Below are 57,671 nucleotides of genomic sequence, written 5' to 3' on the forward strand. Positions count from 1 at the left end.
AAGAGAGTTAGAGTTGCTAACGCACCCACCAGAGATGAATATGACTGGGCGTTTGAGCTTAATTAGGATAATCTAGATTCATAGCTGTGGTTCAAGAAAAAATGATACCTACTACAGACACAACCCAACGATTCACATCAAAGAATCTGGCCTTTCTCGAGTCAATGTGAAGGTTAGCTGAGAAAGCCATTTTCTTGGCTCCAGAATGGATGCTGAATCGCAGCACAAAAAGCTGGGCGCACCAAAATCTTTTCAAAAATCCAGAAAGTTTGAAGCTGAATGTCCTGAGAGAGTTCTCTCTACATTCCCAAGTTTGGCTGCAAGCTAAGCGATGGGCTGGATCATTGCCGAAGAATTCTTATGTCCCTTAAAACCTTGATCTTGATTCATTAAGACGCAGCATCCGGTTCCGAAGAGATTTAACTTCTTGGACTAAAAGCTAGCAATATAGCTGAGCCACAAACTGTGTGGGCCAAGCATTAGCCTCCCCTACAGGTGGCCTCAGTTGACCTATGCGCAGATATTTTTGAAACCTTGCTGCATAAGAGGCGAAGGTCTACCGCTAGCAATCACCGGTTGCAGGAGCGTTTGTTCAGAACGCCACATCCTTCATTAGCGCCATTTTGAATCGGCGTCCATTTCAAGCATTTAACCTTTCGTCTTTATTAAAAAATGCAGTACCTCGAAGCTGAAAATATCATCAAATCTCTTCCCCAAGGGAAAACACTTTTCTATTACTTTAAAGATCGTTATGCACTCATGTTGCTGAGCTATTTCGTCAAAGCCGGGAAGAGAAAGCACGAGATACAAACCTCAGCATTCTCCAAATTGCTCACTAAACCCAACGTTAAACAGGCAATGTCAAACGCAGGGGGTAAAATCCTATCAGAAGATATTTTTGACTCACAGTGGCCTTTGCAAAGCGAGTGTTATCGGCTGACCCTCGGTACCTGGGGAAGTGGTTATCAGTACTACGATCAGATGTCGCGGCAGGGTAAGAATCTTGTCCTGCAGCTCAACTTCTCTTCCAAGCACAATCGTCCCTACCAACGGCTGATTAGACCTGACGACTTTCATCCATTTGAATACGAAGACCATCCGATCTCAGATGGTGGGCACCATACATTAGCTTGGTCCCGCATTGATTTAGATCTCAATACTGGCGAAGCCCTCATCGAAGAGATTCAGAACGATTGGATCCGATTTGCTCTCAGAAGCAAAGCTGCTGCCGATCATAAATCTGACTCTATCTACTTTCGAGGGTCTTTGCTTCGCGTCAACCAGGTAAGAGAGTATGTAGATCAAGTCCTGCTCCCTCATATCAAGCTGTGGGATGAGGCTATGCTCGCTGCTACAATTTGGTTCCTGCGAGAAGAGCTAGGCATCAAAAAGATCTTTTACCACACCTACGAGTCAGGAGCTACGCTGAAAAAAATAGCCGGGACATTACCTCCTAGATCGCTATACACAGCATTACCTAAAAAGTTTTGCTTCCGCGAAACGCATGAGCAGCCAACATTCCTGAATCCTAGCGTCAGAAATAAAAAAAGAAGACAGCTATTGAGCAACGCTAGGTTTCAATTATTGAGCTGGCAATCATAACCATTGGGCCTTATCCACACAAGGAGGATAAGGCCTCAAATTCTTTTAGGTGGGCAATGCCTTTTACACGGAGGAACTTCAGAACCGTTTTATCTTCACAGGCAATAGAGCAACGATAAGAACTGGCTCGATCACTGCCCAATCGTTATGTATCTTAAACCATTACTCACTCCAGTAACTTCAGGCCGACATGCAAAATAAAGATAAGAGCCGCAGATTTTTTTTGAAGCTGGGTCTTGCAAGCACAGCCTCGGCAGTCTTTGGGAAGTCGGTGCACGGACAATCCATCCTAAAAATCAATCCGACTCCATCCGAAATTGAAGGTCCTTTTTATCCTGTCATGGCCCAAAAGGACAAAGATTTCGACCTGACTCAAATTGAAGGAAAAGAAGGAAAGGCCAAAGGCAAAATCATCACTATCGAAGGGCAAATTACTGACACCAATGGCGTCCCCCTTGAGGATGCCACCGTAGATCTATGGCAGGCTAACAGCGCAGGCCGTTACCGCCATCCCCGTGACCCTAACGACGCACCACTCGATCCCAGCTTTCAAGGCTGGGCAATTGTTCCCAGTGGCAGGGAGGGGGGATTTCGCTTTCAGACAGTTTATCCAGGTACTTATCCAGCAGCAGCAGGCTGGACCCGCCCGCCGCATCTCCATTTCAAGGTGAGTAAATTGGGCTACGTCGAATTAATTACTCAGATGTACTTTCCCGATCATGCTCTCAATGAGACAGATTTGCTGCTGCAAAGTAAATCAACAGAAGAGCAAAGTCTAATGATTGCTAAGCTATCGAGCAAAAGTCCTGAAACCTATCGCTACAATATTGCTCTATCAAAGGCCTAATTAAGCCTGTCGTCGGTAAGCAAAGATGAACGGTCAAAACATCAAAGCGATCTGGATAAAGCGAGCCAAACGCGGCCCAATGGATGCTGTCCAGCAAGCAGAAGCGATCGCAAGTCAAGGACTCGTAGGCAACGCCAACCAGCGAGGGCGGCGACAGGTCACTCTTCTTGATGCAGCCGTATGGCAGCAAGTCATGCAAGAACTAGGTGTGAGCCTAGATCCATCAGTGCGTCGTGCCAATATATTGGTGAGCGGCATCGACCTAGCAAAGAGCCGCAAGCGCGTCCTACAGATTGGAGAGTGTCGCATACGGATCTTCACTGAAGCCAAACCCTGCGAACGGATGGACGAAGTTTTACCAGGGCTGCAAGCTGCTCTCTACCCAAACTGGCGCGGCGGAGCCTGTGGTGAAGTGCTGCAAGGTGGAACTATCAGTGTTGGCGATCATGCTGTCTGGGCAGACACACGATAAGCAGATCTAGTTTGGGCATTCTCATAATCAGAGCAATGTTTTTGAGGCCACCTCTATGACGGTACCTTCAGGCTGGGAACTCCCCCAAGCAATAAAACGACGACTAGGCCAAAAAGAAGCAGGCAAGCAACGGGCAATGGTAGCAGAGGAGCATTTGTTACTGATCCTGCACAAAGTCCCAAAGCAAGGAAGTCGCAAACGCACAGGTCTCTTCTTCTGGCGCACCCCAAACGGCAGTTGGAAATATAGCGGGGGTGGTGATGGATTGGGAAAATTACGCAGCCATGTCAAAGCTTACAGTGATGCAGAACAGGCACTGACAGCTCAGTATGAGCAAGCTGCTACAGCAGCAGACTACTTTCATCTGCTTGAAAATATTGGCCCTCTAAGTCGAGCGACAGCAAACCTTTATGCAGCATTGCAGGCCGCGCGAGAAGCCATTTCTGACGATCTCAACATCATTGACCTTCGAGATGCGGCGATTGATCTGAGCCGAACCCTAGAACTACTTTATGACGACACAAAAAATGCCCTGGATTATGCGCTAGCTAAGCAGGCTGAAGAACAAGCAAGGTTAAGTCAAAAGTCTGTACGAACGGCACAACGCCTGAATATCCTAGCTGCGATTTTCCTGCCACTGACAGCTCTTTCAAGCGTTTTTGGAATGAATCTCCATAGTGGGCTAGAGGATCAGTCCACCTCTATCTTTTGGATAGTACTGATCGCGGGTATCTTCCTTGGATTTGCCACAAGAGACTGGGTTCTACGGGGCAAAGTTAGACCTTCAAACTCTAAATGAGTTGAGACTAGAGCTTTGGGTTAAGATCAGACCTAATTCCTGCGTCACCAGAGATCAAGAACCCATGAGTGATTTCTTCAAAAACGTCTTACTCTACCCGCGTTTTTTAGCGGGTATCATGCTAGGTGTGCTGCTGTTCGTCCTCAAGCCCTTGGCACCTTTTATGAAAAATCCGGTGACTGCTGTTGCCCTGATTGGCTTTTTTATAGGTGGATTTGCCTTTGTTACCTTAACCTTACGCGCCATGCTGGGCTATCCGATCTAGACTAGGCAGGGATCCTTGAGAAAAAGAGGATCGGGCGATGTGCAGTAAGAGAGGAATTCAATCATGGCCACTGGACGTCGAGTTTCAAAGGTTGCCGAGCTGATCCGGCGGGAAGTCAGTCAGATGCTGCTCCATGAACTCAAGGATGAGCGCGTTGGGGCCGGTATGATTAGCGTCACCGATGTAGATGTTTCCGGCGATTTACAGCACGCGACCGTGTTCGTCAGTATTTATGGTTCTGAAGAAGCCCAGGCCGAAACAATGGAAGGGCTTGATTCAGCCGCAGGCTACGTACGGCGAGAGTTAGGAAAGCGGGTTCGCCTGCGCCGCTCTCCCGAAATTATTTTTAAGGAGGATCGCTCCCTTGAGCGCGGCATGGGCATGGTCTCTTTGCTCAATAAAATCGGTGCAGAACGCAAGCCCGAAGTAGCGGAAGATTCTACTCCTTCTCTAGAAACAGAAATTTAGGCAGATTTAGCTTTGACTCAGCTACCCGAATTTTCCGAGCTATCTTTAGCAGCTCAAGTTGCTCAGATGCTGGTGGTGCGAGCCTCTGGTCATCTTTTTGACCATCAGATTCAATATCCGAGCTGGGAACCCCAAGCAAAACCGCTCCGCCACTGGCTTCAGGATCTCGGGGTTGGGGGCGTCATTCTTCTAGGAGGGAGCGCGGCTGAGATTGCGCTGCGCTGTCAACAGCTCCAGGAATGGTCGAAGCTACCGCTGTTCTTGACGGCTGACATCGAAGAAGGCGTGGGCCAGCGATTTTCGGGCGCGACCTGGTTCCCGCCACCGATGGCGCTGGCTGCAATCCCTGACCAAGAACAGGCGCAACGATATGCCGAACAGATGGGGGCGGTTACGGCTCAAGAGGCTCTAGCGATTGGCCTTAATTGGGTGTTGGCTCCGGTCGTAGATGTTAACAATAACCCCAAGAATCCCGTGATTAATGTGCGGGCCTTTGGTGATGATCCGCAAACGGTGGGGAAACTGGCGGCGGCTTTCATTCGCGGTGCTCAAGCTCATCCAGTGCTGACGACGGCGAAGCATTTCCCAGGGCATGGTGATACGGCGACTGACTCCCACCTTGATCTGCCGGTGGTGCCCCATACAAGGGAGCGACTGCAAAAAGTTGAGTATCCGCCGTTTAAAGATGCGATCGCATCCCAGGTTGACAGCATTATGTCGGCGCATTTGCTGATTCCAGAACTGGACAAAAACTATCCGGCAACACTCTCCGACCGCATCTTGACGCAGGAGTTGCGGCAAAATCTTGGGTTTGAGGGATTGATTGTCACCGATGCATTGGTGATGGGTGCGATCGCAAATCAATACGGCGACAACGAAGCTGCAGTCCTAGCGGTGGAAGCCGGGGCCGATGTCTTAATGATGCCCGCCGATCCACCCGGAGCCATAAAAGCGATTTGCGAAGCTGTCGAGACAGGCCGCATTCCAGCAGACCGCATTCACGCATCTCTAGAACGAATCTGGCAGGCCAAGAAAAAGCTCACCGCTCTTAGCGTTGAAGAGAACGATCATCAACATGCCTGGGAACTCCAGCCTCCACCCCCCATTAATCTCAATCCCCTCGCGGCCCCCGCAGCCCTCACAGCAACGGCTGAGATCCTCAAAGCCTCTAGCAAAGTTCAGGGGCAGATCACACCATCCAATCGCCAGCGCACCGTAATTATTGTCGATGACCTGCTTAATTGCGCGGTTCTCAGTCGCAAGGCACCCGCCGTCGATATCCCACAAAAGCAGGGCTATCAGGTCCAGCTCGTTGATAGTCACACGCCCGATCCAGCTCTGAACAACTCGGAATTTGAGGCGACGCTACTGCAGCTTTTTGTCCGAGGCAATCCCTTTCGCGGCAGTGCCGAACAGTCTCAAGTCGTCCAGACCTGGCTAGACTTTTTGCTCAATGCCCAGCAGCTTCAGGGATTAGTAATCTATGGCAGTCCGTACATCTACGAGCAATTGAAGCCCCAAGTCTCTCAGGGAACGCCCACAGCATTTTCCTACGGACAAATGCCTCTGGCTCAAACCCTCGTCTTAGAGCAGTTATTTCGTGAATCCTGAAAATATGACTCATTCGTCTGTAAAGACACAAACGCTAGAAGAACATCGGCAGCAGTTTCCCGCCCTGCAGAATAAACTCTATTTCAACTATGGCGGCCAGGGTCCACTCTCTCAGCCTGCTTTGGATGCCATTCAATCAGCGTATATTGAAGTCCAGGAAATTGGACCCTTTACTGGGGCTTCTAATAAATGGATTACGCAGCAGGTTGAAGGAGCTAGGGATGCGATCGCAACCGAACTCAACGTCGCCTCCAGCACCATTACCCTCACCGACTCCGTTTCCACCGGCTGCAACATCGCCCTCTGGGGCATTAATTGGAAAGCCGGAGATCACCTACTTCTATCAGACTGCGAACATCCCAGCGTGATCGCCACCGCCCAACAGCTCCAGCGTCGCTTCGGCATCGAATTTTCCACTTGCCCTATCCTAGAAACCCTCAACGCAGGTGATCCCATCGCAGCCGTCCTTGAACACCTGCGTCCTCAGACCAAAATGCTGGCGATCAGCCATATTCTTTGGAACACTGGCCAAGTTCTGCCGCTACAGTCCCTCATTCAGGCGTGCCGACAGCAAAAACCCGAAATTTTAATCCTAGTGGATGCCGCTCAGTCCGTGGGCGTGCTCCCCCTCTCCCTCGCAGAACTAGATGTTGATTGCTACGCCTTCACCGGCCACAAATGGTGGTGCGGTCCCGACGGCCTCGGTGGACTCTACGTCAGTCCCAACGCTTTAGAGAAGCTAGAACCCACTTACATGGGCTGGCGCGGCGTCACCGTTAGTTCCTCCGGTTACCCCACAGGCTGGCAACCCGATGGCCGCCGCTTTGAAATTGCCACCTCAGCCTATCCTCTGTTTGTCGGCCTGACGGCAGCCCTAAAGCATCAGCAGCAATGGGGGACCGCCCAAGATCGCTATCAGCGCATCCTACAGCTGAGCCAAAAACTATGGCAGCAGATGCGTCAAATCCCTGGTATCCATTGTCTTCGCTCTGCTCCCCCTGAATCGGGCTTAGTTTCCTTCCAATGTGCAGAACACCGAAAGCTGGTTCAAGACCTCGAACACCATCAGATGATGGTCCGGTTAATTGCCGATCCCCAATGCGTACGGGCCTGTGTCCACTACTTAACACTAGACTCCGAGATCGATCAGCTGACAGCGCAAATTTCTCAAATCATGAGTACGCGATAATATGCCCACTCTCAGACCTCTCCTCGGCCTAAATCTCTCAATTGAAGTCACAAAAGTACAACATCTCCGTAGAGTCACAGAACTTTAGCAAGGGAATTTACATAAGTTCCGTGTAATTACTGAAGAGACTCTACGTGAATATTCGGTACTGTTTGATTACAGGCGTGACGTAATCCAATCATGCTTGTTTCAGCACCTTCATGACATTTTCGTCTTGACTTGCTGAGTTTAAGGGGGGATTAAGTTCATCGGCCACACCACCGTGGCCATTCATCTTTACTCATCCCAACAGGGACCGTTATATCTTTCTGCTTTGCTGATAGCTCTACGCTGATTGTCAAAGCATTTTGGCTTGTCAACATTTTCGGCCTCAGGGACTCAATATTCACCCCACTGCTCATACCCACCTCACCCTCTCAAAAACTATGATGACCGAAAAAAGCATTAGAGATACCCGTGGCAACGGCCATGAAGCCTCAGCAGAAAGCAAACAGCTCGCCATCAGCTTGAAGTTTCACTATGCTGAAACGCTACGCAACATGACCCTACAAGAAACGCTTCAGACCATCGCCGAAGTGTGGGAAACCTGCAATCGTTAGCGATTTGCGGTGGCCTATTTCAGGAATTGGACAACTCGTTGCTAATGGGCCACCGCAACACAGTCAATTTCCACCAACACATCCTTCGGGAGCCGAGCCACCTCAACACAGGCTCGGGCAGGGGCAGTTGCCTCATCAAAGTACTGTGCATAAATCTGATTGACCGTCGAGAAATCATTCATATCGGCCAGAAAAACCGTTGTCTTCACCACCTGCGGCCAACCCACACCTGCTGCTGCTAGCACTGCCGCCAGGTTCTTCATCACTTGCTCAGTTTGTTGGCTCACGCCTGTCCCCACGATCGTCCCATTGACGGGATCAAGCGCAATTTGCCCAGAGACAAAGATCATCCCAGCAGCTTGAACAGCCTGATTGTAAGGCCCCACGGGAGCCGGAGCATGATCGGTATGGATAATAGAGTGAGACATAGTGCTTCGATAGTCAGAGCACTACTCACAATAGCATTCGCTTCCTCTGCGATAATAAGCAACAGAGGCAGGCTAAAAGTATCTGCTGAGGACAGTTCTCCTTGCGCAATCGCTACTCGCTATGGGAGCATCCTACTTTCGCTCAAGTATTGCACGGCCCTCACCTTAAGTCCCTCTCCCAATTTTGGGCGAGGGACTTTGAGTACTTTTATCTTGTTCCCCTCTTCTTCCAAGGTTGGAAGAAGGGGCTGGGGAATGAGGGCCAAGTGCAACTGGGATACTTCCATCGCTGCTAGCAAAGGCATGATTCAGCCCACTCAATGAGCACAAAACCTATTGCGACTCTAGCCAGCGAGCCGCATCTTTAGCGTGGTAGGTCAAGATTAGGTCTGCGCCCGCTCGCTTAAAGCTGGTCAGCGTTTCCATGACCACTCGTTCTTCGTCAACCCAGCCGTTGAGGGCTGCAGCCTTCACCATCGAATACTCACCCGACACGTTATAGGCCGCCACCGGCACATTGCAGGCCTGCTTTACCTGCCAAATGATATCCATATAGGCCAAGGCAGGTTTCACCATCAGCATGTCGGCTCCTTCGTGGAGGTCTAGCTCGATCTCTTTGATCGCTTCTCTAGAATTAGCCGGATCCATCTGATAGGTGCGGCGGTCGCCAAACTGAGGCGCTGAATCCGCCGCATCTCGGAAAGGTCCGTAGTAGGCAGAAGAGTACTTAGCGGCATAGGAAAGAATCGGCAAATCCTCAAATCCAGAGGTATCTAGCCCCTCTCGAATCGCTTGCACAAACCCGTCCATCATGCCCGAAGGAGCGATGATATCGGCCCCAGCCTTAGCTTGAGACACTGCCGTTTTCTTCAGCAGCTCCAGCGTCGGGTCGTTGAGAACTCGCCCCGTCAAGTCGCCTGTTTCTAAATAGCCGCAGTGACCGTGCTGGGTATACTCGCACAGACAGGTATCGACAATCACCACCAGATCCGGCACCGCCTCTTTGACGGCTGCCGATGCCTTTTGCACAATGCCGTGATCATGCCACGCCCCTGTCGCTTCAGAGTCCTTATCATCTGGAATCCCAAACAGAATTATAGATGGGATGCCAAGGTCGTAGACTTCTTTAGCTTCTTCTACAATCTTGTCCACCGATAGCTGATAGACTCCCGGCATCGATGTCACTTCTTGGGAAACGCTTTCCCCTGGTACCGCAAAGAGAGGATAGATCAGGTCACTAGTGGTGACGACGGTTTCTTGAACCATGCGACGCAGCTGCGGATGACTGCGGAGCCTGCGGGGACGATGTTTGGGGAACATGATTTTTAGCAACAATACGGTAGATAGGTTGAGCTTTGCTGAAGAAATGCAGAGTAGATGCGACAGCAAAAAGACAACACCCTATACTCTACTGTTGCACTCGACCCCTTTCAATTCCGCGATTGTTTCTATATATTCACAGATCGATTTCAGAGTCCCTTGACGATCCATTTCTCCGAGGCTAGGATGGACGCCTACTCGGCACTGATCCCCCCTAAGTCGCCCTGTAGCTGGCTCTCGAAAGGGTACCTTGCATCGAAAGGGCAAGACACAAATTAGCAGGCCTAAGCTTTACAGTATGGTGGCTGCTAGTGCCGAAGGGCCTTTACAAAATTTTTCTCAGACGAAGAGTGGTTACCCTTAACTCTCAAGTGGGTCATCATTCAGCATTTAATCCAAAAGCCTTTTCGTTGGGAGCTTCCGATGCTATCCTGACCCCGAGTTGAGTGCTGTAGCGTAGCTGTCTGGATTGAAAGCCTACTTCTTGTGAACAGGTCAGTTGAGTCTTCTATATAGTTTAGAGCAGCAGAAAAGACAGAAACATCTCGAAGTTTTTCTTCTCTTGGGGGCACTCTAAAAGCACCCCCAAGAGAAGAAAATCCCTATGCACGTTAGCCAGGAGTGTCTCGTGAGCATCGGTCGGCAATCGGGTCGATTACTGCTGTCGGTTATTCTTACTTTTTCCACTAGCGGAGAAACCTACGGTGACACAACTTCTCACAATCACAAGTATTCAACGCAAAAACTGAGTCAGGCTTCTGTCAATACGAATCAGGTCAGAATCCAACTGGAAGGGGACAGCCGCTACATATACGCTAACGGCATTCCAGATCATACCCATGGTTCATTTCCCAATCCTGGCAATCCCAATAGCATCTCGCCGCAAACCTATCGATTTCGAGTACCGACAACCCCCAAATTAGCAACCCAAATAACGGCACTGCGTGGGAGCCTGTTTGGTGTCGCACTCAATGGTATTCCTTTGGATCCAGGAACAGCAGAGGTTTGGACATCTCAGGGACCCAGCCATGCTTTTAGTGCACAGAATAAAGCAGAATGGCGCTATGAAGCCCTATCAGGCCGCATTAATCTTGGGATTGATCAAAGCCATGCTCACGTTCAGCCAACGGGTGCTTATCATTACCACGGCTTGCCGCTAGGTCTTATCCAGCAGCAAGGTCGCGATCAGCCCATCATCTTCATCGGGTATGCTGCAGATGGCTTTCCTATCTACGCTTCATCTGGAAACACTGCAGCAGTCTCAAGCTACCGAGTTAAGCAAGGACAACGCCCCAGTGGCCCAGGAGGACGCTATGATGGCACCTTTGTTCAGGACCACGAATTTATAGCTGGGCTAGGCAATCTCGATCAGTGTAATGGACGTCAGGGAAAAACCCCTGAGTATCCACAGGGGATCTATCACTACTTCATCACGACGACGTTTCCTTTCATTCCCCGTTGTTTTCGCGGCACTCCTGATATCAGCTTTAGACATCAAAAATCTGCTGGACTGAGACAGTTTCCATCCCGTCCAAAGTCACGTCCTGCGGCCCACATAAAGCAACAGCCCCAACAACGCTTAGATCAGAATCATCGGCCATCAGCAGGCGGGCGGCGACCGCCCTTTCCGCCTTCTGGGCATCATCATCCGTTTTCGCCACCTCACGGTTCCCCGCATCGGCATCATCCCCCTCACTAGCCAATGACGTGGAGATAAATTGAGTTCCTTAGCGAAGTTGGGAATACTAGGGGCAACTGTCAACCGTACTCACCCTGAACGTTTCCTCTAGTTGTCTAGCTATCAGAGAGCCATCACAGACGTAATGGAACAGGCGATTACTAAAGCTTATTCAAGATGTCAGCCGCCCGAGCAATTTAAGAACTTAGGTATGGACCTTTCTGCGATGGATAGGGCGAGACAATCTTTCTCTGGAGGGCGGTTACCAAAGATTGAGTTCCCCGGAGGGGCCGTTCCACTCAGTTCATCGCTTTATATCAAGCGTTCTAATATTGAGCAGCTAGCCTATCAAGAGCTTGACCAACCCGGTAGTTTGATCCGCATCCAGGCTCCTCAAGGAATGGGGAAACGCTCGCTTCTATTGCGATTAATGGCCTATGCCAAGGTTCAGGATTACCAGACGGTCAGGGTCAACTTTCAGACGGCAGAGCAATCCGTTTACACAAGCTTAGATAAATTTCTCCGCTGGTTTTGTGCGAATGTAGCACGGCAGTTGAAGCAAGCAGCCTGTCTCGATCAGTACTGGGATCCAGAGATTGGGGCTAAGCTAAGCTGCACGCTCTATTTTGAAGAGTATTTACTGGAAGCCATTGAGAGTGAGATCGTTTTGGCTCTCAGTCATGTCGAGCAGATCTTCGAGCACCCTAAAATTGCGCAAGAATTTTTGCCCATGCTGCGGTTCTGGCATGAACAGGGTAAACAGGCTGAAGCATTTCAGAAATTACGGCTGATTGTCCTCCATGCCACAGATGTCTATGTGCCTCTGCAGGTGCATCAGTCTCCGTTTAACGTTGGGCTACCGCTGCAGCTATCGCCGTTCTCCTTAAAAGATATTCAGACTTTGGCGCATCGCCACGGACTCGATTGGGACCAAAATCTGGCTCGACCGCTCATGGAGATGGTTAGCGGCCATCCGTATCTGGTGAGGCTAGCAATGTACCACATCAGCCAACAAAATATGACCTTAGCAAAGGTGTTGGAAGAGGCTCCTACTCAGGGGGGGATTTATAATCAGCATCTGAGAGGGCTGCTAAAAACGCTGCAGCAACAGCCGGCTCTAGCGCAAGCTTTCAAAAAAGTCGTCACTTCTATCGATAGCGTGGAGCTTGAGACAATCTTGGCCCACAAGCTTAATCGTCTAGGGCTTGTACTTCTGAGAGGGAACCGATGCATCATTTCATGTGAGCTTTACCGCCTGTACTTTGCACAGCAAAAGTTAGGTCCAGTCGATGAGTGGCGGATTCGGCTTGAGCAGCTTGAGCAAGAGAATATTCATCTCAGAGCATTAGTGAACCTAGACGGTCTCACACAGATTGCAAATCGTCGTTCTTTTGATGATTATCTTGATTCTCAGTGGAAGAATCTGACGGAGATCAAGGCTCCACTGGGTCTACTTTTACTAGATGTTGATCACTTCAAGCAATACAACGATACCTACGGCCATCCAGCAGGGGATCAGTGCCTGCAGCAGGTAGCTCAAGTTCTCCAGCGCTGTGCCAAACGCTCTTCTGATTTGGTCGCTCGCTACGGTGGTGAAGAGTTCGCCGTGGTTCTACCCCTCACAAATGCTCAAACCTCAGCCAGACTCGCCGAGGAAATTCGGATTCAGCTAGGATTGCTTGAGATTGCCCACGAAACCTCTAGCCTTGAGGCGGGCATTGTGACGGTCAGTATTGGCGTTATCAGCGTTGTTCCTGGATCGGAGGGTAGCCCTGAAAAGCTGATTCAGGCTGCAGATAAGGCACTCTATCGAGCTAAAAAGGAAGGGCGAGACCGCATCTACACTCACTCCTCCTCAGGATAGGCCATGCGCTATCAAATTGGCGGTAGCCTGACGGCCAACGCACCCAGCTATATCGCACGACAGGCGGATGAAGATTTATACGAAGCGCTACGGCAGAATTCATTCTGCTACGTTCTTAATGCTCGCCAGATGGGCAAATCATCGCTGTTGGTGAACACCCGACATCGGCTGCAGCAGCAGGGCTACCGATGCGCCGTGATCGACATGACGAATCTGGGGAGCGAAAATATCTCTCCGCTGCAGTGGTACAAGGGCATCATTAAAGATCTCTGCCGCAGTTTTAAGCTCCGCAAAGTTTTTGATTTCCAAAGCTGGTGGCAAGAAGAAGCAGATATTTCACTACTCCAGCGCTTCAGTCGCTTCATTGGAGATGTTCTGCTGCCTCAGTTTCCTGATCAGAACCTGGTGATTTTCATTGATGAAATTGACAGCATTCTGAGCCTGCCGTTTTCGGTCGATGACTTTTTTGCCCTGATCCGCTTTTGCTATAACCAGCGAGCGATTGATCCCAGCTATGAGCGGATTAATTTTGCGATTTTTGGGGTGGCTACGCCCTCGGATTTGATTTGCGATCGCAACCGCACCCCCTTCAATATCGGCACCTCCATTCACCTAAGCGGCTTTACCCTAGAGCAGTCTCAAACCCTAGCTCAGACCCTACCGCTCTATAAGGGCAGCAACTCTGAAATCCTCAAAGCCGTCCTTCACTGGACCAACGGACAGCCATTCTTAACGCAAAAGCTCTGTCAGCTCGTGATTCAGTCTAGCCAAGATGCAGTAAGCGGTGGCTTATCCATCCCGCCAGGAACAGAGAGCTACTGGGTCGAGCAAATCGTTCAGCAACACATCATCTCAGAATGGGAATCGCAGGATGAGCCAGAACATCTGCGAACAATCCGCAATCGAGTGTTGATGGACCAAGGAGCCGTGGGGCGTCGTTTGGGACTGTATCAGCAGATTCGTCAAGGCAAGACTGTTCCCAGTGATGACAGTCGTGATCAAGTTGAATTAGTGCTGTCAGGTTTAGTCATTCGGTCTTATGGGCAGCTCCAGGTCAAAAATGAAATCTATGCAGCCGTCTTTGATTTAACCTGGGTGGAGAATCAATTGGCCCAACTACGGCCCTATGCAAGACTACTAGCGACCTGGGTCGAGTCAGCAAAAACAGATGAATCTCGGCTGCTGCGCGGGCAGGCCCTCAAAGATGCTCAGCTTTGGTCTCAGGGGAAACGGCTGAGCGATCTGGACTATCAGTTTTTAGCAGACTCAGTGGAGTGCGATCGCAACCAAGTTCAGCAAGCGCTCGAAGCCGATCGCGTCAAAGCCATCGAAGCCCAACTGATCCAGGAAAAGAGAGTCGTTAAACAACAGCGCCGCTTTTCAGTCCTATTGACCCTTGCTTTTTTAGGAGCATTGGGCTTGGGGGGAGCCACCTTCCTGCAAAATCGGCAGGCCCGTCGCCATGCCCAAACGGCTAGGGTCAGCGAAGTTAAGGCACTGATGTCCTCCGCTGAAGGAAACTTCGACTCTCATCGTCAACTAGAGGCCTTAACTCTGGCTATTTCAGCGACGCGTAAAGCGCAATTGCTAAAAGACAAACCACTACAGCAGCAGAGCCAAACCGTTCTTCGCCAGACTCTTTACGGCCTAGAAGAAGCAAACCGTTTGCCCACCGTCACTGGAGCCAGAGCCGTTTCGACGAGTCCTGACGGTCAATTCATTGTCAGTGGCCTATCCAACGGTTTGATCTACCTTTGGAGACAAGATGGAACGGTCGTCAAGACGTGGACCGGACACTCATCCAGGATTAACGACATTACCTTCAGCCCAGACCAGCAATACATACTCACAGCTTCTGCCGATCGGACCGTCAAAATGTGGCGGTTAGACGGCACTCTTATTCGGACCTTCTCTGGCCATAGGGAGGGAGTCACGGGTGTTCAAATCAGTCCTGATGGCACCTTGATTGCCTCTAGTTCCTCCAAGCAAGGCATCAAATTATGGGGCGTTGATGGAACCCTAGTTCAGGACATTCCCAAGAAAGGAGCAGCGGGCTTTAGCCCAGACAGCCAATGGTTCGTCACCTCTGGAAAGAATCATCCACTACAGATTTGGGGACGAGATGGCAAACTCAACAAAACACTCCCCCATGTGGGCCGGCCAATTCATCGCCTCACGGTTAGTCCAGATGGGCAACTGATTGCTGCAGCCTGCATTGATAAAACAGTTCGACTCATTCATATCGATGGTCGTTCCTACAAAACGTTTACGGGACATCAGGCTCTGGTCCGCGATGTTACCTTCAGTCCTGATGGTCAACAGGTTGCATCGGTGGCAGGCGACAAGACCGTCAAGGTGTGGCAAACGCACGGCGAACTGCTGAAGACCTTTGAGGGACACCGGGCATCGGTATGGAGCATTGATTTCACCCCAGACGGGCGGCAAATTGCCTCAGCTTCAGAGGATGGCACCGTTCGGCTCTGGCAGCTTCAGAATCCGCTCCTGACCCAACTCGTGGGCAATACTGATTTCATTCCGAACCTAGCAATGAGTGCAGATGGTCGATCCGTGGCAACAGTGGGTCCTGGCAGCGGCATTTTGCTGTGGAAGCAGGGACCAAAGGGGAAATTTTCACCCTTGCCGTACCTCCACATCAAGGGTCCAAAAGCCCATAGAGCTCCTATTCACGGGGTTGCTTTTACCCCCGATGGGAAGCAATTTGTCACGGTTGCGCGGGACGGCCTAGCGAAATTTTGGGATCTAAACGGCACTCTTTTGCAAACATTGAAGGTGGATAAACCACTGTGGCGAGTGGCCTTTAGCGCCGATGGAGAGAGGGTTGCGATCGCAACCAGCGACAAAACTGTCAAACTCTGGCAGCGGAATCAACAGGGGCAATTCCCCAATCAACCGACTCAGGTTCTCAAAGGCCATACTGCGATGCTCCGCACCGTCACCTTTAACGACAGAGATGACTTACTCGCCTCCGGCTCAGCAGATACAACGGCCAAAATCTGGCACCGCGATGGTTCCTTAAAGGCAACCTTAAAGGGACATACTGATACGGTCCGCGGCTTAGCCTTTAGTCCCACCTCACCTCACCTTATCTCTGCCTCAAATGACAATACACTCAAACTCTGGCAGCTAGACGGAACCCTAGTCAGAACATTTATCGGTCACGATTCTAGCGTCCGGGACGTTGCTTTCCATCCCGATGGAAAGCTATTAGCTTCTGCATCAATGGACGGTACTGTAAAGGTTTGGCGCACGGATGGAACGTTGCTGCGTTCTTTAACCCACGATGCTGCAGTGCGATCGCTCACCTTTAGCCCAGACGGTCAAACTATCATTTCCGCAGGGGAAGACCAAACCGTACATCTCTGGAACTGGTCAAAAATTAAAGCTTTAGATGAACTGAACTATGCGTGTACGTGGGCGCACAACTATCTCGCCCATAACTTAAAGGATGAACAGAGCAATCTATGTCCATCCTCTTCAGAAGGGAATTAGCACAGACTTTTTCTTTGCACTCAGCTCTCTTTACTCAGGGTCAACCCAACGGTCATCTGACTTAATCAGATCAATAAGGGCTGCGACTCCCTGATCTTCAGGGACTTTGTTTACTTCGTCGCGACCTCGATAGAGCGAGATATAGCCCGGTTGCTTGCCCACATAGCCATAGTCCGCATCCGCCATTTCACCTGGACCGTTAACAATACAGCCCATCACGGCGATATCCAGCCCCGTGAGATGATTGGTCGCCTCACGGACTTTATGTAATACCTCTTCCAAATTAAATAGAGTCCGCCCACAGGAAGGACAGGCAACGTATTCCACCATCGTCTTGCGGAGACCCAATGCCTGCAGAATGCTGTAGCAAACCGGGATTTCTTTCTCCGGGGCTTCAGTCAACGAGACCCGCAGCGTGTCTCCAATCCCTTCAGCTAATAATGTGCCGATGCCTGCAGTGGACTTGATTCGACCATATTCGCCATCACCGGCTTCGGTAACGCCGAGATGTAAAGGGTAGTCCATGCCTTCAGCATCCATGCGCTTTGCCATCAAGCGATAGGCGGCAAGCATCACCGGGACACGGGAGGCTTTCAGGGAAATCACGAGATTTCTAAAGTCGAGTGATTCACAAATACGAATAAACTCAAGGGCCGACTCCACCATGCCTTCGGGAGTGTCGCCGTAGGTAAACAGCATCCGCTCAGCTAGGGAGCCATGATTAACGCCAATTCGCATCGCCTTATTTTGATCTCGCAGAGAAATCACCAGCGGCTCTAGGGTTTCGCGGATCTTGTTACCAACATCGTCAAACTCAGCCTGCGTAAACTCAGTGCGATCGCTTCTCGGTTTTTCAAAGACGTATAGCCCCGGATTAATCCGCACCTTATCGACATGCTTGGCAACTTCGAGGGCAATCTTCATACCGTTATGGTGAACATCTGCCACCAACGGCACAGCTTGATAGGTGTCAATCAGCTTTTGTCTAATTTCTGCTAGCGCCTTAGCGTGTCCCATACTGGGCACCGTGACCCGGACAATCTCGCAGCCCAGCTCATGGAGGCGACGAATCGCTGCGACAGATCCTTCTATATCTAAGGTGTCTTCATTAATCATTGATTGCACAACGACAGGCTGTCCACCGCCAATGGTAATGTTACCCACAGGCACGGCTCGGGTTTTTCGACGCGGGATCGTAGTGTCAACGTGTTCGAGAGGACTGGCAACAGGCTGTGACAGGGTCTGCATGAATTGAAGCATTTAGACAGCAACCCGATCATACTGCAATCCCTTTACCTGAGGGTTAACAGATTAGAAGAGAGTGTCAGCAACTACCTGAAGCTCTCTCCAGCAGCATCACAATGAGAGGCCTTCTTGCTCAGCATGAACTGCGAAGAAGGGAGATGGGTAGCCTATAAGCAGTAGAGTCTGTGGAGCACACAATGGCAATTGTTGGCGGAATTTTGCTTGTAGTCAGTGTTGTGTTGTTCTTTGTCCAACGCAATGCCAAGCAAAAGTTAGCCAGTATTCGACAGGCGCGTCACGGCACAATTGCCGATCTGCAGCGCACAGCTCAAGAGATTGCGGCTGAAATCGGATCTGGGAGCTGGCGCGACTATGTCAAAGTTCGTGGCGATATCCAGTGCGCTCGCCCTCTGACCTCTGAACTAAAGCAGGTTCCCTGCGTCTACTACAAAATGACGGTGGAGCGCGAGTACGAAGAAACCGTTACCAAGCGCGATGACGAAGGACGAACGAGACAAGAAACGGAACGAAGCTCTGAAATCGTCTCTCAGAATCAGCGATCCACGCCTTTTATGCTGAGCGACAGTACAGGCGAGATTCTGGTCAATCCAAGCGATGCGTCAATTGAAACGGTTTCAATTCTCGATGAGTTTCGGGCAGAGTCATCAATGAATAGCTCCCTCTCCTTTGGGGGCTTTTCGCTATCAATCGGAGGGGATAGAGCCGGTCGTCGCACCTTGGGCTATCGCTATCGAGAATCTATTTTGCCATTGGACCAAAAAGTTCTGGTCCTAGGACAGGTAACGGACGCTCAAGGACCATCCGGCAGTTATGAGAACACCTGCCTAGCCATTGAAAAACCCACCGAGAAGAAGCAGAGATTTATAGTTTCTCTGAAATCAGAGGAGCAACTGCAGCAGGGCGTTTCAAGTACGGCGAAGTACGCTTTTTACGGCATGCTTTCGACTTTCGTCGCCGGTACTATTTTGCTGGGCGCTGGACTTGCATAAATAGGACAAACAGCGTCTCGATTTAACAGCGATTCTTTCAAGAAGAAGACGCAGTCTAGACTGAGACAGGGAAATTAGAGTGCACTAGATGAGATCGCATCTCTAAAACTCCACCAGAACTCACAAAGCCTTCTTAGCACAAGCCGAGTGAGAAACAGCCAGCCTACCGTTCTCATCAAGCCTAAATTATTCTACCGCGAGATTTTATTGAGGCCAGCGACAAGAACAAACAGATTAAAACCATCTCCCAGATAGATTTCCAGCTACTTTGATATTTTCAGAGCATTTTACTATTCAGGCCAAAAAAGTAGCGCACACTACAGTAACGGTCAAGAAAAAGTTAGACACTACACTCCAGAATTGACCTTGCAAGCATGTGTAAGCTAAGTTCTCGTCTACCCAAGCCGTTAGGAATTGGGAGCATTCTTAATGTGTGCAGATTGGTAGAGACTCACTAGAGAAAGCAGGATTGATATGCAGACTTCACGATCAAATATTTCAATTCCTGAGCCAATCAGGGATGTATTTAGCTCTTTTTCACCTCGCTGGTTAGCCTGTATTCCCTTATCGGCTCTTATTGTAGTCGCTTGGCATACAGCTGCTGTCGCTCAAGGTTTCGAGGCTCCAGCGGATATAGACGAACTAAGAGTCGTTTTAGATTCAATTTTTCTTTTATTTTGTTCCGTCCTGGTCATTTTCATGAACGCCGGCTTCGGAATGCTAGAAGCCGGTTTCTGTCGCCAGAAAAATGCGGTCAACATTTTGGCGAAAAACCTGATTGTGTTTGGGCTTGCAACACTGGCCTACTGGGCAATTGGCTACGGCCTCATGTATGGCGAAGGAACGCAATTTATCGGTACCAGTGGCTTCTTCTTCAGTGGTGATCCCGCAGCATACGGCAACGATGCCTACCCTGCCGCCGTCCCCGAAGCCATTTCCTTTCTCTTTCAGGTTGCCTTCGCCGCCACCGCCGCCACCATTGTGTCCGGTGCAGTCGCAGAGCGGATTAAATTTGGCGCCTTCATGATCTTCAGCGTTCTGCTCGTCGCAATTTCTTACCCGATTACCGGACACTGGGTCTGGGATGGTGGCTGGTTAGCTGAAATGGGTTTCTCTGACTTTGCGGGTTCAACGGTCGTACACTCCGTTGGTGGCTGGGCCGCTTTAGTGGGTGCAGTGATTTTAGGCCCCAGGCTCGGCAAATTCCAAGATGGTCGACCCAGCGCGATTCCTGGCCACAATATGGGTTTCGCGACCCTGGGTTGCCTCATTCTTTGGATCGGCTGGTTTGGCTTCAACCCTGGTTCTGAGTTAGCAGCCACCGCGAACGTTCCTTATATTGCCGTTACCACCAACTTGGCAGCAGCAGCAGGAGCCGTCACAGCCACCTTCACCGCCTGGTTAAAAGATGGCAAGCCTGACCTATCAATGATTATCAATGGCGTTTTGGCAGGCCTAGTGGGCATTACCGCTGGCTGTGCAGACGTAAACTACTTATCTGCCGTTATCATTGGTGCGATTGCAGGCGTCATTGTCGTCTTCTCGGTTTCCATCTTTGACAGCCTTAAGGTTGACGACCCCGTAGGTGCAATTTCAGTTCACCTCGTTTGCGGTATTTGGGGCACTTTAGCCGTCGGCATCTTTGGTACCGGCAGCATCGTCACTCAAATCATTGGCATTCTAGCCATTGGAGCCTTCACCGTCGTCTTCAGCGCCATTGTCTGGACCGTGCTCAAAGTCACAATAGGCATTCGAGTCACGGCTGAAGAAGAATCAATCGGCCTCGACATCAGCGAACATGGCATGGAAGCCTACAGCGGATTTGTCAAAGAAGCCGGTGTATTTGGTAGCTCTGGTGCAGCCCCATCCAGCTCAGGCATGGGAGCAACTTTCAAATAAGCCGGAACACAGCTTTCTTCTATACCCAATAGAAACTTAAAGCATATTCTCCGAAGTAGCTAACTCATCAGGCTACTTCGGATTTTTTGTGAGTATTCATGCAGACAGAAAATTCGCAAAAACACACCGAAATTTGAAGGTCAGTAGACTATAATTAAGTTTTATTTCAGTCCACGGATTTACATGAACAGAGATTCCGTGACGCTTGCCCACCCCCATCGGAGTCCTGAATGCTACGCCTAGAGCACATCAGCAAAATTTATCCCACTGGCGAAATTCTCAAAGATATCAACTGGGAGCTGAAACCTGGCGATCGCATCGGCCTCGTGGGCGTCAACGGAGCCGGGAAATCGACCCAGCTCAAGATCATTGCCGGTGAGCTAGAGCCAACCGCTGGCGAAGTCATTCGACCCAATAGCCTGCACATTGCCTATCTCAACCAAGAATTCAATGTTCAGCCCAGCAATACAGTCCGTGAAGAGTTTTGGACCGTTTTTAGTGAAGCAAGCCAGGTACAGCACAAGCTGACCGAAGTTCAGCAGCAAATGGAATCGGCTGAACTGGATGACTTAGATGCTTTAATCAACAAGCTAGACAAACTACAGCGCCAGTTTGAAGCCCTTGACGGCTACGGACTCGAAACTCGAATTGAAAAGATCCTGCCGGAGATGGGTTTTTCTGACGAAGACGGCGATCGTCTGGTGAGTGCCTTCAGTGGCGGCTGGCAGATGCGGATCTGTCTCGGAAAGATTCTTCTGCAAAGCCCAGACATTTTGCTACTGGACGAACCCACCAACCATCTTGATCTTGAGACCATCGAGTGGCTAGAAACCTATCTGAAAGGATTAACCACCCCAATGGTGATTGTCTCCCACGACAGAGAATTCATGGATCGCCTGTGTACCAAGATTGTCGAAACCGAGCGCGGCGTCTCAACTACTTATTTAGGCAACTATTCCGCTTACTTAGCGCAAAAGGCCGAGGCCCAGGCGGCCCAGTTAAGTGCTTATGAACATCAACAGAAAGACATCCAAAAGCAAGAGGTCTTTGTAGAACGATTCCGGGCCAGTGCAACCCGCAGCACCCAGGCAAAAAGTCGAGAGCGTCAGCTCGATAAGATAGAACGCATTGACGCCCCCATTGCCAATGTCCGCACGCTGAAATTTCAGTTTCCACCCTCTCCTCGCAGCGGTCGAGAGGTGATCATCATCGAAGATTTAGTAAAAAGCTACGGCGAAGATATTCTATTTCTAGGCGCGAACTTACTGATCGAAAGAGGCGATCGCATCGCTATTTTGGGTCCCAACGGTTCCGGGAAATCAACGCTGCTGCACATGCTGACTGGATCTGAGACACCAGATGAAGGCGGCATCCGGTTCGGCGAACACAACGTCATTCCAGGATATTTTGAGCAGAACCAGGCAGAAGCGCTAGACCTCAACAGAACCGTGATGGAAACGATCCATGACGCAGTCCCTGACTGGAAGAACGAAGCTGTTAGAACGCTACTGGGTCAATTTCTATTTCGTGGCGAGACCGTCTTCAAAAAAGTCATGGCGCTTAGCGGTGGCGAGAAGGCCCGTTTAGCCCTCGCAAAGATGCTGTTGCGGCCCGTGAATCTGCTCATTCTAGATGAGCCCACCAATCATCTCGATATCCCTGCCAAAGAGATGCTGGAGTCTGCCCTGCAAGACTATGACGGTAGCGTAGTAATCGTATCCCACGACCGCTACTTTATCTCTCAGGTCGCCACTAAGATTGTCGAAATTCGGGACGGTGAACTTCATCTCTTTCACGGCGACTATCACTACTATCTAGAAAAGCTAGAGCAGGAGCAAGAGCAGGCTCGATTGACCAAGATAGCGGCAGAAAAAGCAGAAAAAGCTGCCGCTAAGCGGGAGAAGAAAAACAACAAGAAAAAGTCAAAAGCTAAGCTGTAAAAATAGGCAGAGAGAACTGACTATTTTTTACAGGTCGGGTGAATCCCACTTTTTTGAAAATCCTGTATGGCCCCTTATCCTAAATCCCTTGCCCAATTCTGGGCGAGGGACTTTTATGTCCTTTATCTTGCCCCCCTTCTCCCCAAGTTGGGAGACGAAGCAGGGGGATGAAGGTTATTTACAAAAGTGGGATAAACTCTGCAGGTCTGCTTGCAGCAGAAGAATATTGCAATTAGAATCGCGGCTGTATGGGGCAATCAAGATAAAAAATGATGCTCAAGTTAGTAAGGCTTGAGCATCACTCTATTATTGTTCAAATCTATGAGTGAGGAGATTGAACAATAAAATCTAGAAAGAGAACACGACCCGAACCAAGCCTTGATACAGGTCTGACTCAGCACTGCTGTTGTTGGGGTTAAGAATAGCCGAGAAAATCGGGCTAATCGTAATGTTGTCATTAACAGGGAAGCGATAAAACATTTCGATGTTTATCTGCTCTTCGTCGTTAACACCTGCAGCAGGTGAATCAATGCTGTTAATGAACGGCATGCCCACAGCAGCAGCCAACTGAGAACCAGGAATCAAGAGATCGTCAACGCCAATACCTGCCTGCCAAGTTTGGGCATCAAACTCCCCTCTTTGAACGGTATCAAATGGAATTGGGGTTGTTTCGCCGTTGGCATTGGCGAAGGAGAATCCATAGCGGCCGAAGATACCAAACCGGCCAAACTTGGCCTCAGCATTAACGCCAATGACGTCTTGCTCAATCTCGCTAACGGCTGAGTTTGTATACTGCAAACGAATCGCACCATCAATAGCGCCAAAAGTGTTTGCGTACTCAATTTCGGCTGTTGCCTGATAAGGGTCACCAAATAGGCCGCCGTCATTATCGACTTGAACTGCAGAGAATCCATTGACCGCAGTGTAAGCACCTCTAAACGAAAGAGGTCCACCGCCAGGATTGAAGTCAAAACCACCACCAGCACCACCGGTAAAGTTAGTGGCGAAGGGAGTAATGAGAGGATTGTTGACAAAGAACCAAGTACTGAAACCCGTGAAAGGACTTGTGAAGCTGTTGCCATCAATAATATCTGTGGGGTAGAACAAAGGGGCTACCGTGACAGCCAAATCTTCAATCGGTTTGAAAGTGTAGGCCAATCGATAGAGCAGAGCTTCAGTACCCACACCTGCAAAGTAGTTCTGACTGGGGTTCAGGAACTGACGATCACCAGTAAGCGGAGAAGCAACGCCGTTTGCTGAAGTTGTATCACCAATGGAAGCCTCGGTGAAAATATCCGTTCCTCCATTACCGAAGAACAGAGTTGTCTCTAGTAAATCGTCTCCAGAGAAGCTCGTATTAAAGCTCATGTAGACGGCAGCGATCGCACTGGCACGGGAATCGCCTAGCTGATCGAGACCTGGATCTCTACCGTCAGTAGAAATATCGAATGCGCTTGAAGAGTCGCCAAATTGGCCCAAGAATACTGCGGTTGCACTCAATTTGGTGGTTGTAGAAAACTGTTGCGCTTCTACTGTATCCACTCGAGCTTCTAGGCCATCAACTCGACCTCTGAGGGTCGCTAATTCAGCCGCAAATTCATCCTGCAGCGCTTTAACTGCATCTAAGTCAGCTTTGGAAGCGAAGCGATCGCTAATCTGGTCGAGACAAGCATTGAGAGCCGCAGCCATTTCGTAACGAGTGGCAGACCGGTTTCCCCTAAAGGTTCCGTTGGGATACCCTGCAATACAGCCGTAGCGCTCCACTAGAGACTGCAGGGCTTGGAAAGCCCAATCTGTCGGCTGCACGTCAGAAAGCTGTGAGACAGAGGTCACCTGCCCCACTGAATCAGATTTTGTTGATTCAACTAAATCCGAGACAGAGGTGGTTTGCCCAATGGACTGATCGGCAAGGGTGAAAGGCTGCTCAACACTAGAAAGACTGGATATCTCAGCATTTGCTTGAGCAGTCTCTTCTACTGGATTTGACAGTGACTCAGCGGTTATCGGAGACAGCGCGGGAACTTCCTGCGCTTGCGACGCGTCCGTAACTTTATCTTCGGCGTTAGCAGGAACAGCCGCTGCTAAGTAAACAGGTAGCAGCAGCGAAACTGAGAAAAGTATTCGCCCCAAATTAAGTCTAGCCATACTTGAAATTACTCCTCACGACACTGAAACGTGTTAATCGGGCTGATTGCTTGATACTTTGTATCAATTCAGCTCGTAATTATCCCACCTTCTCAAATCAACTCCAAGCAGGTCACTAGATAGAGTAGATGAGATCGCAAGTCCTCAGAATATCAAGAACAGCACCACACTCACCTCTCTGAGAACAGCATGAGAGCGAAATGAGATATCAATATCTAGTTATAGGCATTTATCCGGCATCTTTTGTATTGAAGACTACAAAAGATGATTAACTCACTCCATCGATTTTTCTTTTGCAGAATCTTACCCAAAGGCAACGGTGGAAGCACTTTGAGGCATCAGAGCCTATCCAAAACCTAACTCTATTGTCATGATTTCATTGCAATTAGAGTAGAGGTTAGGGTTGCTCGGCACAGGCGGCTTAAGCCGCGTCATCAGACAACTTGAGGTAGATACACGGAGATAAACAACCTCCAAGATGAAGGGAATCTGAATCTTGTATGAGAAGTCCCCCGACATCAAAACTCTATTTCCCTAACGCTTAGGATCGGGATTTTACTGAAGCCTAGCGATGACAATGAAGCACTGCTCAACGAAATTAAGAAGATATTAAAGCCTGTGCACGAAGCTTCGCAGTGCTGGGCCTGACAAGTATTCTAGAAATCCGTTTCTATTTCCACTCTGCTATACCCATGTCTTTTTTGTAACAAGGATTACATTCTTAGGCAACTCTCAGCCCTAATATCTCAAGGAATCATAAGGAGACTGTTTCTAAAGCTCAGCAGCCCCGCAGTCTGATGTTTTTAAGAAGGAACATTAACTACTTGTGCATTTTCACAAATAGTTAGTCTAAGACGCAGTGCAAAGATGACCTTAGCGTTCAGGCTTGAGTTACGGTTTCACTGCTAAATGGCATTTACTAATGAGGAGTAAGTCGGTTTTATGGCTAGAGGATTTAACAGACGAGAATTTCTGATCATGGGTTCCGTTGCTTCCGGCAGCGTTTTGCTCAAGGCATGTACCTCCAGTCCCGAGGGCGGCAGCGGCGAAGGAGCAGCTGGCGATCCTATAAAAGTCGGAATTCTTCACTCTCTCAGTGGCACCATGGCCATTAGCGAAAAGAGTGTCGTTGATGCTGAACAACTGGCGATTAAAGAAATCAACGAAGCTGGAGGCGTTCTCGGTCGCCCCATCGAAGCTGTCATTGAGGATGGTCAGTCTGACTGGGATGTCTTCACAGAGAAGTCTAAGAAATTGATTGACCAAGACAAGGTCGCAGTCGTGTTTGGCTGCTGGACTTCGGCCAGTCGTAAAGCTGTCTTACCTGTATTTGAATCCAAAGACCATCTGCTCTTCTACCCCGTCCAGTACGAAGGCCAAGAATGTTCTAAGAACATTTTCTATACCGGAGCAGCACCGAATCAACAGATCGAGCCTTCCGTCGATTGGCTTTTGGAAGAGTACAAAGACAAGCCTTTCTTCTTGGTCGGGTCTGACTACGTTTTTCCTCGAACTGCAAACACCATTATCAAGGCTCAGCTCGAAGCCAAGGGCGGAACTGTTGTGGGTGAAGAGTACATCCAGCTGGGCAGTACGGATGTAACCCCTGTAGTGGCGAAAATTCAGCAAGCCTTACCCGACGGCGGTATCATCTACAACAGTTTGAATGGGGACACCAACGTAGCCTTCTTTAAACAGATTCAGGGTAAAGGAATGGGGCCAGACAAGTACCCTACGATGTCGGTCAGTATTGCCGAAGAAGAGGTGAAAGCAATTGGCGTAGAGTATCTCAAGGATCACTATGCAGCCTGGAACTATTTCCAAACCGTGGATACCCCCGAAAGCAAGAAATTTGTTGATGCTTTCAAGGCTGAGTATGGCGACGACCGTGTGGTCAATGACCCGATGGAAGCGGCCTACATCATGGTTTACCTTTGGAAGCAAGCCGTCGAACAGGCAGGCGGTCCAGACGATCTGGAAAAAGTGCGGGCGGCAACGATTGGTCAGGAGTTTGCAGCACCTAACGGTCCAGTGAAAGTGGCCCCTAACCACCATATTTCCAAGACTGTGCGGATCGGCAAGATTGGTGAAGACGGTCTGTTTGAGATTGTTAACGCCACAGACGGCCCTGTCGAACCGATTGCTTGGAATCAGTATGTTGCTGAAACCAAAGGATTTGCCTGTGACTGGTCTGATCCGGCGAAGGGCGAAAAGTTCAAAATTTAGAGCCAGCCTCTAAACTCAAAACGCCATCATTCACGACTGCTTTCATAAGGAGTATCCTTCTTGACCGCGTTACTCGACGGCTTATTTGATGGCATCAGCATTGGCTCAGTTCTGCTTTTAGCGGCGCTGGGCCTTGCGATTGTCTTTGGCCTCATGGGTGTCATTAACATGGCCCATGGGGAACTGATGATGATGGGTGCCTACACGACCTTTGTCGTTCAGAATCTCTTTAAACCACTGGGCGCACCCTGGTTTGGCCTCTATATCATCGTGGCTCTGGTTGCCGCCTTCATCGTCACAGCGATTATGGGACTGATTTTAGAACGGGGCGTCATTCGCTATCTTTACGGGCGACCGCTAGAGACGCTCTTGGCAACCTGGGGCGTCAGCTTAATTTTGCAGCAGTTTGTCCGCAGCGTTAGCTGGATGCTCGTGATTGGCCTGTCGCTGTTCTGCATCTTGTTTTTTGGTGCGATGTCGTTTCTATCGCGACGGCCCAACTTTCAGCGCATTCGGAGCTGGGCACTGGTGATTTTGCTACCCCTCTCAACGGGCATTGCCTGGAATGTGGCAACCTTTATCGGAGACGTCTACAAGCTGCCAGTGACAAAGCCCTGGTTTGGTGCCCAGAACGTTGATGTAACCGCTCCAGGATGGCTCCGAGGGGGGCTTAAATTGGGAACTTCTCAGATCCCTTACACGCGTCTCTTTATTCTGGGGCTAACGATTGTTTGTATTCTGGGCGTTTACACCTTCTTGCATCGCTCTGCCTGGGGGCTGCGAATTCGGGCGGTGACGCAAAATCGTGAGATGAGTGCCTGTTTGGGCATTCCCACGCAAACGGTGGATGCATTGACTTTTGCCATCGGTTCAGGGCTGGCCGGAATTGCAGGCTGCGCAGTCAGCTTCCTCGGATCGGTTGGCCCAAATACAGGGCAGAACTACATTGTTGACACCTTTATGGTGGTCGTTGTTGGCGGTGTGGGTAAGTTGGTGGGCAGCATTGTGGCCGCGCTAGCGATCGGGATCGCCAACTACGTGATCGGAACTAACGCCCTTGGTCCTTTGGTTGCATCCGTTCCATTTCTGTCTGACTTTTTTGCCTTTTTTGCCAATGCCAGTATGGCCAAGGTGATGGTGTTTGCTTTAATTATCAGCTTCCTGCAGTTCAAGCCTGCAGGGATGTTCCCGCAGAAAGGACGGACGGTGGATGCTTAGGGCCATTAATCAGAAAATTCAACAAAGGCCGCGTCTGTTTGAGGCAGGATTGGTCGTTGCGATCGCACTTCTAATCCTATTCGCTGCCCCTGCCATCCTTACTGCAGTGGGCCAAGAGTTTCGCGTCAACATGCTGGGACGATTTCTGGCACTTGCGATCGTCGCCCTCGGCATTGACCTGATCTGGGGCTACACCGGCATCTTAAGCTTAGGACATGGTTTATTTTTCACGCTCGGCGGCTATGCCCTAGCCATGTACCTGAAGCTGCAGCTCCCAGAGGGAGAACTGCCTGAGTTTTTTACCCTCTACGGCGTCACTGAACTGCCTTGGTTCTGGAAGCCGTTTTATTCATTTCCATTTGCATTGGCGGCCACCGTTTTCGTGCCAATGCTAATTGCCACATTGTTGGGCTATCTGGTGTTCCGAAATCGGATCCGGGGGGTTTACTTTTCAATCTTGACCCAGGCCGCCCTGATCGTTTTCTTCAACTTCTTCAATAGTCAGCAAAAGCTGATCAATGGCACTAACGGTCTAAAGACAGACACGACCAAGATCTTCGATATGTACGTAGGGTCAGACGATGTACAAAGAGTTCTGTACATCCTGAGTGTGGTGTTCTTGATCTTAGCCTATTGTTTGAGCCGCTGGCTCACCAGTGGTCGCTTAGGTCGCCTACTGATTGCCATTCGAGATGACGAAAGCCGGGTTCGATTTTCAGGCTATGACCCGACCGGCTTCAAGGTGCTTGTCTTTGCAGTGTCGGCGGGACTAGCAGGGATCGCCGGTGCTCTCTATGCAGCCCAATCCGGCGGCATTTCGCCGAAAACCATGGACATTGCCTTCTCTATTGAGATGGTGATTTGGGTCGCCGTGGGGGGGCGGGCCAGCTTGGTCGGTGCTGTTTTGGGCGCAATTCTAGTCAACTTTTCTAAAAGTATTCTGAGCGAGCAGTTCCCGCAGGTGTGGCTATTTTTCTTGGGCGGATTGTTTTTGACGGTGGTGACGGTTTTGCCTGATGGGTTTGTGGGTTGGATACGGACAACGGGTGTGGAACAGGTGCGATCTCGTCTAGGCCGTCGTCGGCTCTTAACTTACCCCAGCTTGTCAGAAGATCCAGAGGTAGAATATGAGCGCCAAAATCTTAGAAATTGAAGATCTGACCGTTAGCTTTGATGGCTTCAAAGCCTTAAATCAGCTCAACTTCAGCATGGATCCAGGAGAGTTGCGCGTCATTATTGGACCCAATGGCGCGGGCAAGACCACCTTTTTGGATGTGATTACGGGTAAGGTACAGCCCACCATCGGCTCCGCCCGTTTCAAAGGTAAAAACCTCAAGGCACGCTCTGAACATCAGATCTGTCGCATGGGTATTGGCCGTAAATTTCAAACGCCGCGTATCTTCCTGAAACTGACGCCGCGAGAGAACCTTAGCTTAGCGGGCAATCGATATAAGGGTGTATTTTCGACCTTGCTCAACAAAAAGCCCGCTGGTGAGCGGCAAACGATTGGGGGACTGCTAGAAACCATTGGCTTGACGGCCAAAGCCGATATCTCAGCAGAACTGCTCTCCCACGGCGAAAAGCAGCGGCTAGAAATTGGGATGCTGGTTGCCCAATCTCCGGACTTACTGCTCGTTGATGAACCCGTGGCAGGCCTCACAGATGAAGAGACAGAGAATGTCGGGAACTTGCTGCTTGACTTAGCTGAGAGCCATTCCATTATTGTGATTGAGCATGATATGGAGTTTGTGCGCCAGATTGCCCGCCAGCAGGTCACGGTTCTCCATCAGGGTAGCGTGCTGTGCGAAGGCAAGATGAGCGACGTTCAAAACGATCCCCGCGTCATTGAGGTTTACCTGGGCGAAGCACCTTCAATGGATGAATGATGAATAGTACCTCTCCTAAAGCTGAACACGCCATGCAAATGCCTAATGACCTAGAGACCCCACCGATGCTCGGCATTTCTGGCCTCAACTTTTATTACGGTGAAAGTCACATTCTGCGAGGGATTGACATGACCGTTGCGCCGGGGAAAATGGTTTGCCTAATCGGACGCAATGGCGTCGGCAAAACCACGCTGCTCAAAAATATTCTCGGCTTACTTAAACCCAGAACCGGCACTCTAACAATGGACGGGAATCCTATGACCCGGAAGACCCCAGACCAGCGGGCCAGAATGGGCGTTGGCTATGTTCCTCAAGGACGGGAGATTATCCCTGGGTTGACGGTAAAAGAAAATCTGATTCTGGGCCTAGAGGCACGCCCCAACAAAAGAGGCAAGGCCAAAATCCCTGATCTGGTCTTCGAGCTTTTCCCGGTTTTGAACACCATGCTAGAGCGGATGGGAGGAGATTTAAGCGGAGGGCAGCAGCAGCAGCTTGCGATCGCACGTGCCTTGGTCGGTGAACCCAGGCTTTTAGTCCTAGATGAACCCACCGAAGGCATTCAACCCTCGATTATTTTAGAGATCGAAGCCGCAGTGCGACAGATTATCGAAACCACCGGTATTTCTGTACTCCTAGTGGAGCAGCACCTTCATTTCGTCCGGCAGGCAGATTGGTACTACGCCATGCAAAAAGGCGGCATTGTCGCCTCTGGTCCCACAGATGAACTCAGCAACGAAGTTATCCAAGAATTTTTAGCCGTCTAGGTTGCTTTGTTGCGATCGCAAACACTTGCCCCATTGTCAGAAAAATATCTTACCTCTCTAGACACCACCGTATGCCAGAAACCTCAAGTCATCCAACAAACTCTTCAGCCACCTTCGAAGTCAAAGCTTACGTCACTCAGACCGCAAAACTGCTGGGCCTTTCTATTCCTCCTGAACAGATGGGAAGCGTAGTCGAAAACTTCGAAAGCATCCAAACTATCGCCCAACCAGTGCTGGATTTTCCATTACCTGACACTCTAGAAGCGGCCCCCACCTTCGAGCCATAATGCACACGGCAGCCGAGATCGTTCAGAAAATTCATCAGGGGGAGACGACAGCCCAAACTATCGTGCAGGCCACCCTAACGCGCATCTCGCAGCAGGATGAGCACCGGAACTGCTTTACAACCGTCTTGAACTCATCGGCATTGGAAGCGTCAGCCGAGATTGACCGCAAGATTGCCGCAGGTGAAACCGTTGGCCCCTTAGCGGGCGTTCCCTTCGCGGTCAAAAATCTCTTTGATATTGCCGGAACGGTCACGCTAGCCGGTTCAAAAATCAATCAGGATCACCCTCCAGCAAAGCAGGATGCCACCGCCATTGCGCGTCTCAAAGCAGCAGGGGCGATTCTGATCGGGGCACTCAACATGGATGAGTATGCCTACGGCTTTGTCACTATCAATCACCACTATGGGGTGACGCCCAACCCCCACGCTCCGTCTCGAATTTCCGGCGGATCATCCGGCGGGTCTGCGGCATCAGTAGCTGCAGGGTTAGTCCCTCTAGCGCTGGGGTCAGATACGAACGGCTCCATTCGGGTGCCGGCCTCTTTGTGCGGGGTCTATGGTTTTAAGCCCACCTATGGACGTCTCTCGCGGGCAGGGGCTTTTCTATTTTCCAGCAGCCTGGATCATATTGGTCCCTTCGCGCAAACCGTACAGGATATAGCAACCACATTTGAGGTGCTACAAGGCCCAGATCACAGAGATCCGATCTGCACACACCGTCCTGCCATCTCTCCCAATTTGTCAGGAGACATAGAAGGGATGAAAGTTGCGATCGCAACCGACCATTTTGCCCACGGCATGACAACCACAGTTGCCCAAGCCCTAGAGAAGGTTGCCACGGCCATAGGTGCGATAGAGACCGTAACTCTGCCAGAATCGGCGCGCGCTCGTGCTGCGGCGTACTTGATTACCGCTAGCGAGGGGAGTCAGCTTCATTTGGCCCGGTTACAGACTCGTCTACAGAATTTTGATCCGGCAACTTGCGATCGCTTCCTCGCAGGCGCAATGATTCCCAGCAGTTGGTATATTCAGGCCCAGAGATTTCGCCGTTGGTACCGAGATCAAGTCAGAGAAATCTTCAGCACAGTAGACCTGATTTTAGCGCCCACCACACCGTGCCCTGCACCACGAATTGACCAAACCACAATGGAGCTAGAGGGTAAAGTAGTCCTCATCCGTCCACACCTGGGATTTTACACTCAACCCCTCTCGTTCATTGGCTTGCCCGTCCTTTCCGTTCCAGTTTATTTGCCAGGAGAACGACCAGTCGGCATTCAGCTTATTGCCCGCCCCCACGACGAAGCGACAATTTTCAATGCCGCTGCAGCTCTGGAGCAGAAGGGCATTGTGCAAGCCAACATTGTGCCATCCTAAGCTTCAATTAAGTTATGTAAATAGAAAAACCGAGATGTCAGATCCTCAACGCTAGCGGGCAGCTTAGAGTGCAACCTAGGTCGAAATGAGTGAATAAATCATATCTACCCATTTTCCCCTAGACTCTCTGCCGTCCTATCTTTCGTTCAATCATGGCTCGATACACTTGTTGCTTAACGGTTGCTGTAGCCCTTGAGAATCTCTACCAGAACCTGACCGATATGCTCAGAGGCTGCAATCTTGAAATTCTGTTCTCCCAAGGAAACTGCGTTCTGGCTCGAGAGAAACCGGGCCAAGTTCCTTTCGAGCATCTAGTGACCGTGGAAGTTCTCGTTGACCAAACCCGCTCTAAGAAAGAAGCGACTGATTTTGATCTAGTGGTCAAGAACGGTGAACTACCGCTTCAGAGTAGTAACCACTGCAGCCAAATCTATCAGCGGATCTTGAAAGATAGTGCCGCATATCAGGGGTGGCAATTCATCACCACCGTGGCAAAGTAGTTTCTCAAGCCCAATATCTCCCTGATGCAGCTTCAGTCTTAAATCCAAAAGCATGCTCATCTTGGATGATTATGAAAACGCTCAAACCCTTGAGGGAAATACTTTTCAAGAAAAATCACGAATATCTCAATTTCCTCTGTTGCTGCGCCTAAAGTTGTGGCACTGAACAACACAATCAAAGTCAATGGATCATAATTCACTGCAAATGCTATAGTCATATACGCTATGGCGAGCGTAGCCAAGTGGTTAAGGCAGTGGATTGTGGTTCCACCATTCGGGGGTTCGATTCCCCTCGTTCGCCCTTATTTAAAAGGCAGTAGCGTATACTACCTAACAGAAAGTGAGGCTTTCTTGAGCGCCGGTTGTTTGGGGTTTATTTGCCCAAGGCCCGGTACTTTTTGTTCGTGAACCCCTAGGCCGATGACTGATTCAAAGCGTAAACTGCAGCTACTGGATTTTGAGAAGCCTTTAGCTGAGCTCGAATCCCGAATTGAACAGATTCGAACCCTTGCCGAAAACAACGATGTCGATGTTTCTGAGCAAATCCAGCAGCTAGAAGCCCGTGCCACCCAGCTCCGGCAGGAAATATTTAGCAGCTTGACACCCATGCAAGAGCTGCAGCTCGCGCGTCATCCTCGCCGTCCCAGCACCCTAGACTACATTCAGGCGATTACCGACGAATGGATAGAACTGCACGGCGATCGCCAGGGTACAGATGACCCCGCAGTCGTCGGCGGTGTCGGCAAGCTCGCCGGTCAACCCGTTCTGATTGTAGGCCACCAAAAAGGCAGAGACACCAAGGATAACGTCGCTCGGAACTTCGGCATGGCTTCTCCGGGAGGGTACCGCAAAGCCCTTCGCCTCATGGATCATGCCAACCGATTTAATCTACCCATTCTGACCTTCATTGACACTCCAGCAGCCTGGGCGGGACTTGAGGCCGAACAATATGGGCAAGGCGAGGCGATCGCCCGCAATCTGCGAGAAATGTTTCAATTTGATGTGCCAATCATCTGTACCGTGATCGGAGAAGGTGGCTCTGGTGGAGCCTTAGGGATTGGGGTCGGAGACCGCCTAGCTATGTTTGAGCACTCTATTTATAGCGTTGCCCCACCAGAAGCCTGTGCGGCCATTCTTTGGCGCGATGCCCAGAAAGGCCCAAAGGCAGCAGACGCCCTCAAAATCACCGCAAAGGACCTACTCAGCTTGGGTCTGATGGATCAAATCTTGCCCGAACCTATGGGAGGAGCCCACAGCAACCCCATAGAAGCAGCCCAAACCCTCAAGCAATCACTCCTTTCAACTCTTGATGAGCTATGGCGGCTCTCGGGCCAGGAACGGCGCGATTTGAGGTACGATAAATTCCGTCGAATGGGGATCTTCACACAAATTGCGGCCTAGAGTGCCTCTGCATAGATCTAAATGCGGTGGTAAAATGCATAAATGACATATTTGTTTACAAAGCAAGTGCCTTTCAGTGAAAGCTTTAGCAGATATGGCAGCTAATGGGTTTGAGCGATGGATCTGTGCCTATTTGTCACTCATCCGAGGTACACCGCCCAGCCCCCCGTCAGCAACTCTCTCCTACGCTCGCGGATGCTATCATCCCCAACCTAAAATCTTTAAACGATAAATGACCTCCCAAAATCAACAGCGCGTCCTCATAACAGGGGCAAGCAGCGGTATTGGCCGTGCGACAGCCCTTGCCTTTGCCAAGACCGGTGCAAACCTTGCTTTAGTGAGCCGCTCCAACGATGCCCTCACCACCTTGGCGCAAGAAGCACAGTCTCTGGGAGTAGAAGCAAAAGCCTACTGTATTGATCTGGCCTGTATTGAACAGGTTGCCGAGAAAATCACAGAGGTTGGTGCTGTTGATGTCTTGGTCAACAATGCCGGCATAGGCTACACTGCAGAGCTATCTGAGACACCGTTATCTGAATGGCAATCGGTTTTGGACCTTAATCTAACCAGTCCATTGCAGTGTATTCAGGCAGTGCTACCTAGCATGAGAGCCAAGGGTAGAGGAAGCATCGTTAATGTGGTTTCTATTGGAGGGCGTCAAGTCTTTAGTCAGTGGGGAGCCTACTGCACCAGTAAGTTTGGGCTAATGGCCTTAACAAAGACATTGGCTCTTGAGGAACGGTCCCATGGGATTCGGGTAATGGCTATTTGTCCGGGAGCCGTGAATACATCTTTATGGGATAGTCCTGACGTTGACGCTGATTTTGAGCGCTCGGCCATGCTGTCCTCAGAGGATGTTGCTCAAGCGATTGTCAGCGCCGTCCAATTGCCACAACACGCTGTCATTGAAGAGCTGGTCCTCATGCCTAATGTAGGGACGTTCTAGTTCTAGATCTTCTCGGCAGCGAAACTGTATTTTTTATCTATTGTTACTGGATTCATTATGACGACTGCTTCTTCCGAGTTCTCCAACAGTCCAACTCAATCTGAGAATGGTAACTCATCATCGGTCACCCCCCGCCCAGACCGCAGCCTCTCACAAAAGGTTAAAGAGAATGGACATACAGACGTATCTGATGAAGAGATGAGACAGGCTGTTGATACGATTCTCAGGGGCGTTGGAGAAGATCCAGAGAGAGAAGGTCTCCTTAAGACCCCTAAGCGGGTCTCAAAGGCGATGCAGTTTCTCACCAGTGGCTACAATCAATCCCTTGAACAGCTCGTCAATGGCGCGATTTTCGATGAAGGCCATGACGAAATGGTTTTAGTGCGTGACATTGATGCCTTCAGCCTCTGTGAGCATCATATGCTGCCGTTCATTGGCAAAGCACATGTGGCTTATATTCCTAACCAGAAAGTCATTGGTTTGAGCAAGTTGGCTCGCGTTGTAGAGATGTACTCCCGTCGTCTTCAGGTGCAGGAGCGCCTCACGCGCCAAATCGCTGAAGCCGTACAGATGGTCTTAGAACCTCAGGGTGTGGCCGTTGTTATGGAAGCCAGCCATATGTGTATGGTGATGCGCGGCGTCCAGAAGCCTGGTTCCTGGACGGTCACTAGCTCAATGCTGGGCGTTTTCAAGGACGATCAAAAAACGCGGGAAGAATTTCTCAACCTTATTCGTCATCGACAAAACTTCTAAGAAGAGCAGTCGCATTTGTTGAACTGCCCTAAATTTAAGGCACCCTGCTACTAGGAATGCATGAAGCTTTGCATTTCGACGTTTAAGTTTGTCTTAGAGCTTGGCACTAAGCTGAAAACAGCCTTGCGTTATCAGCCTCCGATTAAGGGAGTTGCGCTTGTAAAGTCTCACGCATTACATCAATCGGTGCCGGTTGTCCCAACCAAATTTCTAGAGCTGCAGCGCCCTGCTGTACTAGCATTTCTAAGCCACTAATGGTGTGACAGCCTAAAGCCTCAGCATCCTGAAGGAACTGAGTTGGGTTCGGTGTATAGATCAGGTCATATGCGATCGCATCTCCTGAAAGCTGCTTTAGCTGGTCCATCGTCAGCGGCGACTGATGGCGCTGTGGATGCATTCCCACCGGCGTTGTATTGACAAGCAGTGTCGTCTCAGGCATCAAACCTGACAGGGAGTCCCAGAGATGGGTGTGGATGGCAACGGAGGCATGAGCAAAATCGGCTTGGAGCTGTTCTAGCTTTGCAGCATTCCTGCCGCAGACGTGAATATGAGCGCAGTTGAGCTGGTGACAGGCTGCAATGACGGCCCTCGCAGCTCCCCCGCTCCCTAAGACCGTTACAGCACTCTGGGACCAATCGCGAGAAAGCGACAACAAAGGAGATAGAAATCCTTGAACGTCAGTGTTGGTTCCAGCCCAGCCTTGTTCTGTGCGCCAGACTGTATTCACCGCCCCTACAGCCTTTGCGGTCGCAGAAACATCACACAGCAAAGGGATAATCGCTTGCTTATGGGGAATCGTAATGTTGAACCCTCGACAGCCCACGCAGGCTAACCCCTGAATCGCCTGCTTCAAGTCAGTTGGCTCTATATGCATCGGCACATAGATATAAGGCAGACTAGTGTCTGCCAATGCCGCCAGAGCAGCATTGTGCATAACTGGGGAGAGTGAATGCTCAATGGGGCAACCAATCACCCCCAGTAGTTGCGTCGATCCGGTGACAACTGCAGTCATTTCAGCCGTTGGCCTGCATCTCGCAGACCCTAAACCGCTTCGAAATCTTTCTCGCCAGTACGGATACGGACGGTCTGTTCCACTGGACTGATAAAGATTTTGCCATCACCAATCTCACCTGTGCGAGCAGCTCCGACAATTTTATCGACGACCACATCGGCCTGATCATCTTCTACAACAATTTCAATCTTGAGCTTCTGCAAAAACTCAACGGTATATTCTGAGCCTCGGTAGCGCTCTGTCTGGCCCTTTTGGCGACCGAAACCTCGCACTTCAGAAACCGTCATACCGACCACGCCCGCATTGACTAGAGCGATTTTCACTTCATCCAGCTTAAAGGGACGAATAATAGCTTCAACCTTTTTCAATTGCTATCTCCAGTTCAGTACAGCTTTTCATTATCGTATACAACTGTTTCTATCACTGTCTTTTGGTCAGAACTTGTAGCAAATCGTACATTTTGAGACCTGAGCCTCCCACTAATCAACATATATCAATTTTTTCAGGGAAAATATAAGCACAAAAAATCGGTGGAGCAGCATTGCGCCACTCCACCGATTTCTTTAAGTCACTATGGCTTAAGCACTAGTCACGACCATTAATGGCAATTAACAGGCGCAGGATAAAGATAAACAGGTTGATGTACGTAAGGTACATAGACATTGCAGCCGGTAGGTACTGCTCGTCTGTATAGGTACGAGGCAGGACGTAAAAATCAACCACTGCAGCTCCAACAAATAGAACCACACCAATACCGGAAATAGCAATCTCAAGCCAACCAGGTGTATAGACTCCGAAGGCAGCACAGAGAAGCTGGGCAACCATCACGACAACAAGGGCGATGACGCCGAGCCGAATCGTCTTGCTCAGAGCGAACCCATCTTCATCAGATAGATTAGAACCTACTGAACGAGCCATGATGAAGGTTGCACCACAGGACAAAGCAGCAATCCCCATTCCCATCAGACCTACGCCGGGAGTCCGAAGCGCTAGGCTGACAATACCGGCTAGGGTGTAGCCCGAGAGTAGCCCATAGGTTGCCAGCATCGGGAGCGCGGTGGAGTTATTTCCCTTGGCCGCAACGTTTTGAGCAACGAAGAATAAGGCAATCTCAGCAATGAAGGCAACCCAAAAGGTTCCCATAAATAGATCGGGGCGTGTCTGAATGACGCCTAGGCCACCCCAGGTACCGACGGCGGTTAAAACCAACCCGCCCCCAACAAAGGGAAGCGCGTTTTTAATCACGTTAGGGCCGACTAGAGCGCCCTGCTTGGCCTCGCGTATGGCTTCACGGAAATTACTTGTGTTACTCACGGATTTCCTCTTTGTTTATAAACGCATTAAATTCTACTACTGATATTTTGCCTTATGTCTCTTCTTAATGCCTCGATCACAAGGTAGAGATGCCCGATCCGAGCCAAGCGTTCTCTTGCTGCTTAACGTTGTTTTAATCCTGAAACCTTTTCTCTCAGAGAGTTTGGGGTAAGTAAGTGCAAATTGTAAAGCCTATCTGTGTGTATTTACGTACGTGTTAACGCTGAAGTTAAAAGAGAGCCGATTTAGAAAGTCCAGTGTTTTAACGATGGTCCCGCTTAAGCCATTTCTCGATAATGAATTGTCATAGGGCGTTATCAACATTCGGCAAAACAACATGGCTTACCAAACTACTCTTCAATCTCAATCGATGGAGCTTCTGGTCTCCTATCAGCAAGAACCGTCTGTCCGTCTCAGAAATCGACTCGTTCGCCTCAATATGGGTCTGGTCCGCAAAGTCGCTCACCGTCTAGCCAACCAATGTGCTGAGCCTTATGAAGATTTAGAGCAGTGCGGCTACATGGGTTTGATTACCGCCATTGAGCGTTTTGACCCCACTCAAGGCTATGCCTTCAGTTCCTTTGCCGTCCCCTACATTCGCGGTGAAATCCTTCACTTCTTGCGAGACCGCGCCAATACCGTCCGCGTCCCCCGTCGCTGGCAGCAGCTCAGCCGTGAGGGCGCAAAAGTCCGCCAAGCATTAGTGATGGAACTCGGTCGTCAGCCCAGTGATCAAGAGATTGCGGATGCCTTAGACCTCTCGATGAACGAGTGGCGCTCTGTGAAGCTTGCCGCTTCTAACCGCACACCGCTGAGCTTGAATGCTCGGGTTTCTTCTAGTCACCATCAGCAGTCTGAGTCAGCCATGACGCTCGGTGATACGTTAACCGATACGCACTATCAGATATTGCAGGTCAATGAAGAAGACCGCATTGAGCTACAGCATGCCCTCAATCAGCTTGAAGATAAGACACGGGAGATGATTGAGTCAGTCTTCTTTCATCATCTCTCTCGCCAGGAAGTGGCCAAGCGGATTGGCGTTAGCCCCGTCACAGTCACTCGCCGCATTAAGAAAGGAATTGATGAGCTAGTGGAGCTGCTTCAGAATCAAGCTCAGGTTCAGCCTACGGTTTCTTAAACATTCGGCAATCATAAATCAGGTTGCTATCCAACATTCTGTCCTATGTTCCCCCAAGCTATGAGCTTGGGGGATTCTTATGGCCGCTAGTTTCCGCTCCGCAGCTTGTCGAGGACGCTTTGATCTTCCATGGTGGAGGCATCACCTACCAGTTCTTCGCCGCTGGCTAAGTTGCGGAGGAACCGACGGATGATTTTACCCGATCTGGTTTTAGGTAGAGCATCAGCGAATTGAATCTCGCCAGGACGTGCGATCGCACCAATTTCCCCCACCACATGCTGCTTCAGCTCAGCTTTGAGGTCATCACTAGCGCTATGGGTCCCCTCTAGCATCACAAAAGCAAATACATCCTCGCCTTTCAAATCATCCTTACGACCTACCACTGCAGCCTCCGCCACGGCTGGGTGAGAGACTAGAGCAGACTCAATCTCCATCGTGCCTAAACGGTGCCCAGAGACGTTGATCACGTCATCTACCCGGCCCATGATCCAGAAATAACCGTCGGCATCACGACGGACACCATCACCCGCGAAGTATATATAGTTGCCGTCTTTGGGCGGAATATGCTCCCAATAGGTTTTACGGAAGCGCTCATCATTGCCGTATACCGTCCGCATCATACTCGGCCAGGGATGCTTGACAATCAGATAGCCACCCTCACCATCAGCAACGGGGTTGCCCTCAAGATCGACCACATCAGCAAGGATGCCGGGGAAAGGGCGGGTCGCAGACCCAGGCTTAGTGGGCGTGGCTCCCGGTAGCGGCGTGATCATAAAGCCACCGGTTTCGGTTTGCCACCAGGTATCCACAATCGGACAGCGCTCACCCCCAATTACCTTGTGGTACCACATCCAAGCTTCAGGGTTAATCGGTTCACCAACGCTGCCCAACAAACGGAGTGAGGACAGATCACGGCTGTTGGGATGCTGATCGCCTAGTTTAATGAAAGCGCGAATGGCCGTCGGGGCCGTATAGAAAATATTGACGCCGTATTTCTCAACCACATCCCAGAAGCAGCCAGGGTTTGAAGGACGCGGGACACCTTCGTACATGAGGCTGGTGGCTCCGTTAGAGAGGGGGCCGTAGACGATGTAGCTGTGCCCGGTAATCCAGCCGACGTCAGCGGTGCACCAATAAACGTCAGTGTCCTGCAAATCAAAGGCCCATTTGAGGGTCACGTGGGTATAAAGGTTATAGCCTGCCGTCGTATGCACAACGCCCTTGGGCTTACCGGTGGTGCCGCTGGTATACAAGATAAACAGCATATCTTCACTGTCCATCGGTTCGGGAGGGCAGTCACCGGAGGCTTTGGGCTGCAGGTCATGCCACCAGTGATCGCGGCCCGCCTGCATGGTGACGTCTTCTTTTGTCCGTTGTACAACTAAGACGTTCTCAACCGAAGGCACACTATTGTTCTCCAGCGCTTTGTCCACCGCAGGCTTGAGGGAAATCGTTTTATCTTTGCGGAAGCCGCCGTCTGCGGTAATCACGAGCTTAGCTTCGGCATCTTTGAGACGATCTTTAAGAGCTTCGGCGCTGAATCCTCCGAAAATAACGGTGTGGGGAGCACCGATACGGGCACAGGCTAACATTGCGATCGCAGCTTCCGGCACCATTGGCATATAGATTCCGACTCGGTCCCCCTTAGTGACGCCTAAATCTTTGAGGACATTGGCAGTCTGACAAACCTCTCGATGGAGTTGGGCATAGGTATAGGTCCGGGAGTCACCGGGTTCTCCTTCCCAGATCAGCGCAGCTTTATTACGTCTCCAGGTTTTAAGGTGACGGTCTAGGCAGTTGTAGGTGATATTCATCTTGCCGCCTACAAACCACTTGGCAAAGGGGGGCTGCCAGTCTAGAACCTGATCCCATTTCTCAAACCAGTCCAGCTCTTGCTCAGCAAGTTCTGCCCAGAACGCCGCAGGGTCAGCCTCTGCCTTAGCGTAAAGCTGCTCGTATTGTTCCAGGCTTTTAACGTGGGCGGCCTGGGAAAAATCTGCGGGTGGCTGAAACAGCCGCTGTTCTTGAAGAATTGATTCAATAGTGGGTTGTGACATGGCCCTAACGTAAATCCTGTGTGCTTTGAGACTATCTTCCTATGGTTCTATCGGAGGCCGTCCCTAAATGTGCTGAATTTCGTGAATCTTTAAGATTGAGCACTTGGACAGGCACAGCAACCTCAAGTGACGCTCGGCTGAAAACACCAGTTCAAAGTCAATAGCAGATTTGGAGTTAGAGATTCTGACAGGGTACACCCAACCAGGATCTGTAGATCAGTGAAGGTGGCGGCTTCAAGCGTCGGGTTTGCGGTTGTTCTGAGGAAGCTGTCGCTGGGTCGAAGACTGAGATTCTAGGGTTGTTGGAGCTGCTGTATGCAAACGATTCTCAAGCCTCAATAACTCATTTTCAAGGCGTAATACTAAGTTCTCGCGCTCAAGCTTGGCTTCGTTGTGTCTAGATTCAGCTCGGACCTCATTTTCGCTAATTTTTGCCTCGTTATCCCTGACGGTACGTGCCACTTGGTTCAGAATCTGCGCTAGCCTGTCCAAGTCCTCACGGATGCTCGTAATATCCTCTGAGTTCTTCTCTACGCGGCCTTGTAAACGTAGTAATTTTTGAATGAAGTCTTTAAGATCTGATGACCAGCTCATAGGTCTTTGACCAGTTCCTCAAGCTTGGTCAGGGTTGAATGTGTTGAATCAGCTAATTTCTGAGTCTGAAATTGATTGTTTAAGATGTACGCATCGCCTTCATTCACCAAAGCGCGAATAATCTCAAGTTCTTCTGATAGGGTTTCTTCATCGAGTTCTTCCCCGTCATCGTCTTTGTTAGGGTCAGGAATGCCGGATGATAGCTCACTAAGGGGTATTGCTTGCGATAGACCCTCATCATAAAATTCCCAAAACTCTGATGGCATATTTAGCTCTGCTTGCCTAACAATCTCTGCCCGCTTGGCTTCATCTACCATCGACAAAGAACGATACTCAGAGCGTCTCAAAGCTCTGGTGATAGGAGTAACCAAGGGTCTCTCCACCAAGCAAAACATTGAGCCTATGGCCCAACTCGGAACAGGGCCTATTCTGGTAGTGCGAAGTATTCGTGCTAGCTGAGAAGCAACATACTCACGCACTTCTGGAGTGATTGAAGAAGCGTCGATGTCTTCAGTCTTTTCATTCTGCGGAGCGTAACGTTCAGATTCACTCATAGGGCCATTGTGCATAGCGTGGCTTGTCAAGCATAACTTATTCCCTTGTTGGTATTATCATCAGTGGTTCGGGACAAGAGCAGACCCTTGACAGTGCCTCAACCATGCTCCAAGCAAGAGAAAGAAACGCTAAACTAGAAGCATGAAAGGGTTCGAGTACGAGCCAGGGGGTTCCCGTGACAATTTCAAATCAATGGAGCAGCCCTCTGCTTTTTGCAGCTCTCCTGATCGGCGCGAGTGGAATACAGCCCGCCACGGCACAGAGAATCACTAATCCTGTCATTCAAGGCTTTTTAGGATCGCAAAACTCCAGGAAGTTCTTCAAACAAGGGCGCATCAAGCTAGAACAAGAAATTCAGCGGCTGGAACAGTTTGAGCAGATTTCGTTAGAGCAACTGCTGCAGGTGAATCCTGATGCCTCCATTGAGGACCAAGAGATTCAGGAACTGGAGTCGATGGGGCAACGGAAAAGAAAACGAGATCGCTAATCTCAGCGGTCCACCAAGCTTGTATTTTTCAACGGCTGTGATGGAGAAGAGCTGGCGGATGGGTGTACGGCTTTGGCTTTCCTTTGACTCTCTACCAAGATCATTTTTAGCTCCTTCAAGACCCGGTCTTGCTCTTGCTTCGCCATCTCTAGCTGATTCAAGGCAATCAGTAGTCGCTCTTGCAAATTATCTTCTGTCTCCACCTTGCGCTTTCGACTCGGAGACTTAAGGGTCATCGTCGGCAAACTTAGAGACTTTGAAGACTTTGCCAATAGCCACTGGAGCAGCAAATAGGGAGACTTCACGATCAGCAGTAAAAGCCGCTTGATCACATTACTCACTAAGCCTAGAATCCCCTGGACCAGGACCAGCAACACAACAATTGCAACCACCATCACGAGGGGATGCGCCACCCACCAGGTGAGGTTGAGATAGGGCGCTGCCCCCTGATCTATCCAGCGATCTAAAGAGGGCTGAAATAGATTTTCAGCAACAGGCTGTTTCATCAAAGATTCTCTTCGCGGCTAAAGCGAAACCTCCGAGACCGTCTGAGAGACATTGGTCTCTGTCGCTGCAGGAGCAGAGGGCAAGCGCAGCTGCAGCCGAGGCCGTCCCATACCGTAGGTAAGGCGATAGCTCCAGGCTAATAAACGGTGCCAGAGTCTCGGCCAGCGAGCGACCATCGGATCTTGCCAGCGCAGCAGTAGCTCAGGCAACCACCCTCCAAACAGAAACGACATTAGGCTCGCCCAGGTAAAGGTGATATAGGTACCGACCCAGCGGGAAAAATCAGTCCACCCCATCGACTGCACTACCCAAATCGGAATCATGGGATTACGCCAGCCCGCAATCAGAGCATTGCGAGTCATAAAGGACCAGCTGCCGCGATCTTTAATAAAGTCATCAACTTCCTGCGGAGATTCTTCAGTCAATACCCCGAAGAATGTGTTTAAAGTTGAATTGATCCAGTTGGGGGACAGCTTTGAATTCGGGGGCACCATCATGCCGCGCGAGAAAATCCAGGTGACGGCGAGGTTATCTTGATAGGCGTTGATGCGGCTGAGATCTTTGCCGGTCAGCAGATCGTGCTGGAGTGCGATGTCGAGCAGATGCGTGACGCGGGGTAGGTTGCGAACCAAAGAGCCAAAGCCGGTAAAGATCAGGGGCGAGCTGAGGGAGGCTGAGTCGCCGATCGAGAGGATGCGATCGCAACCCGGCGGTCGGTCCCCCGCATTCCGGCTAAAGCGCCCAGGAATATAGCCAAAGGCCGCCTTACGCCACTCAAGCCGTTCTAAATCACACCGTCGATACTCAGGCAAACAATGGAAGAAGTCCTCAAATAGCTCTAGTAGAGAACCAGGATTATCGGGCCTAATCTGGTGGTAGTAGAACAGATAAATCGTCAAATCCTGCTCATGGCCCGGGAACATCTCCCAGATTAGCTGCCGTCCCCGACTTATATCTCCATTGGTGAGCAAAGGTTCACCATAGTCATGATCCCAGACCCCAGGGGCAAACCCATTTTTGACAACGCCACCGATCGTTGGACACACACTGTCAAAAGCCTGTCCCGGATTCATCTGCTGAGCAATCCGGGACGCCGTGCCCATGGCATCAATGAGTAACCGAGATTCCAGGTGCATCACCTGATCGGTCTCTAGATTTCTGGCCCGAATCGTGACCTTATCGTCTTCTAAGTAAGCCTGCTCGAACTCAGTCAGCTCCAGAATCTGTCCACCCGCCGCGACCAGCTTCTCACCACAGAGCTGCAGGAGGCGATCGCAATCCATTGCAATATTGAGCACCGTTGGTGTCGTCAGCACAGGTGCTCTAGCATTGGGGGCATTATTGCCGCTAAAGAACAAATTAAAATTATCGCGGTACTCCCGAGCAATGAGGCTTTCGAGCTCAGCCACAGTCAGCAAACCCACATCAACCAGCGTCTGCAGCTCCGTGCGCGAAATATTCCACTCCCGATTCATGCGACCGAACTTAATGCGCTCGACAAGGGCCACTCGATAGCCCAAACGCGCCAACATCGCCCCACTCAGAACGCCAAGCGCCCCGCCGACAATCACTACATCCCAGACTGAATCAGGCGTTTTGACCACAGGGGCCTGCTGCACAATAGGGAGATCTTGATCAGGTCCAGTATCAAAACTTTTGCCAACTTCATGTCGCCATCGTTTTTCCCACCAGTAAGCCCGCTGCAGATCTGCCTCACCGTTAGGAATAGCCTGAAAATACTTCGCGGTCAGAGGATAGTGAGGCTGGAGAGCTGCAAAAATATCAGTTTGACTCAAGTCAATTTCTGGGAAAGTCTGAAGCTTCTGAGGGAAAGCCTCTCGCAGATTTTTGACAAGCGTGTCAAGCACCTGTGCCTGATTTGAAACGGGCCGTTCTGACCACTGATTCGCCTTTACATAAGTCGTCCGTAGATGCTGCCAAGCATAGAAGACCACCGCACTGTCCTGATCTTGGATTTTAAGTCCGGTAGAGGTAGGACTCAGCGTCACACTAGGCTTTAGATTGAGCTGCAGAACACAAGACTCTGAGCCAGCAGTAGAACACTGCAAATGCAGCCAGCGATGTACAGCATCTGTATCGGGAGTAGGAATTTCAAGATATAAAAGTTGTTTCATCAGCTTAAGCAATGTCTAAGCTGCGCTGTAGTTACGGGCATAGGGGGCTTAGCAGCCAGAACCTTGACCTCTAAAGTGTAGATTCAAACAACGTGAAGCAGCTTAGGAAACGTTTGATTAATAATCTAATGCTAAGCATATCGTGGCCTGGGTCATTTCCGGTGACGTCGAGGGCAGGTTACACTCATGTCTATTGACCGCTGGTCTTCCATCCCCCCGTAAATATGTCATTTGAACCCCTCGGTCTGTCCGCCGAACTCCTCCGCGCTATTGCAGACCAAGGCTATAGCACCCCTACCCCTATTCAAACTCAAGCCATTCCCGTGATTTTAGAGGGAAAAGATGTTTTAGCAGGTGCCCAAACCGGAACCGGCAAAACGGCAGGCTTTACCCTGCCGCTCCTTCAACGATTGAGCAAACCCACAGGCCCCCGGCATCGCAGATTCGTGCGGGCCTTAATCCTGACGCCAACACGTGAACTCGCAGCTCAGGTGAGTGAAAGCGTAAAGATCTATGGCAAATATTTATCCTTGCGTTCCACCGTGATCTTTGGCGGCGTCAGCATCAACCCCCAGATTACGCGACTGCGGAATGGCGTTGATATTCTAGTAGCCACCCCCGGACGACTCTTAGATCACGTAGGCCGCAATACCGTTGATCTTTCCAAGCTGGAGGTTTTAGTCTTAGACGAAGCCGATCGCATGTTAGATATGGGCTTCATTCACGACATTCGCAAGGTCTTAGCGCTGCTGCCACCGACCCGTCAGAATCTACTCTTTTCAGCGACATTCTCCAGAGAAATTCAGTCGCTGGCTAACGGCCTACTAGAGTCTCCTACGCTCATTGAAGTGGCCCGCCGCAATACAGCCGCAGAGAGCGTTTCGCAAACCATACATCCCGTAGACAGCAAACGCAAACGAGAGCTGTTATCTTTTTTAATTGGCTCACGTAACTGGCAGCAGGTCTTGGTGTTCACACGTACTAAACATGGTGCCAATCGTCTAGCGCAGCAGCTTGAGAAAGATGGCATCACGACTGCAGCCATCCACGGCAACAAGAGTCAAGGTGCTCGCACGAGAGCACTCGCGAACTTTAAGCAGGGCAGTGTGCGTGTGCTGGTGGCAACCGATATTGCGGCGCGAGGGCTAGATATTGATCAACTGCCCCATGTGGTCAATTTTGACCTGCCCAACGTGCCAGAAGACTATGTCCATCGCATTGGTCGTACCGGGCGGGCGGGCAACGAAGGCCAGGCCGTTTCGCTAGTTTGCGTCGATGAGCACAAGTTTCTCAGGGATATTGAGCGGTTGATCAAACGCAATATCGATCGCGAGACGATTCCTGGTTATGAACCGGACCCATCGATCAAGCCCGTCCCGATTCAGACCGGTCGCAGTAACAGGCCCTCAGGAGGCAAGAAAAACCGCCGCCCACGTTCCAAAAAGTCACGAGGGCCAGAAGCAGCGGGCCGCAAGTCTCAACAACCGCCTCGCCCGCGAAAACGCCAATCCAAGTGAGGCTTCAAGTTTGAGCCACTTTCAGCAGCCCCGCAACCAAACGCAGAGCCTCCAGGCAAAAGCCGAGCTCAGCGATAAAGACTCAGCATCGACTGAAACGTTGCAGTGTCAAAGCTGCGGGGATCTGCGCGATTACCCGAGCGATCAACCTCTCGATGGGTGGTAACCCGGCTGTCAGGAACCCCAGTTCTCGCAACCAGCCAAGCCAAAGACTGATACTGCGCTTGCGTATAGCCAGAATGTACGGCATTCTTACTCTCGCGGCCATCAGGCGGCGTTTCAAAGGAAATATGATAGGCGAAGTTATTCACTGAAGGAGGCAAGTCAGGATTCGTTTTGACCGTTTCTATGCCGCGATCGCCCTCAAAGACTGAGTTCCCTGCCCCATAGGCCCGCTTCTCTGGCGGCACCAAATAAATCACCGTTCCATCAGCCCAGATTAGGGCATGGTAGCTCACTTGGTCTGCATCATTGAGATGTGGGGTCTGGAAATGATTGACCGCACTCATGCCAGATCCGACTGTTTCGTGCAGAACGATAATCCAATCATTGTCAACGGGCTGACCTTGAGCATTTTGTGCATACCGTTCACCATAGTTACTAGGATGCACCTCCGCCTGATATTGGGGAGGCTGGTAGCCGCTGTTGCTCGCTGAGGAAGGAGCAGGTACTGGGGAAGGCACAACAGGGGAAGGGGGTGACACAGATTCTGGATTGGCCGTCACGTAATCTTGTACAGGGGGAGCCGCGTCAGAAGCGGAGGTCACATTCGTGAATGATTCAGCCTGGGCCTGTTGCAGATCAACGGATTCAGGTGGCGATCGCAACAGATCCAGAGAGTCATTATTGCGCAGGCCAAACGCCGCAGTAACTACGCCGGTAATTGTGAGGACAACAACAATAAACAGAATATTTTGCTTCAATGCTGCATCCTCCATTAGCGCCGCTGCTGGATATCTAGACCATGCGTATCCGTCCCACAGGTCTGTAGCAGATCATATTGCTCAGCCAGCTGCTGTACCAAACGCGTCTGAACAGGGCTGGGCCGCCAAGGATCGTTAGATTTATAGCAATAGTAGGTTTCAAGGCCATCAATGCCTAGCGCCACAGCCGCAACCGTCAGATCTTCAGGGGACTTTCTGTAGCGAACCGGATGAGCCAGCACGGCCAGCCCCCCACTGCGATGGATGGCATTGATCACGGACTCAGCCTGTCCCAGCTCACCCTCGACTCTGTGGCCCTGCAGGTAAGGCTGTAGGGCAGGGGTTTCAGCCTCAAACCCATAGGCCAAAACGTGAACCTCTGTCTGCGCCAGCCGAGCGGTAATTTCTACCCCTATCCACAAGTGCGGCAGCACTTGGTCAACTGGCTGATGCTGGAGCCATTGAGCAGCGGCTTGATACCCTTCAATAGAATGGTGATCCGTAATCGCAAGCCCCTCAAGCTTGAGCATGGTAGCCTGCTCCATCAGGGCCTCTGGCGGGAGCTGACCATCTGAGCAGCAGGTATGGAGATGAAAGTTATACCGATAGGGACAGCTCTGCCCATCAATCGTCTGAAAAATATCCACCAGCGAGGGTTGAGCTGCCTGAAAGGCGTCGATAACAGCAATGGAGGACATCTCTAGACCCTAAAATCTTGCAACCTAACTATATCTCAACGATTCTGCAGCCTGCTTGAGGTTCCTGAGGTTCAGAGCAAACATTAAGCCTCTGACCCCGAAGAAGACGCATCAGGGGCTGGGACGAGGTAAGCAGCCAAAGCACCAACAAGGAACCCAGCGATATTGCGGGCCAACGGCAGCCACTCAGAGGTGCGACTCACCACAGGGCCAATCCCGAAGGAAAAGAATAGGATGCCCCACAGCGGCGAAAAAATCAGTGCCCATTGCCAAGCAAAGACCTGTCCCTCTTTGCGAGGGTGGGCCGCAAAGCCACAAATAGCGCCCCCCAAGATAGAGGCCACGAAGGTCAATACCCACTGTTCCTGAGGAATTCCTGGAACCGCATTGCAGCCGCCTCGCTCCAAACAGAGCTGCACAGAATCAAGGGCCTGAATAATGGCCTGGTCTTCTCCGTTATCGCGGACAAAATACTGATTACCAAAACGGGTCTGTAGCTCAATCCAGAAGGTGCGGGGCAAGAGCTGATAGACATCATCACCAATATTGAAATTGAGAATATTGCCGCCCCGGGTGTCCTCCACAAGTACGACACTCTTATCGTTCAGTCCCCAGAAGTTTTTAACCGCTCGCCCCGGTGTCTGATCATACTGGGTCAAAACTCGGAGCTTCCAGCCCGTTTCTTGCTCGAATGCATCGAGTTTGTTGGCAAGATTCTCGCGCTGCAGGGTGGTGAGAGACTGAGCTAAATCAATAACTGCAGTAGGCTCATCCGGCAACAGGTCAGGATTATCAAAGGCCAGAGCAGGCGGCGCTGGGAACCAAACGCTGACGGTAATCAAGAGTCCAAGACAGAGGCTAAATAAGCGATTTGTTAAAGGTTGTTTCATTGAATTAGCGTAAATGGGCAACAGCTCAAGGCTGAGGAGCGGTAATTAGTTAAAGAATCTTAACAGTCGGTTAATTTATCTTCAATAATAAGACGAATTTAGGGGGCTGGCTATTTTATGTGATCCCTCTAGAGCCAGAGTGGGTACCCTACTGGGCAACAAGGTTCTATTTTCGCTACCACAATGAAACATTAGAGTGGCGAAATCAGTCATCTACTCACAGGAGGAGAACACCCCTAAAGCATTACGGTTATTGGCACCCATAGGGCTTTGTCAGAATCGAATAGGATGACCTATGATTAAAGGGCAAACTCATACTGACTTCGCCTTTAGGGAGGAGGTCAGGGAAGTGCAAAATTCAGTCCTACGGCTAAAGGAGCTCCCGGTTGACTTAGAGACACCATAACGACCTATTGAGGAAGCCTCTTGCTTCCTAGTTGTTGAACCCGACTGTTTGAGGGGAACCTAAATGCCAAAAGTAAAACGTGAAACAAAGCCCAAAAATGCCCTAGCCGGGACAGATATGGTGCGCACTTATCTGCATGAGATCGGTCGCGTACCGCTGCTGACCCACGAGCAAGAGATTATTTTTGGTAAGCAGGTTCAGAAGCTGATGGCCCTCATGCAGCTACAGAAGGATTTGGTTGAGTCTTTGGACCGTGAGCCGACGTTAGCAGAATGGTCCAAGAAGGCCGAAACGAGCGAAGCGGATCTGTCGATGACGCTGCAGCAGGGCAAACATGCCAAGCAAAAAATGATTGAGGCCAATCTTCGTCTGGTGGTGTCGGTAGCGAAGAAGTACCAAAAGCGCAATCTGGAGCTGCTGGATTTAATTCAAGAAGGAACGCTGGGTCTTGAGCGCGGTGTCGAGAAGTTTGATCCGATGCGGGGCTATAAGTTCTCAACCTATGCTTACTGGTGGATTCGGCAGGCGATTACTCGTGCGATCGCACAGCAGGCCCGCACCATCCGGCTACCGATCCACATTACTGAGAAGCTCAACAAAATCAAAAAAGCCCAGCGAGAGCTATCGCAGCGACTGGGCCGCAGTGCCACACCCGCAGAAATTGCCAAGGAGCTGGAATTAGAACCCGCGCAGATTCGTGAATATCTCACCATTGCGCGACAGCCTATTTCTCTTGATTTGCGCGTCGGTGACAACCAAGATACCGAGCTGCGCGATCTATTAGAAGATGATGGGCAATCGCCAGAGCAGTTTACCGCAGGCGAAGCACTTAAAGATGATATGTCTCAGTTGCTGGCAGAGCTAACGCCCCAGCAGCAGGAAGTTTTGACGCTGCGATTCGGATTAGACAACGGTAAGGAATTATCGTTAGCGAAGGTGGGTCAGCGCTTGAGCCTCAGCCGTGAGCGGGTACGTCAGCTAGAGCGGCAGGCGCTCGATCAGCTCCGTCGTCGGAAGACACGAGTGCGCGAATATCTCGCCAGTTAAGCTTCAAACTCTCTAAATAGAACGAAGATTTCCCCTTGTGGTGACCCGCAAGGGGATTCTTTTAAAGCAGATGACCAACGATGTATATTTGAACCCCCATGACGGTTATTGCTTTTGACTTAGACGGCACTCTTAGCGATCCGGCAGTCGGAATTACGGCTTCAATCAACTATGCATTAGAGAACCTAGGCGCTGCCCAGCAGACTCCAGAAAGCTTGACCCAGTATATTGGCCCACCACTAGATGAGATATTCTCTACCCTTTTGAAAACCGAGAATACAGCCATTATCGAACAGGCTATTTCATCCTATCGAGAACGATATTTCTCTATTGGATATACAGAGAACATTTTATATACAGGGGTACGTGGTGTTCTATCTAATCTCGTGCAGAATGGAGACAGACTATACATTGCAACATCGAAGAGAACTGATATCGCAAAAGCGGTGGTTGAATATCTCGAGCTTCAATCTTACTTTGTACAGGTTTTAGGCTGCGGGCGGAAACGGCAGAAACATGAGCTACTGCAAGAAATTATAGGTAAAGAGAGTGCTTTTGCCCTTGTTATGATTGGAGATCGCTCTCATGATATGCACGCTGGCCGTAGCGTTTCAGCAACCTGCATCGGCGTTTTATGGGGATATGGAAGCGCTGCCGAACTAAAGCACTCAGGTGCAGAGATCTTGCTCCAGCATCCTCAGGAGATATTGGGTTACCTTACCTAAAGCACTAGAGGGAAAAAGAAATGGCAGAGGTTGTCATTGTGGGGGCGGGTCCGACAGGGGCAACACTCGCTTTGCTGCTGACAAGACAGGGCATTCCCGTGACGCTCATTGAGGCGGCCAAGGACTTTAAAAGAGTGTTTCGGGGCGAAGGCTTAATGCCGAGCGGCTTAGATGCCCTGGAGCAAATGGATTTGTCCGAAGTTTTGAACCAGATTCCAACCCGCCCTCTGACGGGCTGGGAATTTATCATCGATCAGAATCAGCTCTTTCGCGTAGAAGAGCCAATGGGAGCCGATCAACCTTGCACCCTTGTGTCGCAACCGCCTTTTCTAGAGGCCCTGATTGCTGAGGCACAGCGTTATACAACATTTGAGTTTATACAAGGTATACCCGTCAAAGATTTACGACGGCGCTCCCCAGTTGAAGGTGAGGAGATCGAGCATCCTCAAATTACAGGCGTCACGCTAGCAGACGGACGAGAGATATCTGCAGCTCTCGTCGTCGGAGCAGATGGCCGGAACTCGATTGTGCGACAGCGGGCCGGACTGCAGTTGGTTAGCCAGCCCAACGACATAAATATCCTGTGGTTCAAGCTTCCTGCCCATCCACGTTTCATCGAGGATAATGTTTTTTGCTCGATTCTCAACGCAGGCTCTGTCTTCAGCATCTTTCACGGAGCAGAGGCAGGAAAGCTCCATCTCGCATGGGTATTATCGGCAGATGACAAAATAGACCGACAAAATCAAGACTGGGCAGAGACTTTTGCCTCTCTATCGCCTGCGTGGTTGGCGACACATTTCCGTGGCTGCGCCAATCAGGTAGAGCCTCCAATAAGGCTGACGGTGGTGGTGGGTCGGTGTCCAAGCTGGCACCAAACGGGCATCTTACTACTGGGGGATGCGGCTCATCCAATGTCTCCGGTGCGCGCCCAAGGGATTAATTTGGCGCTTCGAGACGTCATTGTTGCTGCCAACTACCTTGTGCCTCAACTAAAGGCAGAAAAGTCCCTTGACTCAGTGCTGCCCAAAATTCAAGCGGAACGGGAACCAGAGATTATCCGTGCTCAACATCTGCAAAAGCAAGAGGCGCGTCAAGGAGAGCTGTTGAAGAGCAATGGGGTGTTGCGATCGCTTCTTCATCAATTTGCTCCCTTGATCCGACCAGCCGCTCGATATTCTTGGATCAAACGGCAGCAACAGATGCGTCAGGGTGTCACACAGGTAAAACTAGCAATTTAAAGACCAAGCTTAAACTCGACCAAACGCACTCCCTCCATACAGATACCGACGACTATGCCCGACCTGATTGACATACTCTATTGGCTAATAACGCCATGTGGCCTTACGGGCTTTTGGTTTTACAGACGACAGAAATTGCAGCTTTCTGAGATCCTTCAATACGGGTCTAATTTTTTCAAACAAGTGATGCTCAAATCGCCTTCATCCCCAAAAAAGAGCAACTCCTAGACAGAATCACCTCTTTTTACTCCTTGAACTATCGGACAAAATGCCCCCAAACACTGGTGATTAGCCCCAGTTCGTGTTACGAGAGGAGCAACCCATCAACTAGCCCACAATGCCCAAGCCACATCAAGCCGAACTGATCTATCAATATCCGCCCCTGTCTTCAGGAACACTCATTAAACGGTATAAGCGTTTTTTTGCCGACATTGAACTTGATAGTGGTGAAGTCGTCACAGCACACTGCCCCAATACCGGACCCATGACAGGAATTTACATTCCTGGCAACCGCGTATGGATCTCTCACAGCGATAACCCCAAACGGAAGCTGAAATATACCTGGGAACTGATCGAGGTTGACGATAACGGTCCTGCTTGGGTGGGAGTCAATACCATGCTGCCCAACCGTGTGACAAAGCTATTGCTAGAAAAACGCTGTATTCCTGAGTTAGCTGATTTTGAGCAGCTCAAAACTGAAGTGCCCTACGGCCAAGAGAAAAGCCGCGTTGATTTCTTACTCACTGATGCAGCAGGGCAGCGCACCTATGTAGAAGTCAAAAATACAACCTGGGTTGAGGGACAGAAAGCCTTGTTCCCTGATACGGTTACCACGCGGGGACAAAAACATTTGCGAGAAATGACGGCTCTACTCCCACAGGAACGAGCCTGTATGCTGTACTTCATTAATCGGGGCGACTGCACTTCCTTTGCACCCGGCGATACGACGGATCCACACTATGGTCAGCTCCTGCGCGAGGCAGTAGATGCCGGGATGAAAGTATTCCCCTGCCGGTTTGATGTTTCCCCTGAGGGACTTACCTTTCAAGGCTTAGCAACACTCGATTTATAAAAGATTGCCCCTCATAAACATCCATTTCAATTGTTTGCCCGTATTACTAATGGAGGCAATGCACCTCACGTGAGGAGAGAACATTATGAAATCAAAGAATATTCTGATGCTAGCAATTGGAATCGCAATTATTCCTGCTGCTGCAATTTTTGCAAACCAGAGCGGCAAGATTGATGCTCAAAGCATTGTGGTGGAACAGAGCGAACAGCCCACGGCTCAGGCAGATCCTATAGAAAGCGATAAGCTTGAGGTGCAGAATGTCATGAAACAGTACGTTCAAGGTTTAACGGCTGACAATGACCTGATGCCTATTATCTACAAAGGCAAGGTGCTGCAGCTTAAACTCGCGACCAGCGAAAAGTATCCTGACGGGTTTCATGCTGGCGTCTCGAATCAGGGCAACCTTTACACAAGCTGTGCTGATTTTGTTGATTCAAAAACCGGTGACAAGTATGACATCGACTTCTTAGTCAGCAAGTCTGACGGCAAGCTTCAACTGGTTCAACCCTTTGTTCACAGCGTCAATGGCGTCAAAAACCCCTACGATCTAGAGCACTAGACGCTCTGGACATATCAAAGAAAAACCCCTCAGTTCGATGGCTGAGGGGTTTTGATAATCAATGATTTTTTGGAATCAAGTAGAAAATCCTCTGATTAGAAGTTGTTGAGGATTGAAGAGACTTGACCAATGATGCCTTGGCCGGTGAGGGCTTCAGTTGCAAGTGCAAGCACAAAGCCTAACATTGCCAACCGGCCGTTGAGTAGCTCATTTTCGATATTAAATCTTCCAGTATTCTCTTGAGTCATGATCTGTTGCTCCGTAAATGCGTTGAGTGAATCTTTGATCACTATAACGTAAACTTTTATTTCGTGTGGTTGACCAATTCGTCTTTATGTAGGTCTCCTGACATTCTCTGTGATTGTTATCGCTGAGATGCCCCCGTGGAGGTAGGGCTAGGCTCTAGTGCTGGCCTGTCAGAATCGGGATGTCTTGGCCGAATGTGATCAACTAAGCCCTTAATCACAATATAAAGGATGGGAACGACAAACAGACTTAAAAACGTAGCAATGAACATGCCGCCAAAGACTGCCGTACCTAGAGATCGACGACTAGCTGCTCCAGCTCCAGAGGCAATCACTAAAGGAAAAATACCAATTAGCGTCGAAATAGCCGTCATCAAAATAGGACGCAGCCGCTGCTGAGCTGCTTCAAAAGCGGCCTTGCGGATCGGCAGCCCCTGTTCTCGCAATAGATTGGCAAACTCAACAATCAGGATCGAGTTCTTGCTCGCCAAACCAATCAGCATCACTAGCCCAATTTGACAGTAGACATCGTTGGGTAGTCCTCGTATTGACTGAGCAATCAGAGCGCCCAGAACGGCTAAAGGCACCGACAGCATGATGATGGTGGGATCGACAAAGCTCTCGTATTGAGCCGCTAGCACCAAAAAGACTAAAAACAGACCCAGGCCAAAGATGATTGCAGCCTGCCCTCCAGACTCAATCTCTTCTAATGAAGTGCCCGACCACTCGTACCCTAATCCAGGAGGGAGGGTTTGGTCAGCCACCGTTTCCATCGCCTTGATCACCTGACCGGAACTTGCGCCCGGGGCAGGTATCCCGTTGATTTCAATGGAGCGGTTGAGATTGTAGTGATTAATGGTTTGAGCACCGGTTTGAGTCGTTGTTGTGACAAGGTTACTCAGAGGAATAATCTGATCGTCATTGGAGCGCACGTAGAGGTTATTGATGTCTTCTGGATTAGACCGGAACTGCTCGTCTGCCTGCACATAAACGCGATAGGTGCGGCGTCCAAGGGTGAAATTATTGACAAACTGAGAGCCGAGATAGGTCTGGAGGGTATTGAAAATATCGTCAATATCGACCTGAAGAGACTTCGCTTGATCACGGTTAATGTCCACTTCAATTTGAGGCGTGTTGGCAGCATAGGTGCTGAAAGCTGCTGCGATCTCGGGTCGCTGATTAGCGGCCCCTAATAACGCCCCCATATTTTCGACGAGCTGACTGATTTCAAGATTGCCTCGGCGATCTTGAAGTTGAAACTGAAAACCGCCAAAGCTGCCTAAACCTTGAATCGAGGGCGGATTGAGCGGCAAGATATTGGCCTCAGAGATTTGAGATAGCTCACCCTGCACACGCCCAATAATAGCCAGGGCTGATTTCTCAGGATCTTTGCGCTCAGACCAAGGTTTGAGGGTTGTAAAAATGATGCCACTATTCGCTGTACTGCCACTAAACCCAAACCCGCCGACGGCAAAGGTAGCCCGCACTTCGGGAATCGGCAGCAGTTTCTCTTCGATCTGCCGCATCACATCGCTGGTGTAGTTGAGCGACACGCCTTCAGGACCACGAACAAGCGTAATGAAATAGCCTTGATCTTCGTCTGGTAAGAAAGCCGAAGGAACGGTCTGATAGAGCCACGCCGTCAAAGCGAGCAGCGCTGCAAAGATAGCGAGGACAAGGTACTTGAACCGATTCATCCACTGGAGCGATCGCCCGTAGACCCGCCTCATGCTGTCTAGGAATCGATTAAATTGCCGAAAGCCCCATCTCAGCCATCCCAGCCAGTCAGGAAGGGTTGCATTTCGTCGCAGCAGTAGCCCTGACAGGGTTGGCGTCAACGTCAGAGCGTTGAAGGTGGAGACTGCAATAGCAAAGGCAATCGTGAGTGCAAACTGGCGATATAGCGCCCCCGTCGTCCCAGGGAAAAACGCCACCGGAATAAACACTGCCATCAACACTAGCGAGGTGGCAATCACCGCGCCCGTTAACTCTTTCATTGCTTCCAGCGCGGCCAGCTTTGGATCCATACCTCGATTCTGGATGCGATCGGAGATATCTTCGACAATAACAATGGCATCATCCACTACCATTCCGGTGGCGAGTGTGAGACCAAACAACGTCAGGCTATTAATCGAAAAGCCAAAGATTTTAATGAACGCAAAGGTGCCAATCAGCGAAATGGGAATCGTGATGGCAGGAATAATAGTGGTGCGCCAGTCCTGCAAAAAGACAAAGATTACTAAGACCACCAAGCCCACAGCCTGCACCAAGGTCCAGATGACGCCCACCAAGGACTGCTCAACAAAA

At 50.3% G+C, this 57,671-nt stretch carries 51 protein-coding genes, 1 tRNA gene and 1 riboswitch (1 of these 53 running past the window's edge); of the genes, 35 read left to right on the top strand and 17 right to left on the bottom strand.

The genetic code is table 11. The annotated features are described in order from the left end of the window. The first annotated feature begins 858 nt into the window (after nt 1-858). The 9 genes from C1752_RS21880 (at nt 859) to C1752_RS28110 (ending at nt 7,852) form a co-directional block, all read left to right on the top strand. Nucleotides 859-1,602, top strand: a complete 744-nt coding sequence (locus C1752_RS21880) for a hypothetical protein (protein WP_146242397.1) — start codon at nt 859-861, stop codon at nt 1,600-1,602. A gap of 190 nt (nt 1,603-1,792) precedes the next feature. Beyond that, on the top strand, nt 1,793-2,449 hold the full coding sequence (locus tag C1752_RS21885) for a dioxygenase family protein (protein WP_110988190.1): 657 nt from the start codon (nt 1,793-1,795) through the stop codon (nt 2,447-2,449). Between the two features lie 25 nt (nt 2,450-2,474). Beyond that, a complete protein-coding gene (locus C1752_RS21890; protein ID WP_110988191.1) occupies nt 2,475-2,921 on the top strand; it encodes an MOSC domain-containing protein in 447 nt (148 codons plus the stop codon). A gap of 55 nt (nt 2,922-2,976) precedes the next feature. Then, entirely contained in the window at nt 2,977-3,720 is a 744-nt protein-coding gene (locus tag C1752_RS21895) for a CorA family divalent cation transporter (RefSeq protein WP_110988192.1), read from the top strand. Between the two features lie 64 nt (nt 3,721-3,784). Next, nucleotides 3,785-3,985, top strand: a complete 201-nt coding sequence (locus tag C1752_RS21900; protein WP_110988193.1) for a DUF751 family protein — start codon at nt 3,785-3,787, stop codon at nt 3,983-3,985. Nucleotides 3,986-4,048: 63 nt separating this feature from the next. Beyond that, nucleotides 4,049-4,453, top strand: a complete 405-nt coding sequence (gene rbfA / locus C1752_RS21905; protein ID WP_110988194.1) for a 30S ribosome-binding factor RbfA — start codon at nt 4,049-4,051, stop codon at nt 4,451-4,453. A gap of 12 nt (nt 4,454-4,465) precedes the next feature. Then, nucleotides 4,466-6,064, top strand: coding sequence for a glycoside hydrolase family 3 N-terminal domain-containing protein (locus tag C1752_RS21910; protein WP_110988195.1), 1,599 nt, complete (start codon nt 4,466-4,468; stop codon nt 6,062-6,064). Nucleotides 6,065-6,068: 4 nt separating this feature from the next. Further along, complete coding sequence (locus C1752_RS21915) at nt 6,069-7,253, top strand: aminotransferase class V-fold PLP-dependent enzyme (protein ID WP_110988196.1); 1,185 nt, start codon at nt 6,069-6,071, stop codon at nt 7,251-7,253. A gap of 347 nt (nt 7,254-7,600) precedes the next feature. Beyond that, nucleotides 7,601-7,852 (top strand): hypothetical protein, encoded by a 252-nt coding sequence (locus tag C1752_RS28110; protein ID WP_146242398.1) that lies wholly within the window; start codon nt 7,601-7,603, stop codon nt 7,850-7,852. Between the two features lie 41 nt (nt 7,853-7,893). Here C1752_RS28110 and C1752_RS21920 read toward each other — a convergent pair whose 3' ends face one another. Beyond that, on the bottom strand, nt 7,894-8,280 hold the full coding sequence (locus C1752_RS21920) for a Rid family detoxifying hydrolase (RefSeq protein ID WP_110988197.1): 387 nt from the start codon (nt 8,278-8,280) through the stop codon (nt 7,894-7,896). 333 nt (nt 8,281-8,613) lie between these two features. Continuing rightward, the gene (gene hemB, locus C1752_RS21930) at nt 8,614-9,600 is read right to left on the bottom strand and encodes a porphobilinogen synthase (RefSeq protein ID WP_110988199.1); all 987 of its coding nucleotides are present in this window, start codon (nt 9,598-9,600) and stop codon (nt 8,614-8,616) included. 234 nt (nt 9,601-9,834) lie between these two features. Next, nucleotides 9,835-9,919, top strand: a riboswitch (cyclic di-GMP riboswitch). 285 nt (nt 9,920-10,204) lie between these two features. Between hemB and C1752_RS21935 the strand changes: the two genes are divergently transcribed. From C1752_RS21935 to C1752_RS21945, 3 genes are all read left to right on the top strand, one after another. Beyond that, nucleotides 10,205-11,299 (top strand): YHYH protein, encoded by a 1,095-nt coding sequence (locus tag C1752_RS21935; protein ID WP_110988200.1) that lies wholly within the window; start codon nt 10,205-10,207, stop codon nt 11,297-11,299. 190 nt (nt 11,300-11,489) lie between these two features. Continuing rightward, complete coding sequence (locus tag C1752_RS21940) at nt 11,490-13,142, top strand: AAA-like domain-containing protein (protein WP_199464482.1); 1,653 nt, start codon at nt 11,490-11,492, stop codon at nt 13,140-13,142. A gap of 3 nt (nt 13,143-13,145) precedes the next feature. Next, the gene (locus C1752_RS21945; protein ID WP_110988201.1) at nt 13,146-16,652 is read left to right on the top strand and encodes an AAA-like domain-containing protein; all 3,507 of its coding nucleotides are present in this window, start codon (nt 13,146-13,148) and stop codon (nt 16,650-16,652) included. 30 nt (nt 16,653-16,682) lie between these two features. Here the strand turns inward: C1752_RS21945 and ispG are convergent, their stop codons facing one another. Further along, nucleotides 16,683-17,900, bottom strand: a complete 1,218-nt coding sequence (gene ispG / locus C1752_RS21950; RefSeq protein ID WP_110988251.1) for a (E)-4-hydroxy-3-methylbut-2-enyl-diphosphate synthase — start codon at nt 17,898-17,900, stop codon at nt 16,683-16,685. Nucleotides 17,901-18,094: 194 nt separating this feature from the next. Here ispG and C1752_RS21955 point away from each other — a divergent pair, with 194 nt between their 5' ends. The 3 genes from C1752_RS21955 to C1752_RS21965 all read left to right on the top strand — a co-directional run bounded on the left by C1752_RS21955 (nt 18,095) and on the right by C1752_RS21965 (nt 22,746). Then, complete coding sequence (locus tag C1752_RS21955) at nt 18,095-18,907, top strand: E3 ubiquitin ligase family protein (protein ID WP_110988202.1); 813 nt, start codon at nt 18,095-18,097, stop codon at nt 18,905-18,907. A 474-nt stretch (nt 18,908-19,381) separates the two neighbouring features. Continuing rightward, complete coding sequence (locus C1752_RS21960; protein ID WP_110988203.1) at nt 19,382-20,806, top strand: ammonium transporter; 1,425 nt, start codon at nt 19,382-19,384, stop codon at nt 20,804-20,806. 230 nt (nt 20,807-21,036) lie between these two features. Then, complete coding sequence (locus C1752_RS21965; RefSeq protein ID WP_110988204.1) at nt 21,037-22,746, top strand: ABC-F family ATP-binding cassette domain-containing protein; 1,710 nt, start codon at nt 21,037-21,039, stop codon at nt 22,744-22,746. 348 nt (nt 22,747-23,094) lie between these two features. Here the strand turns inward: C1752_RS21965 and C1752_RS21970 are convergent, their stop codons facing one another. Beyond that, nucleotides 23,095-24,891 carry an iron uptake porin gene (locus C1752_RS21970; RefSeq protein ID WP_110988205.1) on the bottom strand — a complete coding sequence of 599 codons (1,797 nt, stop codon included), beginning with the start codon at nt 24,889-24,891 and terminating at the stop codon, nt 23,095-23,097. 942 nt (nt 24,892-25,833) lie between these two features. Here C1752_RS21970 and urtA point away from each other — a divergent pair. From urtA to folE, 12 genes are all read left to right on the top strand, one after another. Continuing rightward, a complete protein-coding gene (gene urtA / locus C1752_RS21975) occupies nt 25,834-27,117 on the top strand; it encodes an urea ABC transporter substrate-binding protein (RefSeq protein ID WP_110988206.1) in 1,284 nt (427 codons plus the stop codon). 60 nt (nt 27,118-27,177) lie between these two features. Further along, nucleotides 27,178-28,335, top strand: a complete 1,158-nt coding sequence (urtB, locus tag C1752_RS21980; protein ID WP_110988207.1) for an urea ABC transporter permease subunit UrtB — start codon at nt 27,178-27,180, stop codon at nt 28,333-28,335. After that, entirely contained in the window at nt 28,328-29,488 is a 1,161-nt protein-coding gene (urtC, locus tag C1752_RS21985; protein ID WP_110988208.1) for an urea ABC transporter permease subunit UrtC, read from the top strand. Before urtB ends, urtC begins: the two co-directional genes overlap by 8 nt. Then, nucleotides 29,463-30,221, top strand: coding sequence for an urea ABC transporter ATP-binding protein UrtD (gene urtD, locus C1752_RS21990; protein ID WP_110988209.1), 759 nt, complete (start codon nt 29,463-29,465; stop codon nt 30,219-30,221). Before urtC ends, urtD begins: the two co-directional genes overlap by 26 nt. A 65-nt stretch (nt 30,222-30,286) precedes the next feature. Then, nucleotides 30,287-30,985: an urea ABC transporter ATP-binding subunit UrtE gene (urtE, locus tag C1752_RS21995; RefSeq protein WP_110988252.1), complete on the top strand. Its 699-nt coding sequence runs from the start codon at nt 30,287-30,289 to the stop codon at nt 30,983-30,985. Nucleotides 30,986-31,056: 71 nt separating this feature from the next. Then, on the top strand, nt 31,057-31,272 hold the full coding sequence (locus C1752_RS22000) for a DUF4089 domain-containing protein (RefSeq protein WP_110988210.1): 216 nt from the start codon (nt 31,057-31,059) through the stop codon (nt 31,270-31,272). Beyond that, entirely contained in the window at nt 31,272-32,645 is a 1,374-nt protein-coding gene (locus C1752_RS22005; protein WP_110988211.1) for an AtzE family amidohydrolase, read from the top strand. Before C1752_RS22000 ends, C1752_RS22005 begins: the two co-directional genes overlap by 1 nt. A 152-nt stretch (nt 32,646-32,797) precedes the next feature. Next, complete coding sequence (locus C1752_RS22010) at nt 32,798-33,145, top strand: hypothetical protein (protein WP_110988212.1); 348 nt, start codon at nt 32,798-32,800, stop codon at nt 33,143-33,145. A gap of 228 nt (nt 33,146-33,373) precedes the next feature. Further along, nucleotides 33,374-33,446 (top strand) — tRNA-His (locus tag C1752_RS22015). Nucleotides 33,447-33,565: 119 nt separating this feature from the next. Then, nucleotides 33,566-34,546: an acetyl-CoA carboxylase carboxyltransferase subunit alpha gene (locus tag C1752_RS22020; protein ID WP_110988213.1), complete on the top strand. Its 981-nt coding sequence runs from the start codon at nt 33,566-33,568 to the stop codon at nt 34,544-34,546. 232 nt (nt 34,547-34,778) lie between these two features. Further along, on the top strand, nt 34,779-35,492 hold the full coding sequence (locus tag C1752_RS22025; RefSeq protein WP_110988214.1) for an SDR family oxidoreductase: 714 nt from the start codon (nt 34,779-34,781) through the stop codon (nt 35,490-35,492). 57 nt (nt 35,493-35,549) lie between these two features. Beyond that, entirely contained in the window at nt 35,550-36,245 is a 696-nt protein-coding gene (gene folE / locus C1752_RS22030; protein ID WP_110988215.1) for a GTP cyclohydrolase I FolE, read from the top strand. Between the two features lie 142 nt (nt 36,246-36,387). On the opposite strand, the gene C1752_RS22035 is transcribed toward folE, so the two are convergent. The 3 genes from C1752_RS22035 to C1752_RS22045 all read right to left on the bottom strand — a co-directional run bounded on the left by C1752_RS22035 (nt 36,388) and on the right by C1752_RS22045 (nt 38,571). Continuing rightward, nucleotides 36,388-37,257, bottom strand: a complete 870-nt coding sequence (locus C1752_RS22035) for a shikimate dehydrogenase (protein WP_110988216.1) — start codon at nt 37,255-37,257, stop codon at nt 36,388-36,390. Nucleotides 37,258-37,286: 29 nt separating this feature from the next. After that, nucleotides 37,287-37,625 (bottom strand): P-II family nitrogen regulator, encoded by a 339-nt coding sequence (locus C1752_RS22040; RefSeq protein WP_110988217.1) that lies wholly within the window; start codon nt 37,623-37,625, stop codon nt 37,287-37,289. A 217-nt stretch (nt 37,626-37,842) separates the two neighbouring features. Next, entirely contained in the window at nt 37,843-38,571 is a 729-nt protein-coding gene (locus C1752_RS22045) for a Bax inhibitor-1/YccA family protein (RefSeq protein ID WP_110988218.1), read from the bottom strand. A gap of 337 nt (nt 38,572-38,908) precedes the next feature. On the opposite strand from C1752_RS22045, the gene C1752_RS22050 reads away from it, so the two are divergent. Beyond that, nucleotides 38,909-39,709, top strand: coding sequence for an RNA polymerase sigma factor SigF (locus C1752_RS22050; protein WP_110988219.1), 801 nt, complete (start codon nt 38,909-38,911; stop codon nt 39,707-39,709). A gap of 86 nt (nt 39,710-39,795) precedes the next feature. Here the strand turns inward: C1752_RS22050 and acs are convergent, their stop codons facing one another. From acs to C1752_RS28115, 3 genes are all read right to left on the bottom strand, one after another. Further along, entirely contained in the window at nt 39,796-41,766 is a 1,971-nt protein-coding gene (gene acs, locus C1752_RS22055; RefSeq protein WP_110988220.1) for an acetate--CoA ligase, read from the bottom strand. A gap of 234 nt (nt 41,767-42,000) precedes the next feature. After that, a complete protein-coding gene (locus C1752_RS22060) occupies nt 42,001-42,360 on the bottom strand; it encodes a hypothetical protein (RefSeq protein ID WP_110988221.1) in 360 nt (119 codons plus the stop codon). Further along, nucleotides 42,357-42,914 (bottom strand): hypothetical protein, encoded by a 558-nt coding sequence (locus tag C1752_RS28115; protein ID WP_146242399.1) that lies wholly within the window; start codon nt 42,912-42,914, stop codon nt 42,357-42,359. The genes C1752_RS22060 and C1752_RS28115 overlap by 4 nt, the downstream gene beginning before the upstream one ends. Nucleotides 42,915-43,090: 176 nt before the next feature. Here C1752_RS28115 and C1752_RS22070 point away from each other — a divergent pair, with 176 nt between their 5' ends. Then, on the top strand, nt 43,091-43,402 hold the full coding sequence (locus C1752_RS22070) for a hypothetical protein (RefSeq protein WP_110988223.1): 312 nt from the start codon (nt 43,091-43,093) through the stop codon (nt 43,400-43,402). A gap of 2 nt (nt 43,403-43,404) precedes the next feature. Here C1752_RS22070 and C1752_RS22075 read toward each other — a convergent pair whose 3' ends face one another. Further along, a complete protein-coding gene (locus C1752_RS22075) occupies nt 43,405-43,908 on the bottom strand; it encodes a hypothetical protein (protein ID WP_110988224.1) in 504 nt (167 codons plus the stop codon). An 18-nt stretch (nt 43,909-43,926) separates the two neighbouring features. Beyond that, nucleotides 43,927-46,044, bottom strand: coding sequence for an FAD-dependent monooxygenase (locus C1752_RS22080; protein WP_110988225.1), 2,118 nt, complete (start codon nt 46,042-46,044; stop codon nt 43,927-43,929). 224 nt (nt 46,045-46,268) lie between these two features. Here C1752_RS22080 and C1752_RS22085 point away from each other — a divergent pair, with 224 nt between their 5' ends. Beyond that, nucleotides 46,269-47,561, top strand: a complete 1,293-nt coding sequence (locus C1752_RS22085) for a DEAD/DEAH box helicase (RefSeq protein WP_110988226.1) — start codon at nt 46,269-46,271, stop codon at nt 47,559-47,561. Between the two features lie 68 nt (nt 47,562-47,629). Here C1752_RS22085 and C1752_RS22090 read toward each other — a convergent pair whose 3' ends face one another. From C1752_RS22090 to C1752_RS22100, 3 genes are all read right to left on the bottom strand, one after another. Beyond that, complete coding sequence (locus C1752_RS22090; protein WP_233501817.1) at nt 47,630-48,484, bottom strand: N-acetylmuramoyl-L-alanine amidase; 855 nt, start codon at nt 48,482-48,484, stop codon at nt 47,630-47,632. A 14-nt stretch (nt 48,485-48,498) separates the two neighbouring features. Beyond that, on the bottom strand, nt 48,499-49,182 hold the full coding sequence (locus C1752_RS22095; protein WP_110988228.1) for a PHP domain-containing protein: 684 nt from the start codon (nt 49,180-49,182) through the stop codon (nt 48,499-48,501). Between the two features lie 83 nt (nt 49,183-49,265). Further along, nucleotides 49,266-50,072, bottom strand: coding sequence for a TPM domain-containing protein (locus C1752_RS22100; protein WP_110988229.1), 807 nt, complete (start codon nt 50,070-50,072; stop codon nt 49,266-49,268). A 469-nt stretch (nt 50,073-50,541) separates the two neighbouring features. Here C1752_RS22100 and C1752_RS22105 point away from each other — a divergent pair, with 469 nt between their 5' ends. The 5 genes from C1752_RS22105 (at nt 50,542) to C1752_RS22125 (ending at nt 55,119) form a co-directional block, all read left to right on the top strand. Next, on the top strand, nt 50,542-51,525 hold the full coding sequence (locus C1752_RS22105; protein ID WP_110988230.1) for an RNA polymerase sigma factor, RpoD/SigA family: 984 nt from the start codon (nt 50,542-50,544) through the stop codon (nt 51,523-51,525). A gap of 98 nt (nt 51,526-51,623) precedes the next feature. Next, a complete protein-coding gene (locus tag C1752_RS22110; RefSeq protein WP_110988231.1) occupies nt 51,624-52,250 on the top strand; it encodes an HAD-IA family hydrolase in 627 nt (208 codons plus the stop codon). Nucleotides 52,251-52,270: 20 nt separating this feature from the next. After that, nucleotides 52,271-53,488: an FAD-dependent monooxygenase gene (locus C1752_RS22115; protein WP_110988232.1), complete on the top strand. Its 1,218-nt coding sequence runs from the start codon at nt 52,271-52,273 to the stop codon at nt 53,486-53,488. A gap of 337 nt (nt 53,489-53,825) precedes the next feature. After that, entirely contained in the window at nt 53,826-54,560 is a 735-nt protein-coding gene (gene sfsA / locus C1752_RS22120; protein WP_110988233.1) for a DNA/RNA nuclease SfsA, read from the top strand. An 85-nt stretch (nt 54,561-54,645) separates the two neighbouring features. Continuing rightward, nucleotides 54,646-55,119 (top strand): hypothetical protein, encoded by a 474-nt coding sequence (locus C1752_RS22125; protein WP_110988234.1) that lies wholly within the window; start codon nt 54,646-54,648, stop codon nt 55,117-55,119. Nucleotides 55,120-55,214: 95 nt separating this feature from the next. Here the strand turns inward: C1752_RS22125 and C1752_RS22130 are convergent, their stop codons facing one another. Together C1752_RS22130 and C1752_RS22135 are read right to left on the bottom strand one after the other, a co-directional pair. After that, the gene (locus C1752_RS22130) at nt 55,215-55,367 is read right to left on the bottom strand and encodes a CAB/ELIP/HLIP family chlorophyll-binding protein (RefSeq protein ID WP_110988253.1); all 153 of its coding nucleotides are present in this window, start codon (nt 55,365-55,367) and stop codon (nt 55,215-55,217) included. Nucleotides 55,368-55,483: 116 nt separating this feature from the next. Next, on the bottom strand, nt 55,484-57,671 hold the 3' portion of the coding sequence (locus C1752_RS22135; RefSeq protein WP_110988235.1) for an efflux RND transporter permease subunit. It continues 998 nt past the right edge of the window; 2,188 of the gene's 3,186 nt are visible here — the last part of the coding sequence; the start codon falls outside the window, past its right edge; the stop codon is at nt 55,484-55,486.

It is taken from the genome of Acaryochloris thomasi RCC1774 (genome assembly GCF_003231495.1).
Classification (GTDB): domain Bacteria; phylum Cyanobacteriota; class Cyanobacteriia; order Thermosynechococcales; family Thermosynechococcaceae; genus RCC1774.

Excerpts from the sequence above, each read along its gene's own strand:
- C1752_RS21880 (WP_146242397.1), top strand. The coding sequence starts at position 859 with ATGTCAAACGCAGGGGGTAAAATCCTATCAGAAGATATTTTTGACTCA.
- C1752_RS21885 (WP_110988190.1), top strand. The coding sequence starts at position 1,793 with ATGCAAAATAAAGATAAGAGCCGCAGATTTTTTTTGAAGCTGGGTCTT.
- C1752_RS21890 (WP_110988191.1), top strand. The coding sequence starts at position 2,475 with ATGAACGGTCAAAACATCAAAGCGATCTGGATAAAGCGAGCCAAACGC.
- C1752_RS21895 (WP_110988192.1), top strand. The coding sequence starts at position 2,977 with ATGACGGTACCTTCAGGCTGGGAACTCCCCCAAGCAATAAAACGACGA.
- C1752_RS21900 (WP_110988193.1), top strand. The coding sequence starts at position 3,785 with ATGAGTGATTTCTTCAAAAACGTCTTACTCTACCCGCGTTTTTTAGCG.
- rbfA (WP_110988194.1), top strand. The coding sequence starts at position 4,049 with ATGGCCACTGGACGTCGAGTTTCAAAGGTTGCCGAGCTGATCCGGCGG.
- C1752_RS21915 (WP_110988196.1), top strand. The coding sequence starts at position 6,069 with ATGACTCATTCGTCTGTAAAGACACAAACGCTAGAAGAACATCGGCAG.
- C1752_RS21920 (WP_110988197.1), bottom strand. The coding sequence starts at position 8,280 with ATGTCTCACTCTATTATCCATACCGATCATGCTCCGGCTCCCGTGGGG.
- hemB (WP_110988199.1), bottom strand. The coding sequence starts at position 9,600 with ATGTTCCCCAAACATCGTCCCCGCAGGCTCCGCAGTCATCCGCAGCTG.
- C1752_RS21935 (WP_110988200.1), top strand. The coding sequence starts at position 10,205 with ATGCACGTTAGCCAGGAGTGTCTCGTGAGCATCGGTCGGCAATCGGGT.
- C1752_RS21940 (WP_199464482.1), top strand. The coding sequence starts at position 11,490 with ATGGACCTTTCTGCGATGGATAGGGCGAGACAATCTTTCTCTGGAGGG.
- C1752_RS21945 (WP_110988201.1), top strand. The coding sequence starts at position 13,146 with ATGCGCTATCAAATTGGCGGTAGCCTGACGGCCAACGCACCCAGCTAT.
- ispG (WP_110988251.1), bottom strand. The coding sequence starts at position 17,900 with ATGCAGACCCTGTCACAGCCTGTTGCCAGTCCTCTCGAACACGTTGAC.
- C1752_RS21955 (WP_110988202.1), top strand. The coding sequence starts at position 18,095 with ATGGCAATTGTTGGCGGAATTTTGCTTGTAGTCAGTGTTGTGTTGTTC.
- C1752_RS21960 (WP_110988203.1), top strand. The coding sequence starts at position 19,382 with ATGCAGACTTCACGATCAAATATTTCAATTCCTGAGCCAATCAGGGAT.
- C1752_RS21965 (WP_110988204.1), top strand. The coding sequence starts at position 21,037 with ATGCTACGCCTAGAGCACATCAGCAAAATTTATCCCACTGGCGAAATT.
- C1752_RS21970 (WP_110988205.1), bottom strand. The coding sequence starts at position 24,891 with ATGGCTAGACTTAATTTGGGGCGAATACTTTTCTCAGTTTCGCTGCTG.
- urtA (WP_110988206.1), top strand. The coding sequence starts at position 25,834 with ATGGCTAGAGGATTTAACAGACGAGAATTTCTGATCATGGGTTCCGTT.
- urtC (WP_110988208.1), top strand. The coding sequence starts at position 28,328 with ATGCTTAGGGCCATTAATCAGAAAATTCAACAAAGGCCGCGTCTGTTT.
- urtD (WP_110988209.1), top strand. The coding sequence starts at position 29,463 with ATGAGCGCCAAAATCTTAGAAATTGAAGATCTGACCGTTAGCTTTGAT.
- urtE (WP_110988252.1), top strand. The coding sequence starts at position 30,287 with ATGCTCGGCATTTCTGGCCTCAACTTTTATTACGGTGAAAGTCACATT.
- C1752_RS22000 (WP_110988210.1), top strand. The coding sequence starts at position 31,057 with ATGCCAGAAACCTCAAGTCATCCAACAAACTCTTCAGCCACCTTCGAA.
- C1752_RS22005 (WP_110988211.1), top strand. The coding sequence starts at position 31,272 with ATGCACACGGCAGCCGAGATCGTTCAGAAAATTCATCAGGGGGAGACG.
- C1752_RS22010 (WP_110988212.1), top strand. The coding sequence starts at position 32,798 with ATGGCTCGATACACTTGTTGCTTAACGGTTGCTGTAGCCCTTGAGAAT.
- C1752_RS22020 (WP_110988213.1), top strand. The coding sequence starts at position 33,566 with ATGACTGATTCAAAGCGTAAACTGCAGCTACTGGATTTTGAGAAGCCT.
- C1752_RS22025 (WP_110988214.1), top strand. The coding sequence starts at position 34,779 with ATGACCTCCCAAAATCAACAGCGCGTCCTCATAACAGGGGCAAGCAGC.
- folE (WP_110988215.1), top strand. The coding sequence starts at position 35,550 with ATGACGACTGCTTCTTCCGAGTTCTCCAACAGTCCAACTCAATCTGAG.
- C1752_RS22035 (WP_110988216.1), bottom strand. The coding sequence starts at position 37,257 with ATGACTGCAGTTGTCACCGGATCGACGCAACTACTGGGGGTGATTGGT.
- C1752_RS22050 (WP_110988219.1), top strand. The coding sequence starts at position 38,909 with ATGGCTTACCAAACTACTCTTCAATCTCAATCGATGGAGCTTCTGGTC.
- acs (WP_110988220.1), bottom strand. The coding sequence starts at position 41,766 with ATGTCACAACCCACTATTGAATCAATTCTTCAAGAACAGCGGCTGTTT.
- C1752_RS22060 (WP_110988221.1), bottom strand. The coding sequence starts at position 42,360 with ATGAGCTGGTCATCAGATCTTAAAGACTTCATTCAAAAATTACTACGT.
- C1752_RS28115 (WP_146242399.1), bottom strand. The coding sequence starts at position 42,914 with ATGAGTGAATCTGAACGTTACGCTCCGCAGAATGAAAAGACTGAAGAC.
- C1752_RS22075 (WP_110988224.1), bottom strand. The coding sequence starts at position 43,908 with ATGAAACAGCCTGTTGCTGAAAATCTATTTCAGCCCTCTTTAGATCGC.
- C1752_RS22080 (WP_110988225.1), bottom strand. The coding sequence starts at position 46,044 with ATGAAACAACTTTTATATCTTGAAATTCCTACTCCCGATACAGATGCT.
- C1752_RS22085 (WP_110988226.1), top strand. The coding sequence starts at position 46,269 with ATGTCATTTGAACCCCTCGGTCTGTCCGCCGAACTCCTCCGCGCTATT.
- C1752_RS22095 (WP_110988228.1), bottom strand. The coding sequence starts at position 49,182 with ATGTCCTCCATTGCTGTTATCGACGCCTTTCAGGCAGCTCAACCCTCG.
- C1752_RS22100 (WP_110988229.1), bottom strand. The coding sequence starts at position 50,072 with ATGAAACAACCTTTAACAAATCGCTTATTTAGCCTCTGTCTTGGACTC.
- C1752_RS22105 (WP_110988230.1), top strand. The coding sequence starts at position 50,542 with ATGCCAAAAGTAAAACGTGAAACAAAGCCCAAAAATGCCCTAGCCGGG.
- C1752_RS22110 (WP_110988231.1), top strand. The coding sequence starts at position 51,624 with ATGACGGTTATTGCTTTTGACTTAGACGGCACTCTTAGCGATCCGGCA.
- C1752_RS22115 (WP_110988232.1), top strand. The coding sequence starts at position 52,271 with ATGGCAGAGGTTGTCATTGTGGGGGCGGGTCCGACAGGGGCAACACTC.
- sfsA (WP_110988233.1), top strand. The coding sequence starts at position 53,826 with ATGCCCAAGCCACATCAAGCCGAACTGATCTATCAATATCCGCCCCTG.
- C1752_RS22125 (WP_110988234.1), top strand. The coding sequence starts at position 54,646 with ATGAAATCAAAGAATATTCTGATGCTAGCAATTGGAATCGCAATTATT.
- C1752_RS22130 (WP_110988253.1), bottom strand. The coding sequence starts at position 55,367 with ATGACTCAAGAGAATACTGGAAGATTTAATATCGAAAATGAGCTACTC.